We start from the raw sequence: 55,043 nt of genomic DNA on the forward strand, positions 1-55,043 counted from the left end.
CGGCTCGAGGGGATGCACGGCTCGATGTCTCGTGCTTCCAGTTCCTGGCGCAACCAGGCGCTGTCGTAGCCGCGGTCGGCGATCAGATGAGAGGCCGGCGGCAAGGCGTCGAGGACGAGACGGGCGCCTTTGTGGTCGCTCATCTGGCCTTCCGATAGGAGCAGGATGATCGGCCGTCCGTCACCGTCGCAAACGGTGTGGAGCTTCGAGTTCAGCCCACCTTTTGTTCGCCCGATACGACGGGGAACACCCCCTTTTTGAGCAGGCTTGCCGCGGTGCGGTGAGCCTTGAGATGCGTCGCGTCGATCATGATACGCTCGGGTTTCGGCCCTTTGCCGGCGAGCCCGGCGAAGATCCGGTCGAAGACGCCGAGCCGGCTCCAGCGAATGAAGCGGTTGTAGAGCGTCTTATGCGGACCGTAGCCAGTCGGCGCGTCCTTCCACTGGAGACCGTTGCGAATAACGTAGACGATGCCGCTCACCACCCGGCGGTCATCGACCCTCGGCACTCCGTGGGACAGCGGAAAGAACGGCGATATCCGCGCCATCTGGCGCTCGCTTAGCAGAAACAAATCACCCATCAAGGCCTCCTATTGGAAGCCGTGAAGCACATCTCAAACGAAATTAATAGGTCCTGAGCCTAGCCCCTTTCGCACATGGGCGGCCAATAGCTGATTGAAGCAGAGCATTAATACGCGCTTGCCATTAGCGGCGAGCTGGCGCGCTCGTTCCAGCGCGATAACCGACTTGCCCGTACCGGCCGCTCCACGCACGACCGTCCGCGGATTGGCCGCGAGGCGGCGACGCTCGTATCTGCTCATTCGACAGGTAGATCAGGGGATCGACATACAGGATGAGATCCCCCGCCAACGGTGCCTTCAGCCACGCGACATCATCGACCTCTTCGGAGACATATGCCGCAAGCGAAGCCGCTTCGGCACATGTTTCCCGAAACACTCTGTCAGCCAGGACGTCGAGAAGCTTCTGCTCTTCATCCTGCACGTTCCTCGTGCCGGCGTTTCCAATCTGATCGTGGAATGCCGCGGCCTTGAGGTGGTCAGCCATGACAATTGCGGACTTGGCGATGTGTTCAACCAGGGTCGCAAGCGCGGGGTCAATCTTCCTGGCACGAAGATAATCGTTCAGGCTGATGTCGCGTTCAGTTGCCATTGTAGATAAATCAGCCCGTTATGCGCGCGCCAGCCGATTGCTCGTCCGCCTGCGGACTGGCAGCATCGGCCCGAGCGGCGAGATATTCGAACAACCGCGCCACAGCCTCGGCGCCCGGATCGATATGGCCATCGAGCTGTTTTGCGTTGATGTAGGCTGCCCGTCCCGCTTTGGCGTGCAAAAGCGTTGCGGTCAGGTTCGCACCCGCGCGGGCCGCGTCGGCGGCGGGGATAAACCCTTGGTCAAGGGCGTCCAGTGCCGGCGCGAGTGCGTCGACCATAGTGCGATCACCAAGGCGCGCGCCGCCGATCTCCTGCATACGGGAAAGGCCTGCCTTCAGAGCTTCCCGGATGGTCAGGCCGCTGGACGCACCATCACCGGCTGCTGCGAAGAAGATCGCGAGCAGCACGCCGGACGAACCGCCCATTGTCTGGCTGAGCTCCTGCCCCATTGCGCGGAACAATTGCGTGTGGTCGGAAAGAGGGAGCCGATCAAGAGCCTCGATGAGCGCACGTGCAGCCCCCGCCAGCGTCGAGCCGGTATCGCCGTCGCCGGATTTCGCATCGAGCGCGTTCAGATCCTTCTCGGCGCCGATAAGAAGGGTGCAGCAATCCGTGAGAAACTGACGCGTGGGTTCATGCCTGGAGGGTAAAGGTGCGATCGGCGTCAGGCCATCCGGTAGCGATATGACGGTCGCGGGGACGATGGCCGTCATGCCCGGCCAGGCAGGCATTACCACCGGGGTGGAAAGCAACTCCAGCTCCGCCTTGTTGGCCGGGAAGACCGAGATCGAAAAACCCTGCATGTCGAGCGAGGTCATCATCGGCGCCGGGCCGACGATATGCGAGATCCTGCTCCCGATGGCCGAGTGGACCAGTTCATGCACGACGACCGACATTTCCAGCACGGACGTCCCACCAAGATTGTTCACGAGCACGACGTGAGGTTGGTCTTCCATCGAGGCCGCAAGACGCGAGACCATAGCGGCGACCGCACCCTTTGCCCCGGTATATTCGACCTGCTCGACGCCGGCTTCGCCGTGAATGCCGAGGCCGAGTTCGGCATGACCCTCCGGAATCCGGTTCTCCTTGGGAGAGCCCGGCACGGTGCAGGTATCCAGCGACATGCCGATCGAGCTCGTATTCTCGATGACTCGGCGGGCCGCCTTGGTGACGGTCTCCAGATCCGCGCCACGTTCGGCCAGAGCGCCCGCGATCTTGTGCACGAACAGCGTGCCGGCCACACCGCGTGCCTGCGGCAGATCAGGTAGGGCGATGTCGTCATCGACGATGACCATGCTGACATTCAGCCCGTAGGCGCGGGCACGCTCTGCCGCAAGGCCGAAGTTCAGCCGGTCGCCGGTGTAGTTCTTCACGATGAGCAGGCAGCCGGCCGGGCCGGTGACAGCCAGGATGCCGGCGAGAATGGCGTCCACGCTGGGCGAGGCGAACACATCGCCACACACGGCGGTCGTCAGCATGCCCTTGCCGACAAAACCTGCATGGGCAGGCTCATGTCCCGATCCACCGCCCGAGACGATAGCGACCTTGCTCCTGTCCCAATCCGACCGCACGACGACGCGGATATGCGGGTAGCCGTCAAGCCGGCTCAGCGCGCCGCCGGAGGCGACCAGCACACCGTCGATCGCTTCGGTGACTGCATTTTCCTTGCTGTTGAGAAACTGCGACATTCTCGCCTCCCTTAAACTAAACGCATGCCGGCGGCGTCGAAGTAGAGCGGCCTGCTCGGCTGGATTTTTACGGTTTCGCCGCCCTTGAGCTCGGTATGGGCGTCGGTGACAGTGATGAGATTGTGCATCTTGAACGAGAGATGCAGACGCGTCTGGTCGCCTAGGTGTTCGACACGCATGACCGTCGCGTTCTGTCCTTCGCCCTGATAGATGTGTTCCGGGCGCAGGCCGATCGACTTCGCCTTCGCCGGCGCGCCGGGGAAGAGTTCCGCGGGAAGCACGTTGATGCGTGGCTGTCCGAGCCGGGTGGCCGCGTAGATGCTGATCGGCTCCTCATAGATTTCGCGGGGTGAACCGAACTGGACAAGTCTGCCCTCATGGAGAACGCCGACATGGGTCGCCATCGTCATGGCCTCGATCTGGTCGTGCGTGACATAGAGCAGCGTCGCGCCTGACTTGGCCTGGATGTTCTTCAGTTCGATGCGCAGGTCGGAGCGAAGCTTCGCATCGAGCGAACTGAGAGGCTCATCCATCAGATAGATTTGCGGATTACGCACCAGCGCCCGCCCGATCGACACGCGCTGCATTTCTCCGCCCGAAAGAGCCGTCGCCTTGTTGTCGAGCTTGTGGGAAATCTGCAGGGTTTCCGCGACTGCGTTCACCTTTTCGTCAATCACCCGCTGAGGTGTCTTCAGAAGCGGCGACTTCAGTGGAAATTCGAGGTTCTGCCGCACCGACAGATGCGGATAGAGCGAATATTGCTGGAACACCATCGCGACGTTGCGCTGCGCCGGCGTCAGGCCACGCATCGATTGCCCGCCGATGATGACATCACCGCTGTCGGGTGTATCGAGACCTGAAACCATGCGCAGCGTCGTCGTCTTGCCGGCGCCCGTCGGCCCGAGAAGCACGACGAACGAACCGTCCGGTACGATCATGGAGACGTCGTCGAGGGCACGGTTTCCCGAAAACGACTTCGTGATGTTTTGCAGGATGACCTCAGCCACGGCGCAGCACTCCCTCGTTGGCCTCGGAAACAAGAGCTTTTCCGGAGATTGAATCGAAAACCGTCAGCGTTCTGGCGTCGAACTCCAGGCCGATCAGCTCATCGACGCGTGCAGCCTGGTTCGAAGGTGTGCGTGCCTTGATGTCTCCGTGCGGCGTTTCCAAGGTCACGATCTGTGTCGTGCCCAGATACTCGACGGCAATCACCCGCCCGGCGAGTGCAGCGCCGTCCTTGAACCGGACATGTTCCGGCCGCACGCCGAGCGCCAGCTTGCCGAGTCGCTTGTCACGAGACACCGGTACTTTTACCGATGTACCGGAGAGGTTGACCTCATCACCGCCGATATCGATTGCGCCGTCAAACTCCAGGAAGTTCATCGGCGGCGAGCCGATGAACTTCGCGACGAACTTCGTCGCCGGCCAGTCGTAGATCTGCTGCGGCTTGCCGAATTGTTCGACGACCCCATGGTTCATCACCACGATCTTGTCGCCCATCTGCATGGCTTCGAGCTGGTCGTGGGTCACATAGACGGTGGTGGCACCCATGCGATCGTGCAGCGCCCGCAGCTCTTCCGCCATGTGCTCGCGGAACTCAGCATCGAGTGCGCCTAGCGGCTCGTCCATGAAGAAGGCTTTCGGCTTGCGCACGATGGCGCGGCCGAGCGCCACGCGCTGTCGGTCGCCGCCCGAAAGCCCGCCGACGGGCTTGTCGAGGATGTTCTCGATCCTCAGGATCTTTGCGACCTCGGCAACGCGCGAGGCGACTTCCGCCTTGTTCAGGCCCTGGCTGACGAGCGGATAGGATATGTTCTTGCGCACGTTCATATGCGGGTAGAGGGCGAACATCTGGAAGACGAAGGCGATGTCGCGCTCGCTTGCCCTCTTCATCCCGACTTCCTCGCCGCCGATGTAGATTTCGCCGCTGGTGGGAAGTTCAAGCCCGGCCATCATCCTGAGGGTCGTGGTCTTGCCGCAGCCGGACGGGCCAAGCAGCATGAAGAACTCGCCGTTTTCGACCGTGAAACTGGACGACTTCACGGCGTTGAAGGCCCCGAAATCCTTGCGCAGATTCTCAATTCTGATCTGTGCCATGGTTCACTCCGGGAAATGGCTGACGATGATGAACATGACCGTTCCCACCAGCGTCACGAGAAAGGAAAACGAGAAGAGCGTCAGCGACAGGGGCTGCATCAGCATGACGACGCCGAGCGCGATCAGGACCGAGGCGACCATCTCCCATGCGTCGCGGCGCAGGCGAAGGAGGCGATTGAGAAACGTCGTCATTTGCGAACCGCTCCGAAGGTGATGCCGCGCAGGAGATGCTTGCGAAGCAGGATGGTGAAGACCATGACCGGGACGAGGAAGATGGTGGCGCCGGCGGCGACCGCAGGCCAGTCCTGGCCGCTGACGCCGATGATCGTCGGAATGAACGGCGGCGCCGTCTGGGCATTGCCGGAGGTCAGGAGCACGGCGAAGGCATATTCGTTCCAGGCGAAGATCAGGCAGAAGATCGCGGTGGAGGCAATTCCGGTGACGGCCTGCGGCAGCACGACCTTGTAGAAGGCCTGGAAGCGCGTGTAGCCGTCGATCAGGGCCGCCTCTTCGTATTCGACCGGGATCTCATCGATGAAGCCCTTGAGCAGCCAGACGGATAGCGAGAGATTCACCGCCGTATAGAGCAGGATCATGCCGGCATGGGTGTCGCTGAGCCCGAGCGAGCGGAACATCAGGAAGATCGGGATGGCGACGGCGATCGGCGGCATCATGCGCGTGGAGAGGATGAAGAACAGGAGATCGTCCTTCAACGGCACCTTGAAGCGGGAGAAGGCATAGGCAGCCGCCGTACCGAGCACGATGCAAAGGACCGTTGAACCGAAGCCGATGATGACGGAATTAGTAAACCGTTCGGCAAAGCGTGATGCGCCGGTGATGATGACGCCGTCCTTGCGGACCAGCTTGTCATACCAGGTGGTCGGCTCGCCCAGTTCTTTCAGTTGCTCCTCAGGCACGCGGGTCCGGGTCGTGAAGAGATTGACGTAGCCCTCCACGGTTGGCTCGAAGATCATCTTCGGCGGATAGGCGATGGCGTCCGCGGGAGATTTGAAGCCGGTTCCGATGATCCACAACAAGGGAAGAAGGGTGATGACGGCGTAGAGAACGACCAGAATACCGGCGAACCACTTCTGACGTCCCGACGGCTCGGTAACGGAATAGGTGCTCATCGTTGTTTGACCTTGTTCAGGGCTTTCACGTAGATCGACGCGAGGCCGAAAACGGTGACGAAAAGGATGACGGCATAGGCGGACGCATAGCCGGTGCGCCACTGCTCGAATGCCGCGCGCTTGAGATTGATCGACGTCAGTTCGGTGATCGAGCCCGGTCCACCGCCCGTCAATTGCACGACGAGGTCGAACATCTTGAAGTTCTCGATGCCGCGGAAGAGCACGGCGAGCATCAGGAATGGCAACACCATCGGAATGGTGATCGTCCAGAACTGGCGCCATTTGCTGGCGCGGTCGCATTCGGCGGCCTCGTAGATGCTCGGCGGAATGGAGCGAAGGCCCGCAAGGCAGATCAACATGACGAAGGGCGTCCACATCCAGGTATCGACGATGATGATGGCCCAGGGCGCGAGCGACGTATTCGCTATCATCGAGAAACTGGAGGGGTCGCTTCCGGTCAGAAAGCCGACGACATAATTGAACAGGCCGATCTGCGGCTGGTACAGGAAGGTCCAGAAATTGCCGACGACGGCCGGGCTCAGCATCATCGGCAACACGATGATCGTAGTCCACAGATCGTTGCCGCGGAATTTCTTGTTGATCAGATAGGCCAGCGAGAAACCGATCAGCACCTGCAGGACGATGGTCCAGATCAGGAAGTGAGCGGTCGCCTGCATGCTGAGCCAGATATCGCTATCCGTCAGAATGTTGATGTAGTTCCTGAGGCCGACGAACTCGACTTGAGCATTGGGCCGGTTCACGCGGAAATTCGTAAAACTCAGCCTTATCGTCCAGATCAGAGGGAAGATGTTGATGGCAAGCAGCAACACGATCGACGGCGCGACGAAGAGCCAGGCTATGGCACGATCGGATAGGCCTTTGACGCGCGCGGCGACAGCAGGCGGGGTCGCGCTGGCGATCCGATCGATCGGGGATTGGAGCATGTCCGTCTCCTTGGGCATAAAAATGAAGAATTGCAGGGCCGGCTCGGTCCGCTAGGGGTCGGCCCTGCATGACGCTCACTGCTGGGAGGAAGCGGGCGTAAGCGTCAGTATTTGCCTTCGTCCTCGAAGACCGCGGTCCAGTCCTTCACGAGACCGTCCAATGCGTCCTTCGCGGTGCCCTGGTTCGCGACGACATAGTCGTGGAACCGCTTCTGCGAGGCCTGCAGGAGCGAGGCGTAAGACGGTTCCGCCCAGAAGTCCTTCACGATCGCCATCGAGTCGAGGAACGGCTTCGCGTAGGGCTGGCTGGAAGCAAAGCTCGGGTCTTCCACGACGGCGCGAAGGGCCGAGTAGCCGCCGAACTTCCACCATTTCTGCTGGATCTCGGGCTGCGAGAACCACTTTATGTAAGCAAGCGCCTCGGCCTGCTTCTCGGAGGCCGCCACCACCGAGATACCCTGGCCGCCGAGCTGCGCGAACTGCACGCCATCGGGGCCGGCCGGGTTCGGGAAATAGCCCGACTTGTCGCCACCGACATTGGCGTCGGCGTTGATGCCCGGCCAGGTGAAGGTGAAGTTCATCTGCAAGGCGACCTGACCGGACTTGTAGGCATCCACGTCCTCGGTCATGTAGGCGTCCGAATGGCCCGGCGGCGTGCAGCAATCGTAGAGTTTCTTGTAGGCCTCGAGACCGGCGACCGCGCCAGGCGAGTTCACGAAGCCTTCGAGTTCGTAAGGCTTTTCCGGGTTGTCATACTTGAAGCCATAGCTGTAGAGCGCGTTGGTGGCGCCCATTGTGATGCCTTCCGAGCCGCGCTCGGTATAAATGGCCGCGCCATAGACCTTCTTGCCGTCGATCTCGCGGCCCTGGAAGAACTCTGCGATATCGGTCAGTTCGGCCCAGTTCCTCGGCACGGCGAGGTCACGGCCGTATTTCTGCTTGAACTCCGCCTGAAGTTCGGGGCGTGCGAACCAGTCTTTGCGATAGGTCCAGCCGACGACGTCGCCGAAGGCCGGCATCGCCCAGTAGTTCGGCGTGTTCTTCGGCCATTCGGCATAACCGACGACGGTTGCCGGAATGAAGTCGTCCATCTTGATCCCTTCCTTGTCGAAGAAATCATTGAGCTTGACGTACTGACCGTTCTCCGCCGCGCCGCCGATCCACTGGCTGTCGCCTATCAACAGATCGCATAGCTTGCCGCCGGAGTTCAGTTCATTGAGCATGCGGTCGGCGAAATTCGGCCACGGCACGAACTCGAAGCGCATCGTGTTGCCGCTCTTCGCCTCGAAATCCTTGCTGAGTTCGACGAGGGCGTTGGCGGGATCCCATGCGGCCCAGCAAAGGGTAAGATCGGCAGCTTCGGCGCTGGAAACCGTCGTCGCGGACACAGCGACATACATCCCGGCAGCGAGTGCCGAGCTCGTCAAAAGAGACTTCATAACTAGGGTTCCTCCCGTTGAACCTCTCGACCTCCATCGAGAGGGGTAAGTGCAAGTACTTGGCGGTGGCGTGTGGTGAAACAGCGCGCGGCGCCTGGCTCCCGACTATCCTTTCCGGCCTTGCCGTTGGGTCGTCACAATATATGCATAACTGAGGTACGCACCTCAGGGCAAGCGATTTTTGAGGTCCGCACATCAATTCTTGCGTTTTTTGTGTTTTTGCGGGAAACGTAGGCCGCCCAAATCGAGTTAGGAGCCCCTATGCGGCCGACAGCGAAAGATCTTGCAGAAGCCGCCGGCGTCAGCCTTGCGACCGTCGACCGCGTCTTGAACGACCGACCGAACGTCAGCAAAAAGGCAGTTCGAAGCGTCAATGAAGCCATTGAACGAATTGGATTTATTCGGAATCCGGCAGCCGTCAGTCTGGCGCGAAACAAAAGCTATCGCTTCCGGTTTGTGTTGCCCAGGTCGGGGGATCTCTATCTTCGCGAGCTGTCCCAGCGCGTGAAGGAGCTGAAGGCGGTCCTCAAGGCCGATTTGACCGAGGTGGACTACGTTCAGATCTCCGTCGATGACGCCCATGGTGTCGCCAAGTATCTCCAGGGGATCGATGAGGAGGAGATTGATGGCGTCGCGCTCATGGCGCCGGAGTCGCCACAGGTCCGCGATGCGGTCGCGCGGCTCCTGGAAAGAAACATAAAGGTTGTCCAGTTTTTGTCCGGCCAAGAGAAACTCCCGGAAGCGGACTTCGTGGGGGTTGATAACTTTGCCGCGGGCGCGACCGCTGGAAAGCTGATCGGTCGCTTCACCTGCGGCAAGCCAGGAAAGGTGATGGTCGTTGCCGAGACGATGCAGTCAATGGACAGCATCCAGCGCAGGCACGGTTTCGACACTAAAATAAACGAGCAATTTCCGTATCTTCAGTGCCTCCCGTCGATTGAAACGCATGCGGATGAGGCGCGCGCAGGGCAGATTATTCCCCGCGTGCTCGATAACAACAGGGATATTGTCGCTATTTATGTCTTGAGTTCGGAAGCGCGCGTTCCGTTGGTTGCGGCGGCGGCCAAAGTGGATCTTGTCAATCTCGTCGTGGTGGCACACGAGCGGACTCCCTTCACTCAAGCGGCGCTATGCGACAATCGGATCGACGCTGTTATCGCGCAGGATCCGGGACATGCAGTTCGAAGCGCAATCCGAATCATGAGGGCACGCTCCGACGCGCGTGAGCCGCTCGCCGCTCAGGAGCGGATTAGGATCGAGGTCCTTCTTAAGGAAAATCTTTAAAGCGAGGGCTATTCCCTGTCGGAGCTTCTTGATTTGAGGTGCGAACCTCATTTGCAGCTGGAGGCATCGCCGATTCGACCCAATCGCCGGGAGGGAGGACGCTCCGGCGAGCATGGGTGTTGAACCGGTCTCATGGTGGCAGCGGCGCTCATATCGGTTGCCTCAATCGGCATTGCGCGCTTTGCCAGTCTTCATTGTCAATCGGCGCGGAATGTTGACCCCTTATCGGCGTCCAATATTCACCCCCCTGTAGGCGATCAGCGCTTGGCCTGCCCGGCGCGGGCCGGGGTTGCAGAGGGTAGGCCAAGTGCGGGTGATGGGTATCTTCGGCTTTAGCTTTGAGAACGGTTCTTGAAGCGCCAGGACTCGTTCCCTGTTTCCACGATCTCGCAGTGATGGGTCAGGCGGTCGAGGAGAGCCGTCGTCATCTTGGCATCACCAAACACCGACGGCCATTCGCCGAAGGCAAGGTTCGTCGTGACGATGACGGAGGTGCGCTCGTAGAGCCTGCTGATAAGGTGGAAGAGGAGCTGACCTCCGGCCTGCGCGAACGGAAGATAGCCGAGTTCGTCGAGGATGATGAAGTCGAGGCTTGTGAGGTAGTCGGCCACCCGACCTTGCTTGCCGTTGCGGATGAGCGCACGGGCAATCGCGATAGCCAGATGGCTCTTGCCGGTTCCCGTGCCGCCGACGAGGACGACGTTGCGCTGGTCGGCGACGAAGGTGCCGGTGGCCAGTTCCCGCACCAGGGATTCATTGACAGGCGTGTCGGCGAAGTCGAAGTCGTCGATGTCTTTTGCCAACGGCAATTTGGTGATGCTGAGCTGGCAGCGGATTGAGCGTGCCTGCTTCTCGGCGATCTCCGACTGCAGGAGGTCGCCGACAATGTGCGGTGGCTCGTGCTGCCGTTTGATGTCGGTGAAGTCGAGTTGCGAGGCAAAAAAGTACATCACCTCGCCGGCGCTTCGCACCGGGCTCACGAAGAGCGCGTTTCAGAAGGCGCTGCCGTCTTTCCTGTAATTGAGGATGTCGACCGAGACGTCATATTCGCCCTGGACCGGGTCCCTGAGCTTCGCCACGCTCTCACCGCTCGTTTCGGGACCTCGCAGCAGGCGACTTTCGCCCCACAAGCTCGTCCGGCGCGTAGCCGGTCAATTCGGAGAAAGCCTTGTTCGAGAAGATGATGGGGTTGTCGTCCTGGTGCGGATCGGTAATCAACATCGGCATACGCGTCGCCTTGAACGCCGCCGAAAAGGGATTTTCCGACAGCTGCGCCGCGATCAGCCTGTCGCCAGCATCGCGTGCATCGCCGACTGCTCATGTTTGATCGTTCCAGAAGATGACATGTGCCCAATGGTTGAATTAGCGTTCCGGTTCCATTTCGAAAGACCGAAGGCGCCATCGAAACGATATTTTGTGAAACTCACACGAACCCTGGTGTGCTCCCTTGCCGTCGCCGGGAAGTGCTATAATGTTTGTTTCCGTTTAAAATGAACGTCTTGGCGTATATCGAATATCGAACGAGGGATGACAGGGGTGGATCGCGAAGCGCAGCTGTCACCAATGACCTCGGTAACCGAGCTTCTCGATACCGTGGATTGGGCGTCGGGGCCGCTTGGTCCGAAGACGGAATGGCCCGCCTGTCTTCACGCCGCAATCGACATCATGGTGCCGTCGCAGGCTCAGATCGTCATGTTCTGGGGCCCTGAATTCGTGGCACTCTACAATGACGTTTACGCGCCCACGATCGGTGACAAGCATCCGCACGCCTTCGGACGACCCGGCCGAGAATACTGGGCGGAACTGTGGGACGATCTCGAACCGTTGTTGAAACGTGTTTTCGAGGACGGCGAGACCGTGGCGGCGAAGGATCGGCCGTTCTACATCGAGCGGTTCGGCTATCCGGAAACGGTGTACTTCGATATCTCCTATTCTCCCGTTCGCGATGCGGCGCGGAAGATCTGCGGTGTGTTCTGCATCGTGAATGAAACCACCGACAGCGTTAAGACGGATGCGGCCGTGCGCGAGAGCGAGGAGCGCCTGCGGGCAATCTTTTCGCAATCCGCGGCAGGTATCGCCCTGGGCGAGCTTTCCGGCACGCTGGTCAACGTCAACGACCGTTACTGCGAAATCGTGGGCCGCACCAGGGAAGAGGTGATCGGCACGCGGATGCAGGACATGACGTTCGCGGAGGACCTCGAGGAGAACGAGCGTCTCTTCAAACGGCTCGTTGAAACCGGCGAAAGTTTCGAGATCGAGAAGCGATACATTCGCGGTGATGGCAGCCTTGCCTGGGTTTCAGACTCCGTGTCGGCAATCCGCGATGAGAAAGGCAAGATCGTGCAGGCGGTCGCCATCGCCATCGACATCGGGGAGCGCCGGCGCACGCAAAATGTCGAGAAGCACCTGGCATCGATGATCGCCTCGTCGAACGATGCGATCCTCGGCATCGACCTCGACATGCGGATAAACAGCTGGAACGCGGCGGCCGAAAAACTCTACGGCTATAACGCAGACGAGGTCATCGGCAGGTCGGTGCTGATGCTGGTTCCCGAGGACCGCAAGGACGAAGAGCCGAGGATTCTCTCCAAGATCAGCGCGGGCCGTATTGTCGAGCCCTACGAGACGGTGCGCCTGCGCAAGGATGGCCGGGCTGTGGAGGTTCTGCTGAGTGTGTCGCCCATCCACGATGCCAGCGGCCGCGTCGTGGGCGCCTCGAAAACGGCGCATGACATCACAGTCAAGAAAGAAGCCGATCGCCTTCAGTCCGTGCTCGTCAACGAGATGCACCATCGTGTCAAAAACATCCTCGCGACGGTCATTGCAATCGCGAGGCAGACGATTGGCAAGGACAAGGCCAACAACGACGATATCGAGGCCTTCACGAGCCGAATTGCCTCGCTCAGCCGGGCGCAGGACCTTCTGGTCCACAGGGACTGGCAGAAAGCGGACCTCAGGGCGATCGTGGAACAGGCGACATCGCCGTATCCGGCAGACGCATTCCGTATAAGCGGTCCGACGGTCTCGCTCCCGCCGAAAGTCGTGATTTCCCTTGCGCTCGCGCTTCACGAACTGGCAACGAATGCCGCAAAGTACGGCGCGCTGTCGACCCCGGATGGACGCGTGTCCATCACCTGGCAATGCGACCCGCTGACCGACCCGTTCCTGCGCATGACATGGAAAGAATCGGGCGGGCCCGAGGTCGTTCCGCCCACCCGCAAGGGTTTCGGGACCACGCTGATCGAGCGTCTTCTGGCGGCCGAGCTGAAAGGGGAGGCCCGCCTGGCTTACGACCCGGACGGTGTCACGTTTGTGCTCGAAGCCGATATCTCCCGGATAGCCGATGAAGCTGGAGCGGATCGTTAGCGGCTCTCCGGCTCAGCGCGACGGTGGCTCGATCTCGATCATGACAGGCGCATGGTCGCTGGTATGATCCCAGCCGCGTGGGCTGCGGCGCACGCTCGCCGTTCTCAGCCAGGGCGCCAGCGTCGGGCTCAGGAGGAGATGGTCGATGCGCAGGCCTGCATCGCGTTCGAACGCGTTGCGCCAGTATTTCCAGAACGTGTAGATGCGTTCGTCCGGATGGAGATGGCGGACGGCGTCGGTCCAACCCTGGGCGAGGAGATCGGCATAGGCATCCCGGACCTCGGGCCGGAACAACGCGTCATCGCGCCAGCGTTGTGGCGCATAGACGTCGAGATCCGTGGGCATCACGTTGAAATCCCCGACGAGCGCGACCGGAACGTCGAGCGACAGCAGATCGGCCGCATAGGACTGGAGCCGCTCGAACCAACGCAGTTTGTAGCTGAATTTGGGGCCGGGCGCGGGGTTCCCGTTCGGAAGGTAGAGGCAGCCGATCAGCAGGCCATCGACGGCGGCCTCGATATAGCGGCTATGGGTATCGTCCGGATCGCCGGGCAGTCCGCGTCGCGTCAAGATTGGCGGCGTGCCCCTGGCCAGGATCGCGACGCCGTTCCAGCTCTTCTGCCCGTGCCAGACGGCCTCGTATCCCATGCGCTGAAGCTCGCGCTGCGGAAACCGCTCGTTCGGCGACTTGAGCTCCTGCAGGCAGACGACGTCGGGCGCATCCTCTTCCAGCCACCGCAACAGGACGGGAAGTCGGCCGTTGATACCGTTGACATTATAGGTGGCGAGCTTCACGCGGCGGCCTCCGGCGTTTCAATCGTTCTGGCGCGCAAGTAGCTCAAGCGTGCGCTCGTCCGGTCTCCCGTCGTAATAGCGTTCCAGGGCAATCGGAAACCGCGCGTTTTCGTGGTTCGAGGCCACGTCGAACAGCGTCATCGACGATCGGAACTTGAGGTCGTCGGGCGAGCCGAAGATGTCATGGGCCGTTCGGTCGCGGTGAACGAGAACCGCATCGGTGGCGCGGGTCAGCCGGTCTGCCAGAAGAGGATGCTGGAGATAGGCTCGTGCTTCGTCCAGAGAGGTTATGCCGTAGAATTCCGCGGTCGCCGAGCGGCCAAGGGCGCGCAGCTGCGGAAAGATGAACCAGATCCAATGCGTCTGTTTGCGGCCGGCACGCAGCTCCGCAAGAGCGGTGTTAAAGACAAGCCCCTGAGCGTCGACGAACCGCTTGAGCTGGAAAGGATCATCCATGAAAATCGACAGCTCCACCTGGGGATTGTTGGGCAGATAGCGCTCCCGTCACCTGCAGCAAGATGGTGACGTCCGAGAAGTTGACCGGCCATTGCAAAGCGTCGGGGTGTTCCTATCTCTTGTGCACTCTCGTTGGAGATACCCGCGATGGCACATAATCAGACCGAAAATCTCTTCGACGGCTTGGTCGAAATCCTGCCGCCGCACCGGTGCGGCAAAGCTGTTCCAAAGGCCGCGTCCTGTATCTGTTGCGGGCGGGCCGATCAGGCGATTGACGATGATGGCTGTGGCATCTGCGACGCCTGCATCGGTGCGCCGGCAGGGCCGGGCGTAAGCCCGTTAACGACCGCCGACATCACGCGTTCCGATCTGTCGCTAGGAGAAAAAACTACAAGATCCGGATAGCTTTGGAATGGGCGCCCTCGAAAGAGCCAGAAATCTATAGATTATATATATAGTCCAAAGATTTCGGTACAGGGGAACGCCATGACGATTTCACGCCGCCTTTTCTCGACGGCCCTTGCCGCCGTGCTCGCCTTGCCGCTGTTGAGCGGAGGGCTGGCGCAGGCCGCCGACAAGACGGTCCGCATCGGCTACCAGAAGTACGGCACACTCGTCCTGCTCAAGGGCAAGGGCCTTCTCGAGAAGAAGCTGGAGAAGATCGGCTATACCGTGACCTGGACGGAGTTCCCTGCCGGTCCGCAGCTCCTGGAAGCGCTCAATGTCGGCGCCGTCGATTTCGGCACAACCGGCGAAACGCCGCCGATCTTTGCACAGGCCGCCGGCGCGCCGCTGGTCTACATCGCGCATGAGCCGCCGGCAGCGCGCGGCGAAGCGATCCTCGTGCCCAAGGACAGCCCCATCAAGACCGTGGCTGATCTCAAGGGCAAGACGGTGACGCTCAACAAGGGCTCGAACGTGCACTACCTGCTCGTCAAGGCTCTGGAAGAGGCGGGCCTCAAGTATACCGACATCAAGACTTCCTTCCTGCCGCCGGCCGATGCCCGTGCCGCCTTCGAACAGGGCGCGGTCGATGCCTGGGTCATCTGGGACCCGTTCCAGGCGGCCGCGGAAGTGGCGATCGAGGCGCGTGAGCTGCGCAATGGGGAAGGCATCGTGCCGAACCATCAGTTCTATCTCGGTGCAAAGAGCTTCGTGGACAACAATCCCGAAGCGGTCGACGTGGTGATCGAGGCTGTCGGCGAGATCGATGAATGGGCCAAGGCCAATACCGCTGCGGCCGCCGCTGAACTGGCGCCGTCCGTGGGCATTCCCGAGGATGTACTTGCCGTCGCGCTGGAGCGCCAGTCCTATGGTGTCAAGGCAATCGACGAGAGCGTCGTCAAGCAGCAGCAGGCGATCGCCGACACGTTCTTCGAACTTGGCCTGATCCCCGAGAAGATCTCGATTGCGGATGTCGTGCGCAAGGGTGGTGCCTGATGACGGACACGTCGGTGGCCGGTTACGCTGCCGGCGATACCCGCAGCAAGCCCAATTTCAAACGTCTGGGAAGCGCCCTGTTACCCTGGGCCCTTCCTATCGTGCTTCTGGTCGTGTGGGAGATCGCTGCGCGGACCGGCCTCGTGACGGCACGTCTCATGCCGGCGCCGACGACCGTTGCCGCTGCCTTCTGGAAGTCGTTGCTCAACGGCTCGCTCATCGTCCACACGCTCGCCTCCACGCAGCGCGCGCTGATCGGCCTTGCCATCGGCGGCGGGCTCGGTTTCATCGCGGGCGTCGTCAATGGACTCTGGAAACCGGCCGAGACGCTGCTCGACAGCACGCTGCAGATGGTGCGCAACATCCCGCATCTCGCGCTGATCCCGCTCGTCATCCTCTGGTTCGGCATCGATGAGACGGCGAAGATCTTCCTCGTTTCGATCGGCGTCTTCTTCCCGATCTATATCAACACGTTTTACGGCGTACGCACCATCGATCCGCAACTCGTCGAGATGGCCTCGGTCTACGGGCTCGACCGCAAGGCGCTGATCACGAGGATCATCCTGCCGGGCGCACTGCCCTCTATTCTCGTCGGCCTGCGCTATGCGCTGGGCTTCATGTGGCTGACGCTCATCGTTGCCGAGACGATCTCCGCCACCAGCGGCATCGGCTACATGACGATGAACGCGCGCGAGTTCCTGCAGACCGATGTCGTCCTGCTCGGCATCATCGTCTATGCCCTCCTCGGCAAGCTTGCCGATGTCGCGACCCGTGCGATCGAAAAGCGCGTGCTTGTCTGGCACCCCGCCTACCAGGGCGGGCAGGAGGGCGGGCGATGAGTGCCGCCGACTTCTACGTGCCGGAGAGCGAGGCGGGTCTTCCGATCTCGTTATCGCGCGTCGGGAAAACCTTCGGCAAGCTGAGCGTGCTGGGAAATTTCAATCTCGACGTTCCGGCCGGCCAGTTCCTTGCCGTCGTCGGCCGGTCGGGCGGCGGGAAGTCGACGCTGATGCGCCTGATCGCCGGGCTCGACACGCCGAGCAGCGGCCGCGTCGCCATCGGCGGGCGCACGGTCGAACGCCTCCATCCCTCTGTGCGCTTGCTGTTCCAGGAGGCCCGCCTGGTACCCTGGCAGCGTGTCGGGGAAAATGTCGGCATTGCCCGCGGCGCGGACTGGCAGGAAAAAGCGCGGCGGACGCTGGCTGATGTCGGGCTCGACGACCGCGAGAACGACTGGCCGAGCGTCCTTTCCGGCGGCCAGCGGCAGCGCGTGGCGCTGGCCCGCGCCCTTGTCAGCGAGCCGCAAATCCTGCTGCTGGACGAACCCTTCGGCGCGCTGGATGCGTTGACGCGCATCGAGATGCATCGCCTGTTGGAGCGGATCTGGACGGAACGCGGCTTCACGACGGTCCTGATCACCCACGACGTGGCAGAAGCCGTTGCTTTGGCTGACCGGGTCGTCGTGCTCAGCGGCGGCGCCATCTCGCTCGATATTGCTGTCGATCTCGACCGGCCCCGGCGGGAACTCGCGGATCCGCGTGCCGTCGATCTCCAGCGACAGATCCTGGAGGCGGTTTAGGCGGCGGGTTCCACGGCATGCCGGGACTGCCGTGTGCCGGCATCCGCCATCGTTCTCTCGATAAGCCTGCTCGCGCCAAGGAGGCTGCGCCATGACCGGAACCGAAAGCAATGTCGTTTTCTTCCCCATCGAGGATGCTGCCCGCGGCGTGGTCGCCGTGCTGTGGCAGATGCTGCGGGAGGAGGCGGCCGCGGCCGTGCAACGCGATCCGGCACTGGGGCGCGCCATGAACTCGGCCGTGCTGATGCATGCCAGTTTCGGCCATGCGCTCTCCCATAGGCTCGCGATCAAGCTCGCCGACCACGATGTCGACCGCGACGAGTTGCTGGCCCTGATCTACGGCGCCTATTCCGACAAGCCGGGGCTGCTCGGCGCGGCGGCCGCCGATCTCCAGGCGGTCAAGGATCGTGATCCCAGCAACGGCGAGGTTCTGACGCCATTTCTTTATTTCAAGGGCTTTTCCGCATTGCAGGCCTATCGCGTCGGCCATTGGCTCTGGACGATGGGTCGCCGGCACCTTGCCCGCCACATCCAGAGCCGGATTTCGGAAGCCTTCGCGATCGATATTCATCCCGCGGCCGTCATGGGCCGCGGCATCATGCTGGATCACGGCAGCGGTCTCGTCATCGGCGAGACGGCGGTCGTCGAGGATGATGTCTCCATTCTCCAGAACGTCACGCTCGGCGGAACCGGAAAGCAGACCGGCGACCGTCATCCGAAGGTTCGCCGCGGCGCGCTGATCGGGGCGGGCGCCAAGATTCTCGGCAATATCGAGGTGGGTGTCGGCGCGAAGATCGGCGCCGGCAGCGTCGTCCTCGCTCCGGTCGCGCCGTACACCTCCGTCGTCGGCGTTCCGGCGCGACCGGTGGGAAAACCTCACACGGCTCTGCCGGGCGTGACCATGGACCAGAGCCTGAGCGAGCCGGAATACATCATCTGAACGCGACGGCGAGTGCGGTGCACGGTTAGGCCGGGCCGGAGTTGTCAACTCGAACGTTCCAACGAATTAGGGGCCGACGATGCGGCCCCCGATTTTCGCAAAGTTTGCGCGTCGCTTCAGTTCGAGGGGGCGGCAGCCTTTGTAATCCACTCGGCCGTCACCGCATGTTCAAGCGCGAATTCCGGTAGCTTGGCGTTCAGCTCTTCCTCCGTCTTCACATCGTTATCGAGCAGGAACTGGCGCGTGATGAGGGTCGGCGGCAGAAGGATGTTGGTTTCCTTGAGTTCGCCGGTCAGCGACAGGGCAATGGCGCGCAGCGCAGCCGCGCCGGTTCCGGCGGCACTGATGGCCGAGGTCGCGACCCACGGGCTGTTCGGTTCGCGGATCGCCTGGATGTCCGACGTCGAAACGTCGACGCTGTAGATCTTCACCTGGTCGTTGAGACCGGCTTCGTCCACGGCGATCTTCGCACCGCGCGCGAACTCGTCCCACGGTGCCAGAACGACATTGATGTCGGGATTGGCGCGGAAGACGGCAGCGGTCTGGTTTGCGACCGTCTGTGCCGGCGTGTCGTCGACCGCGCCCCACTGGGCGAGCTGGCTCACGCCCGGATGGCTCTTCTTGAAGGCCTGCCAGGCGACGTCGCGCTTGTCGAGGGCCGGGAAGCCTTCCACGTAGATATAGCCCGCCTTGAAGTCGTCGCCGTTGTCCTTGACCGCCTGCTCCAGCACGAGGTTCAGCTGCTTGCTTTCGTCCTGGTCGATGACGATGATCTCCTTCTGCGGCAGCGTGATGTTCTGCACGGCGATCTTGATGCCGGCATCCAGGGCTTCCTGCACCACGTCGGAGACCGCCTCGCCCTTGCCGCCGGCGATGATGATGCCGCTGACGCCGAGATTGATGGCCTGGCGGATCTGCTCGCGCTGTTCGTCAGGCTTCTGGCGGCCCTGGAAAGAGCGCAGTTCGATGCCGAGTTTGTCGGCCTGGCGCTTCACGCCCGCTTCGTAGTTCTGGTAGTAATCGCCGCCCGAGAGGTAGACGATGAGCGCGACCTTGACGCCGCCCTTGTCGAAGGGTGCGGGCGCGCCGCTGATGCCCTGCGCGCTGGCTATGCCGCTCATGATGCCGGAGGCGGCCAGAAGCGCGCCGGTTGCGAGACCGAGAAGAGTACGTCGTTTCATGTGTTTCTCCGATTTTGATGCCCGTCTGGGCTGATGTTGAGATGTCAGTGCGGTTGTCGTTTCAGTTTCGGCGATGCGACAGGCTGAAGGTGAGCGCGAGGGCACCGATCAGCACGAGGCCTTTCACGAAGTCCTGGATGTAATAGGGGGCGTTGAGCATGGTCAGGCCGTTGAGAAGCACGCCCACGAAGACGGCGCCGACGACCGTGCCGAAGACATTGGGCCTGTTGGCGCCAAGCACCGCATAGCCGATAAGGCAGGCTGCGACGGCGTCGAGCATCAGGGAGTTACCGGCGCTGACATCGCCGCGGCCGAGGCGGGCGGCAAGCAGGATGCCGCCGAGGGCCGCAAGAACGGACGAGACGATATAGGCGGTGAAGCGGTAGGTCTTCGTCGGCGCGCCCGCCAGGTGGGCTGCGGTCGGTGAGCCGCCGACGGCATAGAAGACGCGTCCCCAGCGCGTTCTTTCCATGATGAACCAGAAGACCAGCGCGACGACACCAAGCACGATCACCGGAACCGGCACCACACCGCCGACCCTGTAGCGCCCGAGCGCCAGGAAGAATTCGGTGAAGGACCCCGTTGCGGCGCTGCCGTCGAGCAGCGCCATGCCGGGAGCGACGGAGCGCCCGCCCGTCGGGATGAGCTGGGCGCCGGCAAGCAGGAACAGCGTGCCGAGTGTCGCCAGCAGATCCGGAACGCGCAGGATGACGATGAGCAGCCCGTTGAAAAGGCCGACCAGCACGCCGATCAGCAGCGTGCCGGCGATCGCCTCGAAGGCGGAGCCGTTGAGCACGATGAGAATATAGGCCGCGGCCATCTGGCTGAGGGCCGCCAGCGCGCCGACGGAGAGATCGAAGCCGCCGATGGCGCAGCTTACCGTGACGCCGATGCCGAGCAGCGCCACGATCGCGACAGCCTGAAGGATGCTGAAGATGTTGGCGACCCTGAGGAACGCCGGCTCGTTCAGCTGGAAGATGATCATCATGGCTGCGAGCAGGACGAAGATGCCCGACTTTATGACGATTGTCTGCCAGGGCCAGCCGGGTGCCGCGCCGGTATGGTCGGGAGAGGACGATGCTGTGATGGACATTAGACTGTTTCCAACTGCGGCTCCGCCGCCGGGGATGATGCACGGATGGCGGTCTCGGCGGCCGTATCGGCCTGGATTACGCCGTTTTCGATGGTCAGGATGCGGTCACCGACTTCCAGCGCCTCTTCGTAGTCGCTGACGAAGACGATCGTCGCGCGTCCGGCGCTGCTTGTCCTGATGGCGCGAATGATGTCGTCGCGCGCGCCGACATCGACGCCCTGGAAGGGTTCATCGAGCAGCAGGAGTCGTGCGGGCTCCGCCTGCCAGCGCGCGAGCACCACCTTCTGCTGGTTGCCGCCGGACAGTGCCGTAAGCGGTACGTCGCGCGACCGTGCCTTGATGCCGAAGGTGGCGATGGCATCGTCGGCAACCCTGCCTTCCTGCCGGATGGGGAGCAGGCCGAAGGCGCGCCAACGGCGCAGAAACGGAAAGCTGATCGTGCCCGCAACCGAGGCGAAGGGCACGGTGGAGGGAAAGAACGATGTCCGCCACCGATCTTCCCCGGCATAAAAGACGCCCGAGGCGATCGACTGGGCGGGTCCGGAAGGCCGCCACGGCTGGTCTTCCAACCACATTTGCCCCTCTGCAAGAGGCCACAGCCCGAAGATCGCGCCGGCAAGCGCGCTCTTGCCGGACCCGAGCGGGCCGGTGACGGCGATGATCTCGCCGGCGCCGACATCGAGGTCGAAGCTGGCTTCGCGCTTTCTCAGACGGGCATTCCTGATCCGGAAAATCGGCGGTCCGTCGCTCGTTGCTCGTGGCCGCGCCGCCGGCAGGTCGTGACCGATCATGGCGCGAATGGCCGCGTTGATCTCGACAGGGCGTTCGAAGCTCGCCGAAATGCGGCCGTCCCGCAGGACGACGACACGGTCGGCAAGCCGGCGTATATCGGCGATCTTGTGGGATACATAGATGATGGCGACACCGCTTGCCCGCAGCCCTTCGATAACGCGGAAGAGCTTTTCCGTTTCGCCTGCGGAAAGGCTGGCGGTCGGTTCGTCGAACAGCATGACGGTCGGGCGATGGCTGACGGCACGCGCTATCGCGATCAGTTGCTGGTCGGCCAGCGACACGTCGGCGAGCTGCGCATCGAGGTCGATGTCCAGGCCGATCCGTTCGGCGCGCTCCTGCGCGCGGCGGCGCACATTGGCGGGCGTGGCCACCAGCGGGCCCGCGCCGGTGCAGAAGAGATCCAGCAGCAGGTTTTCCGCGACGCTGAGCGTCGGGACACCGACGTCGGCGATGGATTGGTGAACGGCGACGATGCCGCGTTCCTGCGCCTGTGCGGGAGATGCGATATCGACGGAGCGGCCCTCGATTTCGATCGCGCCGGAATCCGCCCGCTGAATGCCGCAGAGGATTTTGATCAGCGTCGACTTGCCTGCGCCATTGGCGCCCATCAACGCGACGATTTCCCCGGCATGCACATCCAGATCGACAGAACTCAGCGCTCGGGTCGGGCCGTAGGACTTGTTGACCGAGCGCAACCGCAAAGCGGGCGGGACAGGCCGCGATGCCGTCATTCTCGAACTCCTTTCAGGGCATATAGACTTTAGTCAAACCTAAAAGGACTGCGCAGCCGGGATAAGAAACAATCTACTAATTTTATATATAATAGTGATTTTAGCTTGCGCGTATCGCGGGGTTCGCTCGTTTCCCGTCACAAATTGCGAAGCGCCCGTGCCGAAATCAGAAGGCCCGGCAGGGTGATCCTGCCGGGCCTTTCACGCGTCGCGCCTGCGGAGGAGCGTCAGGCGGCGTCCTCGATGTGGCCGCCGAGGAAAAGCTGGCCCACCCGAGGATCCTTCAAAAGCGCATCGGCCTTGTCGAACATGCGTGTCTGGCCGAGTTCGAGCACGAGGCCGTAGTCGGACATCGCGAGCGCCGCCTTGGCGTTCTGCTCGACCATGAGGATGGTCACGCCCTGGTCCCGCAGGCGGATGAGCGTCTGGAACACCTCCTGCACGAGATTGGGCGACAGGCCGATGGAGGGCTCGTCGATCAGGATCAGCTTGGGGTCGAGCAGCAGGGCGCGGGCGATTTCCAGCTGCTTCTGCTGGCCGCCGGACAGCTCGATGGCCTTCTGGTCCTTGCGCTCGCGCAACATCGGGAACTGGTCCATGACCTCTTCCATGCGGCGCCTCACCTTGGTCTGGTCTTTCGACGTTATCCCGCCGAGCTCGAGATTGTGCAGGACGGAGAGCTGCGGCACGACGTTGCGGCCCTGCGGCACGTAGGTGACGCCGCGGGCGATCATTTCGGCCGGCGACTTGCGGGTGACGGTCTCGCCGTCGAGCAGGATTTCGCCGGACTGGATGTTGAGAAGCCCGAAAATCGCCTTGAATACGGTGGACTTGCCCGCCCCGTTGGGGCCGATCACCGTGGTGATCGACGCCTTGGGGATAGAGAAGGAGGTGCCGTTGAGGATGGTGATCCGGCCGTAACCGCCGGTGATGGTCTTCAGCTCCAGCATGTCAGCCTCCGAGATAAGCGTCGATGACCATCTGGTTCGACCGGATCTCGTCCGGGCTCCCCTCGGCGATGATCTCGCCCTGCGCCAGCACGATGATGCGCGTGCACAGCGACATCACGAACTCCATGTTGTGTTCGATGACGACGAAGGTCGTGCCGTGTTCGCGGTTATAGGTGATCAGCCGTTCCTTGAGGTGGCCGAGCATGGTGAGGTTCACGCCGCCAGCCGGCTCGTCGAGAAGGACGATGCCAGGCCCGGCCATGAAGGCCATGGCGGCGTCGACGAGCTTCTGCTGGCCGTAGGACAGCGAACCCGCCTCTGTATCGCGGTAAGGCGTCAGACGGAAGAACTCGATCAACTGCTCGGCTTTTTCCGTGAGCCCCGCATCCGATTTGCCGAAGAGGCGCGAGAGCATCGAGCCCTCATGTTCCTGCCCGGCAAGGATGACATTGTCGAGCACCGACATTTTCGGGAAGACCGAAAGCTGCTGAAAGGTGCGCCCGACGCCCATCAGGGAAAGGTCTGCGGGGCGCACCCCGTCCGTCGACCGCCCTTCGATCTCGCAATGGCCTTCCGTTGGGCGCAGCTGGCCGAGGATGCAGTTGAACAGCGTCGACTTGCCGGAGCCGTTGGGGCCGATCAGGCCGAGGATCTCGCCGCGTTGGACGTCGAAACTCACGCCGTTGACCGCGCGGATGCCGCCGAACTGCTTGGAAATGTTGCGGACCGAAAGGATGGGGCCGTCGTGTTGCCTGGTGTGCATGTTCACAGCTGGACTCCCTGTTTCAGATCGCGACGGGCTTCATGTTTCGGCTTCAGCTTCTCGTACAGCTTCTGTCCGAGGCCGATCAGGCCGTTCGGCGAATAGACCATGAGAACGATCACGAGGAAGGCGTAGATGATGAGGTAGTAGCCCTCGGTGAAGCGCAACACTTCCGGCAGCAGGATGACCACCGCGGCGCCCAGCATGGGCCCGAAGAAAAAGCCTGCGCCACCGACGACGACCATAAGCAGCAGCTTCAGCGAATGCATGAGGGCGAAGCTCGACGGTTCGATGAACTGCACCAGCGGCGACTGGAGCGCGCCGGCGAGACCGCCGAAGGCCGAGCCGATGGCGAAGGCGAGCAGCGTTTGGCGGCGCACCTTGAGGCCGAGGCTTTCGGCGCGGATCGGGTTCTCGCGCAAGGCCTTGAAGGCGCGCCCCCAGGGCGAGCGCAGGATCCACCACATCGAGAAGGCGGCAATCAGGAAGCAGACCAGCGAGAAGTAGTAGAAGGCGAGGTTGCTGTCCGTCGAGAAGCCGAAGAAGGATGGGCGCTCCATGCCGCTGAGGCCGAAGGAGCCGCCGGTAATGTCTTCCTCGTTGCGCAGCACGAGAAACAGCAAGGTGTTGAAGGCGAGCGTGACGAAGGCGAGGAAGTGATGCTGGACGCGCAGGGCCGGGTAACCGAGCAAGAGGCCGACGGCAAAGCTGGAGAGAATTGAGGCGATGACCGCCACGCCCCAGTGCATGCCGGCAAGCGTCATCAGCGCGGTGATATAGGCGCCGATGCCCATGAAGCCGGCCTGCGCCAGGCTGACCTGGCCGGCATAGCCGAGCGTGAGGTTCAGGCCCATGGCGGCGATGGAAAACAGGAGCCACGAGCAAAGCGTGTAGACGATGTAGTTGCCCTGGCCGATGGGCGCCAGGATGAGGGCCGCGACGCCGGCAAGCAGAAGAAGGGGGCGAAGACGGGTCATACGGTTCTCCCTTCCGGAGTGCCGAGCAGGCCCTGCGGGCGCAGCAGAATGATGACGATGAGCAGGATGAGCGGCATGGCCGAGCGATACTGGGCGGAGATGTAGACGGCCGAGAGATTGTCGATGACGCCGATCAGCAGCCCGCCGACGAGAGCGCCGCGGATCTGGTTGAAGCCGCCGACGATGGCCGCGATGAAGGCGACGAGGCCGAGCGTTTCGCCGTTCGAGAACTTCGCCAGATAGATCGGCGAGATGAGGACCGAGGCGATAGTGGCGAGCGTTGCGTTGATCAGGAATGTGTAGAGCACCATGCGCTTGACGTTGACGCCGAGGATTTCGGCGACGGCCGGATTCTGCGCGCTCGCCTGCATGCAGCGGCCCGTGCGGGTGCGGCTGAGGAAGAGCTGGAGGCCGCCGATGGCGAGCATGGAGACGACGAGATTGCCGATATCCTGCACGGAAACGCTGGCGCCTGCGATGTGGTAGACATCCTGCGGGAAGATGGCGGGGAAGGGCTGGGCGGTCGCGCCGTAGAATTCCTTCACGCTCTCCTTCATCAGAAGGCCGAGCGCGATCGTGGCGATGACCAGCGGCAGCGTGCCATGCGGCAGCATGGGCTCGACGATCAGCCGCTTGAAGGCGACGCCGAGGATGAGGAGCGACAGCACCAGCGCGAGGATGACGGATGTCCACATCGGCAGGCCGAGCATGGTCATGCCGATGAGGACGAAGAAGGCCGGCAGCATGACGAATTCGCCCTGGGCGAAGTTGATCGTCTGCGACGCCTGCCAGAGCAGCGTGAAGCCGACGGCGGCAAGCGCGTAGATGGAACCTGCGGCGAGGCCGGAGATCAGGATTTGGAGAAGCTCGGCCATGATGAAGTCCTCAAGGGCTGGTGGTCGGCTTGGCGATGTTGGGATAGGTATGCCGGCGGCGGAATGCGCCGCCGGCCAGGAACCAGTCGGGGCGGTCAGTTCGGGGGCAGGATGGCCTCAACCACCTGCTTGCCGTTCTCGACCTTCACGAAGAAGCTCTCGCGCGACATTTCACCGGTTTCGTCCCAGCTCACATCCATGAGGACGCCGGGATATTCGGCAGCCTTGAGGGTCAGGCCATGCATTTTTTCGGCGATGGCCTTGCTGTCCGGCGAGCCGACCATTTCGGTGACGTATTTCAGCGTCCAGGCGGCGGTGTAGCCCTTGATGGCGTTGTGATCCGGCGTGTACTTGAACTTGGTCTTGAAGCGCTCGACCATGTCCTTCAGGGCTGGCACATCCGCATCCGGCGTCAGGCCGACATGGCCCATGGCGCCGTTTGCGGCATCGCCGGCAAGCTCGATCACCTTGTGGCCGATCAGGGTGGTTTCGCCGATCAGCGGCTTTTCGATACCCTGCTTGCGGGCCTCGCGCAGGAAGCGCGCGCTTTCCTCCTCGGTGTAATAGACGAAGAAGGCATCGGCACCGGAGTTCTTCAGTTTCAGCACGTCGGCGGAGAAATCGGCCTGGGCCTGTTCGGAGGGAACGTCCACGACGATCTCGAGGCCGGCCTTGGCCGCTTCGTCGATGAAGGCCTGATGACCGCCCTTGCCGAACTCGGTGTTGGCCCAGGCGACGCCGACCTTCTTCACACCCATTTTCTCGACCATGTACTTCACCATCTTCGGCACGCCCTTCTGGGAGCCGAAGGCGGTACGGAAGATGTAGGGATTGCCCTTGGCGGTGATGGAGGGCGCCTCGGAGCCGGTGAACTGCGGAATGCCATATTGCTTGGCGACGATCATGTTCACGACGGTCGATGACGAGAAGACGGTGCCCATGATGGCGTAGACTTCGTCATCGATCGCCTTCTGGACCATGGCGCGGGAAACCTGCGGATCGGTCTGGCTGTCATATTCGATGACGCTGACCGGCTCCTTGAGGATGCCGCCCTCTGCATTGATTTCCTCGAAGCCCATTTTCACGCCATCGCGGAAATTCGTGCCGGCGGCAGCGCCGGGGCCGGACAGCTCGACGATCGAGCCGACCTTGAGATCTGCGAGCGCGGGTGCAGCACCAAGCGCCAGCACCATTGCCGTTGCGGAAAGCAGTTTCTTGATCATCGTGTTCCTCCCTTGAATGATCATATGCCGAAAATCCGAAAGCGCACCCGAATGGTTCGTTTTCGAAACGCAGTCTCCAGGTCTCCTCCCCGGCAGGCCGCGATTTGCCTATTCTTGCCCCACCTCGCTCCATATCTGGGCACGACGGTTCGTCTTGTCCGACAGGCGGTCGTCTTGATGATTGACAAGACCATGCCATCGGTGGCGGGGAAATGGACGATGGGGATTAAACATTGGACGATTCCACGGCCGCTGCGCCCGTCAGCTCGGCCAGCGACAGGCGGATGCCGGTCTTGATATCGGTGATCGGCTGAGCGCCGAGCGCGGGCGGAACCGGGTCCGAAGCGAGGTCGGCGGGGATACGCAATGGCGGCCCGTCGATGGTGATGTCGGACCAGCCCGACTGCTGCGACAGTTCGGTCACGAAGTCGTGCATTTCGGCGGTATCGCCGGCCATCGTGAGTGCGGTCGCGCCCGTCAGCGGCGCGGTCATCGCCGCGGCGAGCAGGCGGGCGACGTCATCGACGAAGACGAACCCGACGCGGCCGGAAAAGCGGATTTGCGCCGGTTTGCGGTGCGCAGCCGCGGCAAGAGCGATAGACGGACCGGCGGCGATGCCTGTGCTGATGCCCGGCCCGTAGACGATGTAGGGACGCAGGCCCAGGCTCGGCACGCCATGGTCGAGGTGGAAGGCACGGGCCGCGCCTTCTACCGCAAGCTTGGTCGCACCGTAGATGGTCATGGGCTTCGGATGGATGGCGTCTTCCGGACCGAAAACGCCGGCCGTCGATAGATAGGCGACCGGCAGGCGGCGGGCCTTTGCCGCCTCGAAGACGTTGAGGCTGCCGATGAGATTGACGCGTGCACCGAGCACCGGGTCGCGGGCGCAGTCCACGGTCATCAGCCCCGCGAGATGGACAATTCCATCACAGCCGTGCGCTGCCTCGATAACGGATGCGGTGTCCGTTATATCGCCCGCGACGATCTCCGCATCGAGCCCCGGCGGGAGCCGTTCGGGGCGGGGCGCAAGGTCGAAGACCCGCACGGAATGGCCAGCGGCGGCGAGCGCAGCCGCCGCGCGCAGCCCGACGAAGCCGGTGCCGCCGGTGACGAGAACGCGGCTCACGCCCATATTCCGCCGGTTCGGACGCGGCGCGGCCGGGGCTCTTCTGCTGGTTCAAACTGCTGCATGCGGCCTCCTCCTCCGGCAAACGCGTTTCGATCTGTCTTGATCATTGCAAAAAATGGAATGACGTTCAATATTAAACTTGAATTCCAATTTATTTTTGTTCTGCTACGTTTCCACCGTAGTCAGGGAGGACTTTATGACAGAAAAGATCGCCGTCGCGGTTATCGGTGCGGGCGTCATCGGCAAGACGCATATCGATACGCTGGCCCGCATGGACGGCGTGCAGCTTTCGGCCCTTGTCGATCCGGCACCCGCGGGGCGTGCGCTTGCCGCGGCGAATGGCGTGCCATGCCTGCCCGATGTGACCGCGCTCATCGATTCCGGACTTGCGCAGGCGGCGATCGTTGCGACGCCGAACGAAACGCATCTGCCGGTATCCGAGGCGCTGATGAAAGCCGGCATCCCGGTCCTGCTGGAAAAGCCCGTTGCCGAGAGCCTTGCCTCCGCGCTGCGGCTTATCACTGTTGCCGAGGAAACCGGCGTGCCGCTTCTCATCGGCCATCACCGCCGTCACAACCCGATCATCCGCGCCGCCCATGCCGCAATCCATGCCGGCCGGATCGGCGATCTCGTCATGGCGACCATCACCTGTGCGCTGGCGAAGCCCGCCTCCTATTTTGACGCGGGATGGCGGCGCGCGCCGGGCGTTGGAGGGCCGCTTCTCATCAACCTCGTTCACGAAATCGACCTGATGCGCCATTTCTTCGGCGAGATCGCCACCGTGCAAGCGATTTCCAGCAACGCGCGGCGCGGCTTTGCGGTCGAGGATACGGCAGCGGTGGCGCTGACCTTCAAGCGCGGCGGGCTTGCCACGCTGTGCATTTCCGATGCGGCGACCGGTCCCTGGGCCTGGGACCTCACCGCGGGCGAAAACCTTGTGCGCTTCCCGGCCCATCCGGTCAGCGCTCATCACTATGCCGGCAGCCGTGCGGGGCTTTCCCTGCCCGACCTGACCCTGTGGGAGCCCGACGGCGAACCGGACTGGACGCGAAAGCTCAAGCCGTCCGTCCTGACGGTTGCGGCGGAAGACCCCTACGAGGCGCAGATCGCGCATTTCGCCACGCTGGTCCGCGATGGCGGCGCGCCGCTCGTCTCCGCGCGTGACGCGACCGCAAACCTCATCGTTCTCGATGCGATCCGTGCGGCTGCGGAAAGCGGACGGACGGTCGCGGTCGATCTCTCCGCGCTTGGCTGACGCAGCCGTGGCGTCCGGGCCGCGCATCGCTCAGCTCTTCGGCATGCCTTCGGGGCGCAGGAGGCGCCGTTGGGCGGCGATGCGGAACGGCGCGTTCATCGCGCCGTAGCCGGCATAGGCGCCGCGCCGCTCGACGATCTCGAAGAAGAAGCCTTCGCCGAAGGTGCGGCTGTAGATCTGGAAATACTCGCCGTTGTCGTCGCGGTCGTAGAGGATGCTTGCCGCCCGAAGCGCGTCGGAAAATTCCGGCTCGAGGCCGAAGCGGGCTTCGAGATCGTCATAGTAGTTGCGTGAAATCGGCAGCGCCTGGAAACCACGGGCTTCGAGTTGCTTTGCCGTTGCGAAAATGTCGTTGGTCGCCAGCGCGATGTGCTGGATACTCGTGCCGAAGCCTTCCGCCAGGAACTTGCCGGCAAAGGTCTTGCGGCTGTCGGCGCCGTTCATGGTCAGCCGGAACGCCGGCTCGGGAACGCTCTCGATGGCCTGGCTGCGCACGAGGCCGCCCGGATCGACCACATCGACCATCGGCGTGCGACGCGTCGAGAAGATCGACGTATAGAAGAGAAGCCAGGTCAGCATTTCGTCATAGCGCGTCGTCTGCGCCAGATGGTCGATGCGGGTGAGGCCGGCGCTCACGGCGGTGTCGGATTGCGTGTCGACCGCAATGAACTCGTTGTCCCAGATGCCTGAGAGCGCAGGTGTATCGTCGAGGAAATAGACCACACCGTTGCCGACGCCCTGGATGGCGGGCACGGCGGCCTCGCCGGGCTGGCGCGGTTCGGCGAAGGTGGGCGCACCCAGTGCGGCCGCACGCTTCAGCGCATCCGCGGCATTCTCCACCTTGATCCCGAAGGCATAGGCATTGGTGCCGTGCACGGAATAGGAGGCGCTGGCGAAGCTGTCACTGTCCGTATCGGTATTGATCACGATCCGGATGTCACCCTGCGTGTAGAGGTCCACGTCGCGGTTACGGTGACGGGCCGAGCAGGAAAAGCCGAGCGTGGAGAGCAGGGCGGCGAGATCGTCCTTGTCCTCCGCCGCCGTCGTGAACTCGACGAACTCGACACCTTGCGCGTGAATGCGGTCGGGCATGTCGGGTGCCGTGATGGCGATGTCGGGCTCCAGCCGCCGGACCTGATCCATGATGTAGACGAGCGAACGATGGCCGTCCTCGGCAAGCGCGCGCGCCGAGCCGCCGCGGAACTGGTCGTTGAAGATTTCGAGCGAGAGCGGGCCGGTATAGCCGGTGGCGGCGACGGCGCGCATGAAGTCGACGACCGGAAGGTCGCCTTCGCCCGGCATGTTGCGGAAGTGGCGGCTCCAGTAGAGCAGGTCCATGTCGAACAGCGGCGCGTCGGCCAGCTGCACGATGAAGATCTTGTCGCCGGGGATCGAGCGGATCGAGTTGGGATCGATCTTGCGCGAAAGGGTGTGGAAACTGTCGAGGATGATGCCGACATTGGCATGATCGGCCCGGCGCACCACTTCCCATGCGTCGCGGTGGTCGCTGACATGGCGGCCCCAGGCCAGCGCTTCATAGCCGACGCGCACGCCGTGGCGCGCGGCGAGGTCGCCAAGCTCGTGGAAGTCCGCCGCGGCGCGGTCGATGCCGCCCAACGAGATCGGCGAGACGTTCGAGCAGATCAGGATGAGATCGGTGCCGAGCTCGCCCATGATATCGAACTTGCGCTGGGCGCGGTCGAAGGCGCGGGCACGGTGCGGCTCCGGCATGCCCTCGAAATCGCGGAAGGGTTGGAACAGCGTGATGTCGAGCCCGTGATCGGCCGCCATCCGCGCCACTTCGCGCGGCGAGGCGTCATAGGTCAGGAAATCGTTCTCGAAGATCTCGACGCCCGTGAAGCCGGCCTTCGCGATGGCCGCCAGCTTTTCGGGAAATTCGCCGCTGATGGAGACAGTGGCGATCGAGGTCTTCATTGCCACGCGAGCCTTGGCTGTGTCGACGGGGGCCATATTGCCTTCCTTTCGGGCGTTATGTACGATTCAGTTAATAATGTGACATGCGCCGGCTTGGCCGGCAATGGATGACGATGAAACAGGGTGCCGCGACGACCGAAAACAAACAGGCCCGGCAGGCCAAGCGGGATCCTGAAGGCGTGCGTCGCGATATTCTTGCGGTTGCGATGGAGGAATTCTCGCAGAACGGCCTCTCCGGTGCGCGCATCGACGAGATCGCGGCACGCACGCGCACATCCAAGCGCATGATCTACTATTACTTCGGCGACAAGGAAGGCCTGTACCAGCGCGTTCTGGAAGAGGCCTACGCAAAGGTGCGCGACGGTGAGAGCGAGCTTGAGCTGGAAGGGCTCGATCCTGTCGCGGCGCTGGTGAAGCTCTGTCGCTATACCTTCGACCACCATCGCTGCAATCCGTCCTTCATCCGCATGGTGATGATCGAGAACATCCATCATGGCCGGCACATGCAGCTTTCGGAAAACATCCGGGGGCTGAACCGCCTGGCGATCGAGGCGCTGGAAGCCGTGCTGAAGCGCGGGCAGGAGGCCGGCCTGTTCCGCGAAGGGCTCGATCCGCTGGAACTGCACTGGCAGATCAGCGCGCTGTCGTTCTTCAACGTGTCGAATGCCGCCACCTTTTCCTTCCTCTTCGGCGACGCGCTCTTTACACCTGACGGCCAGGAGACGCTATCCGGCCATGTCGCCGATATGGTGCTGCGCTACGTCCGGGTAGAGCATGGTCGTCCTGGCGCCTAAGCCGCCTCATCCATCATGCGTTTCGCGTCCCAGCCGCTCGATCTGGCCGAGAAGGCGGATGGCTGTCGAAAGTGCGACGCCCGTCGTCGTGACCATCTGCGGCAGCACGAGCCATTCCAGCGTCCAGGCCGCGCCGGACCGTTCCTGTTCGTGCACAAGCGACTGATGCATGGCGGAAAGCTGCACGGCGTTGAAGCGCGCGAGCGAGACAAGAAGTTCGGCCGCAACCGGGTTTTGCTTGTGCGGCATGGCGGAGGAACCGCCGCCGCCGGACAGGCGGATCTCGCCACCGACTTCTGCCAGCAGTGCCACATCCTGCCCGAATTTTCCGAGGCTTCCCGAGATGAGCGAGAGGATGCCGGCGAGCTCCGCCAATCCGTCGCGCTGGCTATGCCATTGCGGCCGGTCGGCAAGGTCGAGCCTGCGGGCGAGAGCCGTCCTCACATCCGCACCCTTGTCGCCGAGCTTTTCCAGGGTGCCGGCGGCCCCGCCGAACTGTACGGCAAAGCCTTCGGCGCTGAAATGCGCCAGCCGCCGTGCGGAGCGATCAAGCGGCGCGCGCCAGCTTTGAACCCGGTCGGCGACGGCGATGGGAATGGCCGCCTGCATGCGGGTGTGGCCCATCAGGGCGTTTTCGCCGTCGCGCGCCTGAAGGGCGTCGAAGCCAGCGATTGCGGATGCCAGCCTCCCTGCGAGAACGCCTGTTGCGGCCTTCAGCCGGAGCATCAGGCTGGTATCGATGACGTCCTGGCTTGTCGCGCCGAAATGGACGTTTTCGGACGCCGCGCCGCCGACCGTCCGGCGCAACTGCCGAACGAACTCCGGGACGACGACGCCATCACTCGCCACCCCGTTTGCCAGAGTATCCATGTCGGGCGCGAATTCCGACAGAGCGGAGGCGATGGACGCCGCCGCATCCCCGGGAATGACGCCGTGCTCCGCCTCGGCGTGTGCCAGCGCCGTCTCGAAACGCAGCATGGCGGCGATATCGGCCGCGGCCGAAAAGAGCGGCACGATCTCGGCGTCGCCCATCAGGCCGGAGAGGAAGGGGTGCTCGAACGGGGTAAGGCTCATCTTCAGATGTCGAAGAACACGGTTTCGCCTTCACCCTGCAGCCGGATGTCGAAACGGTAGGTGTTGTCGCCTTCCTTCTTCGCGATCAGCGTCGGGACGCGGTCCTTGTGCTCGATGCGGGCGAGAACCGGATCCTCTGCATTGGCCGCTTCGTCCTCGGGGAAGTACATGCGGGTATGCAGGCCGATATTGATGCCGCGCGCGACGATCCAGAAGGTGATGTGCGGCGCCATCCAGCGCCCGTCCTTGAAGGGCACGCGGCCGGGCTTGATCGTCTCGAACACGAACTCGCCGGTATCCATGTCGCCGGGCGAACGGCCCCAGCCGAGGAAATTCGGATCCGCTTCGCCGCGCGTTTCGCTCGGGCTGTTGTAGAAGCCGGCATCGTCCGCCTGCCAGATTTCGACCAGTGCGTCCCTCAGCGCATAACCGCCGCCGTCATAGACGGTGCCGCGAATGGTGACGCGGGTTCCGCGCGTCTCGTCGTTATAGAGTGCGCCGGAACCGAGATCCCTGTCGAAGATGCCGTGAATACCGACGAAGTTCGGCGTGCAGCCGATATGGACATAGGGGCCTGCGGTCTGCGAGGCGCTTTCCTTGATATAGCCGAGCGGTTGAACCATGTCAGTTTCCCTCCGGGCGGTTCTCGAAGAAGGTGGAACGGCGGCCTCGCAGCACGATGTCGAACTTGTAGGCGCGCATGTCCATGGGAATGGTCGCGTTCATGTCGAGCGGGGCGACGAGACGGCGGATCGCGTCCTCGTCCGGGACCGTCTTGACGATGGGACAACGCCAGATCAGCGGGTCGCCCTCGAAATACATCTGCGTGATCAGGCGCTGCTGGAAGCCGTGGCCGAAGATCGAGAAGTGGATATGCGCCGGGCGCCAGTCGTTGACGCCGTTCGGCCAGGGATAGGGGCCGGGCTGGATCGTCTTGAACCAGTAGTAACCGGTCTCGTCCGTGATGGTGCGTCCGACGCCGCCGAAATTCGGATCGACCGCGGCCAGGTAGGTTTCCTTCTTGTGGCGGTAGCGACCGCCGGCATTGGCCTGCCAGAACTCGACCAGGGCGCCCGGAACGCCTGCGCCACGCTCGTCCAGCACGCGGCCGTGCACGAGGATACGCGGGCCGATCGGCATTTCGCCGGGCTTGGCATAGTTCAGGATAAGGTCGTTATCGAGCGGATTGAGCATGCCGTGGCCGAAGACCGGCCCGGTGATTTCGCTCTTCGTGCCCTCAAGCGAAATCAGCGCGCGCTGCGGGGAACGCAGGATGGAGGTCTTGTACCAGGGCGTGTAGGCCGGCGGGTGGATGTCGCGGTCCCGTGCGAAGAAAGGCCCTGTCTCGGGCGGCCGGTTGCTCATTTCACTCCCTCCTTCTCGGTGTTTTCGGCGCGCATGCCGGCAAGCGTCTGCTTGGCGATCTTGAAGGCATGGTTGGCCGCCGGCACGCCGGCATAGATCGCGACATGCATCAGTGCCTCGCGAATGTCTTCCTCCGTGGCGCCGGTATTGGCGGTGGCGCGCACATGCATGGCCACTTCCTCATCCTGCCCGAGTGCGGCCAGAAGCGCGATCGTGACCATCGAGCGCTCGCGCTTGGTCCACTGGCTGCCCGACCAGACGGTGCCCCAGGCGGCTTCGGTGATCAACGTCTGGAACGGCTGGTCGAAGGGCGTCGCATTGGCGCTTGCGCGGTCCACATGCGCATCGCCCAGCACGGCGCGCCGGGTCGCCATGCCCTCGGTGTAGCGTTCGGAGGGCTGTGCGGGTTCGGTCATGCTCGATGCTCCGGCAGGGATGTCAGAAAGGTGCGGACGGCGGCGCTGTAGGCGGCCGGCTGCTCGATACAGGGAATATGGCCGCAGTCGGGAATTTCGACAAAGGCGCTGCCGTCAATCAGGCCGGCAAGCGATCTGACCAGGTCAGGCGGGGTGGAGCCGTCCTGATCACCCACGACGCACAGGGCCGGCACGGCAATCCGTCCGGCGGCCTCGGTATAGTCGGCATCGCGAATGGCCGCGCAGGTTCCGCAATAGCCGTCGACGGGCTGGCGGGCGAGCATGGTGCGGCAGCCGGCATAAAGCGCGTTGTCGGCCGTGCGGAACGGCGGCGTGAACCAGCGTTCCATGATCGGGTCGATCATGCCGCCAAGGCCGTTGGCCAGAATGGTGTCGATACGCGTGTTCCACATATCGGGTGTGCCGATCTTGTGGGCGGTGTTGGACAGGACCAGCGCCTCTACGATCCCGGGGCGCTTGTCATGCACCGCCTGCGCGATGAGGCCACCGACGGAAAGGCCCCAGACGATCGCCTTTTCGACCTTCAGGTGGTCGAGAAGGATGATGAGGTCGTCCGCATGGTCGTCGATCGAATAGGGCGGCGTGCCGGTGCCGGAAAGCCCGTGGCCGCGCTTGTCGTGCAGCACATAGCCGTAATCATCGCCCAGCGCCTCCATGACCGCATCCCAGATGCGGAAATCGGTGCCGAGCGAGTTGATGAAGGCGATGGCGGGCTTGCCCTGCGCGATGCCTGCGGTGCGATAGTGGATCGCGGCATCGCCGACGTGCAGAAACTTCATGATGGCGCTCCTCTTGATCCGGGTGTAGCAATTGTAAAACGGTTAAGTAAAATGAGATTTTCGACGATAAATATAACCTGAGAGTTATGGTTTCACCAATCGACCCCCGGATCAAGTTTCGGCATCTGCAAGCCTTTCTGGAGGTGGCGCGTCAAAAAAGCGTCAACCGCGCGGCGGAACTGCTGCATGTCAGCCAGCCTGCGGTGACGAAGACGATCCGCGAACTGGAGGGCATTCTAGGCGTTGCACTCTTCGAGCGCGACGGGCGCGGCACCCGGACCACGCGCTACGGCGAGGTTTTCATGCGCCATGCGGGCGCGACCTTGACGGCGCTTCGCCAGGCGGTGGATTCCGTTTCGCAGGAGGCTGCGCTGTCCGGTCCTCCCGTGCGGATTGGTGCACTGCCGACGGTCTCCGCCCGCATCATGCCGCAGGCGATGAACCGTTTCCTTGCCGGGGGGACCGTCGGTCCGGTCAAGATCGTGACGGGTGAGAACGCCGTCCTCCTCGAGCAATTGCGGGTCGGCGATCTCGATCTCGTCGTCGGCCGGCTTGCCGCGCCGGAGAAGATGACCGGTTTCTCCTTCGAACATCTCTATTCGGAGCGGGTGCTGTTCGTCACGCGCACCGGCCACCCGCTCCTCGATGCCCGTGCCAACGCCTTCGACCGGCTTGGCGCCTATCCGGTGCTGATGCCGACGCGCAACTCCGTCATTCGCCCGATCGTCGAACAGTTCATGATCGCGCACGGCATCCCTGCGCCGCCCGTCCAGATCGAGACGGTGTCGGATGCCTTCGGCCGCGCCTATCTGCGCATGAGCGATGCGGTCTGGATCATTTCGGAAGGCGTGGTGGCGGGCGATATCGCCGATGGCGTGCTCGCGGCACTGCCGCTGGAGACGGTGGAAACGCGCGGTCCGGTCGGGTTGACGATGCGCGCGGACACGCCGCCGTCGCTTCCGCTCTCCCTGCTGATGCAGGCGATCCGCACCGTTGCTGCCGAGATGGCGGCGAAGGGCACGTAGCGCCACGGGCGCTGTTCGCAGAAGCGACGATTCCCTCTGGACCTGACAATATTGGATGTGTATTCCATAATAGAATATCATTCAGTTTTATGGGAGGGATCATGAATCTGGAACTCGACGGCGCATCGCGCCTCCATTTCGTGATCGGTGATCCGATCGCGCAGGTGAAGTCGCCGGCGGGGGTCAGCGAGATGCTACAGGCGCGCGGACACAACGCGCTGTGCATTCCGGGCCACGTCGCGCCACAGGACCTCGATGTGTTCTGGGCGGGGTTGAAGACGCTCAAGAACCTCGATGGCGTGATCGTGACCGTGCCGCACAAGATTTCCGCCGTGCATATGGTCGACCGGCTGTCGGAGCGTGCCGCGTTCCTCGGCGCCGTCAATACGCTCCGGCGCACGCAAACCGGCTGGGAAGGCGACATGTTCGACGGCATCGGGCACGTCTCCGCGCTGCGGAAGGCCGGTTGCGTGCTTGAAGGAAAACGCGCCATTCTGGCCGGCGCGGGCGGTGCTGGCAGCGCCATCGGGCATGCGCTGGTGCTGGCGGGCGTCTCAGAGCTTGCCATCCATGAAATGGACGATACCAGGCGCACCGCGCTCATCGCGCGCCTCTCCTCGCTCGGCATGGCGAAGGTATTCGCCGGCAGTGCCGATCCGACCGGCTTCGATGTGGTCGTCAATGCGACGCCGTCGGGCATGAAGGACGGCGATCCGCTGCCCTTCGATGGCGAGAAGCTGACGCCCGACATGTTCATCGGCGAGGTCATCACCAAGCCGGCGGTCTCGCCGCTGGTCGCGCGTGCGCGGTCTATGGGCTGCCGCGCGATTACCGGCGTCGACATGTTCGTCGAAGTCCGCGACCTGATGGTCGATTATCTGAGCGCGAGGTGAGGCCACCATGGAAAGACAGTATGCACTCGCCTTCCTGACAATACCGGACGTCGCACCCGCCGAGGCGATCCGCATCGCGGCCGAGACGGGATATTCAAGCGTCGGCCTGCGGCTGCTTCCGGCCGCTGCGAGCGGGGAGGCGGCCTATCCCGTCCTGACCGACAAGGCCGTGCTGGCCGAAGCCCGCGCCGCGCTGGCCGACACCGGCATGCGGGTTGGCGACGTCGAGATCGTACGGCTGAAGCCGGAAACGAAGGCGACGGACTTCATACCCTTCCTGGATTGTGCGGCCGCGCTCGGAGCGGCCAACATTCTGGTCGCGGGCGACGACACGGATCATGCGCGCCTCGCGCAGACCTTCGCATCCTTTGCCGAGCTTGCGGCGGGTTACGGCATGACCGCCGATCTCGAATTCATGCCCTGGACCGGCGTGCGAAATGCCGCCGAGGCCGTGGCGGTCGTCAAGGCGGCTGGCCAGGCGAATGGCGGCGTGCTGGCCGATGCCCTGCATTGGGATCGCACCGGCGGGCGTGTCGAAGATCTCGCGCTCATCCCGCCGGAGACCATCCACTATTTTCAACTCTGTGACGCTCCGGCCGAATACGACCCGAGCGACGCCGGGCTCATCGAAATCGCACGCGGCGGCCGCCTGCTGCCGGGACAGGGCGGCATCGATCTTCAGGCTTTTATCAAGGCACTGCCCGAGACGGTGCCCGTCAGCATCGAGATTGCGAATGCCGGTTTCAATTCCAGCCTGTCGCCACGCACACGCGCGGTGCAGGCACTCGCTGCCGGCAAGGCCGTCATTGCCCAACTATAATTTGGAATGAAATTATTATTTTGAATGTAATTCCATTTTGTGTATAGCTGGTTGCTGAAGGCGCCGAGGCGCGTGAACGACGGCCAGCGACACCTTCCGGACAAATCAGGACGCCGCCGCCCCGCAGGGGGTGGTGTGCAGCCACGCCTTCGGAGGAGGCAGGGATGAAGGCAATGGACGCGCGGTCCGATGATGACGGGCGTGCCGATAAGGCCGCGCCACGCGCCAAGATGTCACGCCATGCGCAATGCGATGTGCTGGTGATCGGCTCCGGTGCGGGCGGTCTTTCCGCTGCCGTGGCCGCCGCGCATCACGGCCTGGATGTGATCGTCGCCGAGAAGACGGAGACTTTCGGGGGAACGACCGCCTTCTCCGGCGGTTGGCTTTGGGTGCCAAACGCGCCGCATGCCGTTGCAGCCGGCAAGGGCGAGGGTCCGGAAGGGCCGCGGACCTACCTGCGCCACATCCTCGGCAACCGATACGATGCCGGCATGATCGACGCCTATCTCGAGGCTGCGCCGCGCATGCTGGATTTCTTCGAGAAGAACACGGCCGTGCACTTCCTGCCGGGCAGCGCCATGCCGGATTTCCACGGCAATCTGCCCGGCGCCGCCAAGGGGTGGCGCTCCGTCGTCGCTGCGCCCTATGACGGGCGGGCGCTGGGCGGGCTCGCCGGGCGTCTGCGCCAACCCATTCCGGAGACCACGCTGCTCGGCATGGGCATCGGCTCGGGCGTGGACATGCGCATGTTCCTGACGGCGACCCGATCGTTTCGGGCCTTCGCCTATGCGACGGGCCGCGTGCTCAAGCATGCGCGCGATCTGGCCTTTCATCGCCGTGCCATGCAGCTCGTCAACGGCAATGCGCTGGTCGGCCGGCTCCTGCGGTCCGCCGCCGACCGGCGGGTCCGGCTGTGGCCGAATGCCGGGGCCCATGACCTGCTTCGTGACGGTTCCCATGTGACCGGGGCCGTTCTGAAAACGGCCGATGGCCCCGTCCATGTCGTGGCCAAGCGCGGTGTCGTTCTGGCGACGGGCGGTTTTCCGAACGATGCCGATCGCCTCCAGGCGCTTCTGCCGCACGTGCAGGACGGCACGCCGCACTATTCGGCCGCACCCGTCACCAATAGCGGCGATGGTTTGCGGCTCGCGGAAAGCGCGGGCGGCCGCGTGTCGCGTACCATGACCGATGCGGCCGCCTATGCGCCCGTCTCGCTGGTGCCGCGGCCCGATGGCAGCCTGGGACGCTTCCCGCATCTTGTCGAACGCGGCAAACCCGGCATCATCGCGGTCATGGCGTCCGGCCGGCGTTTTGCCGACGAGGGCGGGCCCTACCACGACTATGTCCGTGAGATGATCGCCGCCACGGTACCGGGAACGCCGGCCGTCTCGTGGCTGGTCTGCGATCGGCATTTTCTGCGCCGCTACGGCCTGGGGGCCGTGAAGCCCGCTCCGGTTCCGTTCGGCCGTTGGCTGCGCAACGGCTATCTCATCGAGGCGCCGACCATCGCGGAACTCGCGAAACGCTGCGGGATCGATCCGGCCGGGCTTGCCGCGACCGTCGAGGCTTTCAACCGCAACGCGGCGCGAGGGGAAGATCCCGAGTTTCATCGCGGGACGACGCCGTACCAGCGGGCGCAGGGCGACCCCGATCATCGTCCTAATCCCTGTCTCGCGCCCGTCGTCAAGGCGCCGTTCTATGCCGTGAAGATCGTGCCCGGCAGCCTCGGCACCTTCGCCGGCATCGAAACGGATGCAAAGGCGCGCGTGCTGGACGGGGCAGGGCGGCCGGTGCCGGGGCTCTATGCAGCCGGCAACGACATGAACAGCATCATGGGCGGCCATTATCCAAGCGGCGGCATCACCCTCGGGCCGGCCATGACATTCGGTTTCCTGGCCGCCGAGACCATTGCCGCGGGCGATGCGGCGCACGAGGCAAGGCATGAAGGAGAGCAGGATGCCGTCCAATCGCAATCCTGACGGTCTGGAGGAGGTCGATCTTCTCGTCTGCGGCGCCGGGGCCGGCGGCATGACGGCCGCTCTCGTCGCACGGCTGGAAGGGCTGGATGTCGTCCTCGCGGAGAAGACCGCGCAGGTCGGCGGCACGACCTCGACATCCGGCGGCACGACATGGGTGCCCGGTACGCATCTTTCCGAGCTTGCCGGTGTACCCGACAGTGTGGACGACGCGCGGGCCTTCCTGGAGTCCGTCGTCGCAAATCGTGGCGGCGCGCGGCTGCGCGAAGCCTTCCTCACATCCGGCCGCGCGGCAATCGAGGAGCTCGACCGCAGGACCGACGTGAAATTTGCCGCCGCGGCGGCCCACCCCGATTATCTCGACGGTCCCGGTGCCGCTTATGGCGGCCGGGCGCTTGGCCCGATCAATTTCGACGGCCGTCTGCTCAGCCGGGAGGATTTCGAGCGCGTGCGTCCGCCGCGCGGCGAATTCCTGGGGCTGGGCGGCATGATGGTGGGACGTGCCGAGGTCGGCGCGCTGCTAGCGCCCTTCGCATCCATCGCCAATCTTCGTACCACCATCGCCATCGTCGGCGGCTACATGCTCGACCGGCTGCGCTATAGGCGCGGCACGCGGCTGCTCATGGGGAATGCGCTTGTGGCCCGGCTGCTGTTCAGCCTCCGCAAGGCGAAGGTTCCGATCCTGTTCGAGACGGGCGTGAAAGAGCTGATCGTCGAGGACGGACGCGTCGTCGGCGCGGTTCTGGAGGGAGCCTCGGGCCCGCGCCGCATTCGCGCGCGCAAAGGGGTAGTGCTGGCCACCGGCGGCGTGTGCTGGAACAAGGCCCTCCGCGCGCGGCTGTTTCCGCAGGGGACGCGCGATTATGCGCTCGGCCCGGTCACGAATACCGGCGACGGCGCCGATGTAGCGATGGCCATCGGCGCGCGCTTCGAGGATGGCGGCGACAGCCCCGCCCTCTGGATGCCCTGCTCGTCCTATCGCCGGCCTGATGGAACGCTGGCCGTCTGGCCGCATATCATCCTCGATCGCGCCAAGCCCGGACTGTTCGCCGTCGATGGCAAGGGCCGGCGCTTCGTCAACGAGGCCAATTCCTATCATGACTTCGCCCTGGGCCAGATCGCCACGGGCGCCGTTCCGGCGCATCTCGTCTGTGACGCAGCGTTCATGCGCCGCTACGGCATGGGCATGATCCTGCCCGGCGCCAGGAACCTCAGAGCGATGGTGAAGGCCGGTTATGTCATCGAGGCGAAAACGCTCACGGAGCTTGCCGGCAAGATCCAGTGCGACCCCGCGGCGTTGGCCGCCACTGTCGAAAGCTACAACCGCGCTGCCGCCTCGGGTGTCGATGAAGACTTCGGGCGTGGATCGAGCGTCGTGAACCGCTTCAATGGCGACGCGGCGTCGGGCGGCAAGAATCCCTGCCTCGGCCCGGTGGGCGCAGGACCCTATTACGCCATGGCGGTGCGTCCGGCCGATCTCGCCTCCAGTGCAGGCCTTTCGGGCGACGAATTCGGCCGCGTGCTCGATGGGGACGGCGAGCCGATCACCGGACTCTATGCCTGCGGCAACGATCTCGCCTCGATCTTCCGGGGCACCTATCCCGGCCCGGGCACGACGCTCGGCCCGGCCCTGGTTTTCGGCTGGCGTGTGGCCAAGCACGCCGCCGGCACGCTGGCCGACAGTGCCGGCGCAATGACGGATGAAAGGAAACAGAATGCAACGCTATGAAATCGCGACACTCTCGACCACCATGGGCGCTGCGGCCAAGGCCGCGACGGCCATCGAAGCCTTTGCCGGTGAGGGCAACGGCAGGCTGCTCGGCATCTTCTATGCCGATATCGGCGTGCTCAACCGCGTGCTCGTCCTGCGCGGCTTCGATACGGTGGCGGATTACGACGGAGAGCGCGAGCGCACCCTCAGGGCATCCAACCCGTTCAGTTCCGCCGAATGGCTGACGGGGCTCACGCTGGAAGGATACGCGCCCTTTCCGTTCCTGCCGCCGGTCGAGACCGGTCGCTTCGGCCCGGCCTACGAGTTCCGCACCTATGTCCTGAAGACCGGTGGCCTGGAGCCGACGATCCGGGCGTGGGAAGCGGCGGTGCCGGCGCGCACCGAACTGTCGAAACTGACGATCTGCATGTACGGCATCGACGGTAAGCCGCGCATGACACACATCTGGCCCTTCGCCTCGGTCAACGAGCGCGGGCAGGTGCGTGCGGATTCCGTTACGCAGGGTGTGTGGCCGCCAAAGGGCGGACCGGAGTGGCTGACGACGGACATGCAGTCCACCATAGCCTTCCCGACGGCAAACTCGCCGCTGAAATAAGGATCTGATACCAATAAAAGCGCCCCTTCCGGATGGAGGGGGCGTTTTCGTTGCGGCGTCAGGTCCGCTTGTGCAGTCCGGGGAAGTAGCGCGAGCCGGTGGCGGACATGCCGATTTCGCGTGCGGCCTGTTCGAGATGCGGCGCCAGCTCTTTCATGCGCTCCGGCGTCATGCGCACGGCGGGACCGGCGATCGACAGGCAGCTGATCACCCGGTCGTTGCCGAAGACCGGCACGGCCATGGCCGCCATGCCGACGATATAGCTGTCGATCGATACCGCGTAGCCGCGTTTGCGGGTTTCGGCGAGAACGGTCAGCAGCTCCGCGATCGTCTTCGGTGCGCCCGGTCCTGTGGGCTTGGAGGAATCGATCAGCCCCTGTCGCGAAACCCTTTCCAGCGCTTCCTCGTCGCTCATCGCCGACAGCCAGGCCTGCCCACCCGCGCTGGAGGCGAGATGCACCACCACGCCCTGTTCCTGGCCCGGGTCATAGCGCAGGCCGCCTGTCGCACCCTGCGCCACAGCCACCCAGATGAGGTCGTCGCCGTCGATCACGGAAAGACGAATGAGTTCGCCGCTGGCCTGGGCGAGCCGGTCGAGAATGGGCTGCGCGACATCGCCGACGCCGCTCCTGCCCAGGAAGCCCACACCGAGGGCTGCGAGTTTCATGGTCAGCGCATAATCGCCCTGATCCTGCACCTGGCGGACATAGCCGAGCCGTATCAGCTCGTTGAGCGTGCGGTGCACCCCGCTTGCAGGCTGGTTTACCTTGCCTGCGATGGCGGAAACAGAAAGCCCGCCCGGCTTGGCAGCCAAAAGCTCTATGATGTTCAGGGATTTTTCAAGCGTGCTCATGCGCGTTCCAATATGGATTGTTATTCCATTTTGACCTTGCGCGCTGTGCAGTCAAGGTCTTTCCTCACGGAAAGCAGGTACGAAAAGACCGCACGCGGAAACCGCGTGCGGCGATCAATGGAACGGACATGAAAACGGGTCGTCAGACCCTTTCGAGGGCGATGGCAATGCCCTGGCCGACGCCGATGCACATCGTCGCCAGCGCCTTCGACTTTCCGGTAAGCGAGAGTTCGAGAGCGGCCGTGCCGGCAATGCGCGCGCCGGACATGCCGAGCGGGTGCCCCAGCGCAATCGCTCCGCCGTTCGGGTTGGCGCGCGGATCGTCATCGGCGATCCCGAGCTGGCGGAGCGTTGCAAGGCCCTGGGAGGCAAAGGCTTCGTTGAGTTCGATGACGTCGAGATCGCCCGCCTTCCAGTTGATGCGGTTCAGCAGCTTCTGCGAGGCCGGGGCCGGGCCGATGCCCATGATGCGGGGCGGAACACCCGCCGTCGCGCCGCCGACGATACGGGCGATCGGGGTGAGGCCGTATTTCTTCGCGGCCGCCGCCGAGGCGATGATGAGGGCGGCTGCGCCGTCATTGACGCCGGAGGCATTGCCGGCGGTCACGGTCGCGCCGTCCATGCGGTTCACCGGCTTCAGCTTGGAGAGCGCCTCCAGGCTGGTGGCGCGCGGATGTTCGTCCTGCGCCACGGTCAGCGGATCCCCCTTCTTCTGGGGAATGCTGACGGGCACGATTTCCCTGTCGAGACGGCCGTTGGCCTGTGCGGCGGCCGCCTTTTCCTGACTGCGGACGGCGAAGGCGTCCTGATCCTCGCGCGAGACCTTGTAGTCGATGGCGACATTGTCGCCGGTCTCCGGCATGGAATCGACGCCATAGAGCGCCTTCATGACAGGATTGACGAAGCGCCAGCCAATGGTCGTGTCATGGATCTCGGCCTTGCGGGAAAAGGCGCTATCGGCCTTGGGCATGACGAAGGGGGCCCGGCTCATGCTTTCCACGCCGCCGGCGATCATCAGATCGGCTTCTCCGGCCTTGATCGCACGCGCGGCGATGATGACCGCATCCATGCCCGAGCCGCACAGGCGGTTGACGGTCGTGCCGGTCACCGAGACCGGCAGGCCCGCCAGAAGCAGCGACATGCGCGCGACGTTACGGTTGTCCTCGCCCGCCTGGTTGGCGCAGCCGAAAATCACGTCGTCGACGGCTTCCCAGTCGACGGACGTGTTGCGTTCCTGCAGGGCCTTGAGCGGGAGGGCGCCGAGATCGTCGGCGCGCACGGAGGACAGCGCACCGCCGAAACGGCCGATGGGGGTGCGGATGTAATCGCAGATGAAGACGTCGGTCATGATCTAGATATCCTCACAGTTCCGGGGCGACGAGGTCGGCGACGGGGCCATCGGTGTGCAGCTTTGCGCCGGTCTTGGCCTGGAGATCCTCAAAGGAGAGGCCCGGCAGCTTTTCGCGCAGCACGAAGCGGCCGTCCACGATGTCGATCACGGCGAGGCTGGTATAGACGCGCGTGATGCAGCCGACGCCGGTCAGCGGGAAGGTGCAGGCTTCCACCAGCTTGGGCTTGCCGTCCTTGGTGACGTGTTCGGTGATGACGAAGACCTGCTTTGCGCCGTGCACGAGGTCCATGGCGCCGCCGACGGCGGGCACGCCCTTGGAGCCGACGCGCCAGTTGGCGAGGTCACCGTTCTGGGCGACCTGGTAGGCGCCGAGAATGGCGACGTCGAGATGGCCGCCGCGCACCATGGCGAAACTGTCGGCGTGATGGAAGAAGGCGGCGCCGGGCTTCAGCGTCACGGCCTTCTTGCCTGCATTGATCAGGTCCCAGTCCTCTTCACCCTCGGCCGGCGGCTCGCCGAAATCGAGGATGCCGTTCTCCGTGTGGAAAATGGCCTGCCGGCCGGGCGGCTGGTAGCGCGCGACCATTTCGGGAAAGCCGATGCCGAGATTGACATAGGCGCCGTCGCGAATGTCCTGCGCCGCGCGCCAGGCGATCTGGGCGTTGGAAAGCTTGAGGTCTTCGGTGGTTTCGACGGTCATGCGTAGACGGCTCCCGACCGGATGAGGACTTCTTCCTGTTGCGGATTGGCGATTTCGACGACGCCGTCGACGAAGATGCTCGGTGTCACCACATGCTCCGGGTCGATGCCGCCGAGCGGAACGATCTTCGAGACCTGCGCAATGGTCTTGGCCGCGGCCATGCACATGAGCGGATTGAAATTGCGCGCGGCCTTGTTGTAGGTGAGGTTGCCGTGGATGTCGCCGACATGCGCCTTGACGATGGCGAAGTCCGCCTTGAGCCAGCGCTCCTGCACATAGGCCCGGCCATCGAATTCGGCGATGACCTTGCCTTCGGCCAGTTCCGTCCCGTAGCCCGTTGGCGTGTAGAAGGCGGGAATGCCTGCGCCGCCGGCGCGGATGCGCTCTGCGAGCGTGCCTTGCGGTACGAGCTCCAATTCCACCTTGCCGGCGAGATAGGCTTCCGTGAAGGCACGAGGGTCAGACGAGCGCGGGAAGGAGCAGATCATCTTCTTCACCAGACCGGCATCGATCATCGCGGCAATGCCGATACGGCCGTTGCCCGCATTGTTGTTGATGACGGTCAGATCCTTCGGGCCCTTGTCGATCAGGGCGTGGATCAACTCGATCGGCGCGCCCGAGCCGCCGAAGCCGCCGATCATGACGGTTGCGCCATCGCCGATCCCGGCGACGGCCTCGGCCGCACTCGCAATTGTCTTGTCCATGTCTAAAACCTCCATGCGACGGCTGGTCGATGAGCCATCGTTTTCGCGTGGGACTAAAGGCGCAAAAGCGTTCGACGGCAATCAATTTGTGCGTTATATGACTTTTGTTCGAATATCGCACAAACCAGAGCAGGCCGATGACGGTGAAGGAACGGGACATGATGGGCGGCCTCGCCAAGGGGCTGAAGGTGATCGAAGCTTTCAGCGCCGAGCGCCCGCGCCTTTCCATTGCCGAAGCGGCCGACATCGCCGGGCTCGACCGCGCCACCACGCGGCGCTGTCTGCTGACGCTTTCCGAACTCGGCTATGCCGCCTATGACGGCAAGTTCTTCACGGTCACCCCGCGTATCCTGCGCCTCGGCACGGGCTGTCTTGCCACCATGCCGCTGCCGCGCATCGTCCAGCCGACGCTCGACCGTCTGTCGGAGGAGATCGGCCAGAGCACGTCGGTATCGATCCTCGACGAATGGGAAATCGTCTATGTGGCCCGCGCCGCCCAACAGCGGGTGATGTCCATCGCGCTGATGCCGGGTTCGAGACTGCCGGCCTATTGCACATCGATGGGGCGCGTGCTGCTCGCCGCGCGCGCAGAGGAAGAGGCGCGGGCGCTGCTGGAGGCCTCGCCGCGCGTGGCCCGCACCGAGCGCACGGTGACGGACATGTCCGCGCTGATGGCGGCGCTGGAGGATGTGCGCCGGCTCGGCTTCGCGACTATCGATCAGGAGGTGGAAACCGGCCTACGCTCCATCGCTGTGCCGTTGCGCACGTCGCGCGGCAAAACGATCGCCGCGCTCAATGTCGGCCTTGCCGCGACCGCGGAGCCGATGGCGGCCATCGTCGAGCGCTACCTGCCGGCGCTCTTGAAGCGGCAGGCCGAACTTGCATCGATGCTGGCCTGATCAGTAGGGCAGGCCGACATAGTTCTCGGCGAGCGCCGTCTGGGCGGCCTGCGAGCCTGCGAGATAGTCCATTTCCGCCCCCTGCATGCGGCGAAGGAATTCGCCTTCGTCCGGGAAGACATGCAGCATCCGCGTCATCGCCCAGGAGAACCGGGAGGCCTTCCAGACGCGGGCGAGCGCCGTGGCGGAATAGGATGTAAGATGATGATCGTCGCCGGCATAGTGGGCAATCAGCGCCCGCGACAGGTAATAGACATCGGAGGCGGCAAGGTTCAGGCCCTTGGCGCCAGTCGGCGGCACGATATGGGCGGCATCGCCGGCCAGATACAGCCTTCCCCAGCTCATCGGCTCCGAGATGAAGCTTCTGAGCGGCGCGATGGATTTTTCGATCGAGGGGCCGGTTTCCAGGCTTTCCGCCAGGTCCGCCGGCAGGCGGCGGCGCAGTTCCGCCCAGAAGGCGTCGTCGCTCCAGTCGTCCGGCTTGTCCGTCAGCGGCACTTGCAGGTAGTGGCGGCTGAGATGGGCATTGCGCATGGAACATAACGCAAAACCGCGGTCCGAGCCGGCATAGACCAGTTCGTGCTGCAGCGGTCTCGTTTCGGAGAGAATGCCGAGCCAGCCGAAGGGATAGATGTGCTCATAGTCGCGGCGCGTCGTCTCGGGGATCGTCCTGCGGCTGACGCCGTGGAAGCCGTCGCAGCCGGCAATGTAATCACAGTCGATGCGATGGCTCGTTCCGCCATGGGTGAAGGTCACATAGGGCGCGTCGCTATCGGCACCGTGAATCTCCACGCCTTCCGCCTCGTGGTAGATCGGCGCATCGGTGCGGTCCAGTTCGTCATAGAGGTCGCGCGTGACTTCCGTCTGGCCGTAGATCGTCACGGAATTGCCGGTCAGGGCCTTGAAATCGATATGGACCTGCTTGCCATGGGCGGCAAGAAGCGTCCCGCCGTGCACGAAGCCCTCGGCATCCAGCCGCTTGCCGACACCGGCCTCGCGCAGCAGGTCGCAGAGGCCCTGCTCCAGCACGCCCGCCCGGATGCGGGCGAGCACATAGGCGCGGGTGCGCTGTTCCAGCACGACAGCATCCACCCCCTTGCGACGCAGAAGAAGAGACAACAACAGGCCCGAAGGCCCGCCGCCGATGATGACGACCTGATGACGCATGGTGCGTTCGCTCCCGAATTACAGCGGTGAAAAGGCAAGCGGGCGCAGCACGATATGGCTGCTGCCCCCCGCCAGAGGGATGGACGGAACGGGATCGGGGCTGCGGGGCAGAAGCGAGAGGGAGCCCGCCGCCCGGCCGGAAATCACCGTCCATGTCGCAACCGCGCCGTCGATCGGCTCGCCGGACACAAGCGCGGCGCAGACCGGGGCGAAGAGCGGCGCGCCCGCCGCCCGCGCCGGACGTGGCTTTCGCCTGTCCGCAACGACGGCCTCGAAGGCAGCGGAGGATGCGACCGTTTGAAGGAAGCGGTTTTCCTGCTCCTCCACCAGCGCGAAGGCCTTGGGAATGAAGCCTTCAACCCAGGCCGCCTCGGTGGCGAGCGACGCGCGGCAGGCCTCGCGCTCGGCCCAGTCGGCATAGGACCAGAGGTGGTGGATGGTGTTGAGCGGACCGGTCTCGCCCAGCCAGTAGCCGGCAAGCGGCAGGTGCCGCGTGACCAGCGGCAGTCCCTCGTCGGCCAGCAGTGGAAGGTAATCGCCCACTGCGCCCGATTTCAGGCGGTAGCTTCGCCACTCATGGATCATGTCTGTCTCCCATGGTGCGCAAACTGACCATGGGGACCGATTTGGGAAATGGACGGAGCGTCGGAAAGATTGGACGATACCCGGTAGGCCGTCAGCTGTCGTGGTGCAGCGCCTGTTTGCGGAACGCCCCGGGCGAGAGGCCGACGCGCTGGGTGAAGAAGCGGTTGAAATAGGCGGGATCGTCGAAGCCCGTGAGATGCGCCACCTGCGCTACGCTGCTTTCGGTATAGACGAGGTAACGTTTCGCCTCGATCACGATGCGCTCATAGAGGAGGTCGGAGGCCGTCTTGCCGGCCCGGGCCTTGCAGGCCGCGTTCAGGCGCGCCGGCGTGACGGCGAGATCGCCGGCATAGAAGGCCAGCGAGCGTTCGTTGCGGAAATGCTCCTCAAGCAGGCCCCGATAGCGAACGAGGAGGTCGTAGTCGCGGTCGGGTGCGGCAATGCCCGGATCGTCATGGGAGACATTCAGCCGCAGCACCACGACGAGCACGCGCATGAACTGCGCCATGATGGCCGTGCGTCGGCCGGGTGCCGACCAGATGAACTCGCGGTGCATCCATTCGAAGGTTTCCATGACGGCGGGTATGGAAACGCCGGTGCCCTCCAGCGGATAGACGGCCGGCCGTTCCGATGCGTGCGCCAGGCGCGCATCCGATGCCGAGGCGGCCTTGAGGCAGCCGAGCGCGGCGGTGACGACGAAGCCGTCGGTGCCGGGGTTGAAGTCGATCTGGTGCACGATCCCGGCCGGCACGACGAGGATGCCGGGGGCGGGGATCGACAGCACCTGTTCTTCCATGCGGATGGAGCCGCCGCCGCTTTTCACCAGAAGAACCTGCATGTGATCGGGGTGGGAATGCGGACGAATTCTCCAATCGTTGGGGCCGCTGCGGTCGCGGATCGGCTCGACGTGCAGGAAGTCGAGTTCGACGTCCGCGCCTTGATCGCCATAGAGATAATAGTGCGGAATGCTGCGCCCGGTGCCGTTCGCCATTTCTCCTCCCCGGTTTCTCCCGATTGAATTGTGCAACAATTCCACGGGTGCGTCCATTGGTTCGGCCCGGGCCGCAGCGTAGCAAGATGTCCTGCCATTCATGACAGGGAGGAACCGATGGAGCGGCTTGAGGAGAGGGGGCGCGTCTGCGACGTGCTGGTCATAGGCTCGGGTGCCGGCGGTCTCGCCACGGCCATCGTCGCGAAGAAACATGGTCTCTCCGTCATCGTCATCGAGAAGGAGCCGGTGTTCGGCGGAACCACCGCTTTCTCCGGTGGCGTTCTCTGGATACCCGGCAATCGCCACGGCAAGGTCAACAATCCCGCCGACACACGCGAGGCCGCACGCCGCTACATGAAGGCGGAGACGGGAAACTGGTTCGATGAGGACGCCGTCGATGCCTTCCTCGATGCCGGGCCGAAGATGCTCGACTGGTTTGAGAGGCAGACCACAGTCAAATTCGTGCCGACGCTCTACCCGGATTACCATCCGACGGTGGATGGCGGCGCGGATGTCGGGCGCTCCGTGCTTGCAGAAGCCTTCGACACGAGCGCGCTTGGTGACAACCTGAAGCGCCTGCGCCCACCGCTCTCGACCATCACCTTCATGGGCATGATGTTCAATTCGTCCAATGCGGACATCAAGCACTTCTTCAATGCCACGAAATCGCTGACGTCGTTCACCTATGTGCTGAAGCGGCTTGCCGCCCATGCGGGCGAGGTGGCGCGCTATGGGCGTGGTGTGCAGGTCACGAGCGGCAATGCGCTCGCCGCCCGGCTTGCCAAGAGCTGCTTCGATCTCGGTATCCCGATTCTGACGGAAACGCCGGCTCTTCGTCTCGTCAAGGAGGCCGACCGCGTGACGGGCGCGGAGGTGGGTGGCGCCGAACCGGGCACCATCATCGCCCGGCGTGGCGTGGTGCTGGCCTGCGGCGGCTATGCGCAGGATCTCGCCCGACGGGCCGATGTCTATGCCCATCTGAGGTCTGGTCAGGCGGGGCATTATTCGCCGGTGCCGGAGGGCAATGCCGGCGACGGGATCCGTCTTGGCGAGGCGGCGGGCGGCGCCTTCGATGCGGAATTTCCCCAACCCGCAGCCTGGATGCCGGTCAGCCGCGTGCCGGGAAAGGGTGTCTTTCCGCATCTGCTCGACCGTTACAAGCCGGGCATGATCGCCGTGCTTTCCAACGGCAAGCGCTTTACCAACGAGAGCGAGAGCTATCACGATGTGGGGGCTGCGATGATCGCCTCGGGTGAGGCCGCCGCCTGGCTGATTTGCGATCACCGTACGATCCGAAAATACGGCCTCGGCCATGCCAAGCCCGCGCCGATGCCGCTCTCCCTCTGGCTGCGCTCCGGCTATCTCAAGAAGGGCCGCACGCTGGCAGAGCTCGCGCAGGCCTGCGGCATCGAGCCCGCCGCGTTGGAGGCGACGGTGGCCGACTTCAACCGCGGTGCCCGGGAGGGGCGCGACGAGGCGTTCCATCGCGGCGAGACCTCGTTCAACCGCTATCTCGCGGATCCCGAAAACAAGCCGAACCCCTGCGTTGCGCCCGTTGAACAGGGGCCGTTCTATGCGGTGAAGCTGGAGATGGGCGATCTCGGCACCTTCGATGGCCTGAAGACCACCGTGCCCGGCGAAGTGCTGGATCGCGCGGGGGCCGTCATCCCCGGCCTGTTCGCCGTCGGCAACGACCGCGCGTCGATCATGGGCGGCAACTATCCCGGCGCCGGCATCACGCTCGGCCCGGCCATGACCTTCGGCTGGATCACCGGCCGCTACCTTGCGGGCATCGCGCCCGATGCGACGAACAGGGAGGAAGCCGCATGAGCTGGCTTGGACTGGATGGAAAGACCGCCGTCATCACCGGCGCGGGAGGCGGGATCGGCCAGGCTCTGACGCGGGCCTTTGCGGCCGAGGGCGTGCGTGTCGTGCTGCTCGACCGCACCGAGGAGCGCATCCGGGAGCTTGCGGACGAACTCGGCAACGGCGCTTTCGTGCTGTCCTGCGACCTCTCCAAAGGCGACGAGATCGCCGCCGCTGCGGAGGCGGTTGAGGCGGAAGGCGGGGCCGACATTCTCGTCAACAATGCCGGCATCCTGCGGCCGGGCCCGCTCGAAAGCGTGGACGAGGCCGACTGGTCGGCCATGCTTTCGGTCAATCTCAATGGCTATCTCGCGGCCGCGCAAGCCTTCGGCAGGCGCATGATCGCGCGCGGCAGCGGCACGCTCGTCCATGTGGCGAGCATTGCCGGCACGCATCCGCAGCCGGCGAGCGGCGCCTATTCGGCCTCCAAGGCGGCGATCCTGATGCTGTCGCGCCAACTTGCCTATGAATGGGGTCCGAATGGGATCCGTTCCAACACCGTCAGCCCCGGCCTCGTGCGAACGCCCCTCTCCGAACCCTTCTATCGCGATGCGGAGGTGAAGGCGAAGCGGGAGGCCATGGTGCCGCTCGGGCGGATCGCCGAGCCGAAGGACATGGCGGATGTCGCCCTGTTCCTCGCCTCGCCGCGTGCCTCCTATGTCACCGGGCAGGACATTGTGGTCGATGGGGGACTGTCGCAGACGCTGATGGGCCTGGTGCCGAGGCCCGGCTATGCGTGAGGAAAAACACGCGCTCGTCACCGGCGGCGCCGATGGCATCGGGCTTGCCATAGTCCAGGCGCTGGCGGATGCCGGCTATCGCGTCACCATCGCCGATCTCGACGGTGAGAAGGCGGCGGCGCGGGCACTCGCGCTGGGTGAGGGACATCGGGGCCTTGCCTGCGACATCACCGACGAGGCGCATGCGATTGCGGCGGCGTCCGCCGCACCCTTCGACGTTCTCGTCAACAATGCGGGCATCGGCGATAGCCACCTGCCGACGCTGGAGCAGGGCATCGACGCCTTCCGCAAGGTGCTCGACGTGCATCTGGCGGGCACCTTCCTGATGTCGCGCGAGGTCGGCAGGGGCATGGTTGCGCGAGGATCGGGCGCCATCGTCAACCTGTCCTCCATCGCAGGGATCACCGGACTGCCGAAGCGCAACGCCTATGGCGCCGCCAAGGCCGGCATCGTCGCCATGACACGGGCCATGGCCTGCGAATGGGCGGGCAGGGGCGTGCGGGTCAATGCGGTCGCGCCGGCCTTCGTGGAAACGGCGCTTGTCCGCACGCTCGCCGATGCGGGGCGCATCGACCTGCCGACGCTGCGCCGACGCACGCCGATCGGCCGGTTGATCGCCGCACAGGAAGTGGCGGCGGCCGTGGCCTTTCTCGCGTCGCCGGCAGCGTCGGGCATTACCGGCGCCGTCCTGCCGGTCGATGGCGGATGGACCGCCTTCGGTGATTTCGGGGATGCGTGGCGGGATGACGCCTAGCTGGCCACGGTGGGGAAAACACCCGCCAGCTTGGCGGGCGGCGGCGGGGCATAACCGCCGAGGCGGGATGTGCGGATATTGAGGCCGGCCATCGCTTCGGCCAGTTTCACCGCGCAGGACACGCCGTCGAGAACGGGAAGCCCATGTTCGGCGGCAAGATCCGCCGCGAGGCTCGCCATGCCGGCGCAGCCGAGCACGATCGCCTCTGCGCGGTCTTCGCCGATGGCCAGCCCGATCTCGGCGCTGATCTTCTGGCGGGCGTTGGAGCCGGGCTGTTCGAGCTCCAGCACGGCGACTTCCGAGGAGCGCACGCGGGCGCAACGCACATCGAGTCCGTAGCGGGCGAGATTGTGTTCCAGCGCCGGCACCGAGCGGGCCAGCGTAGTCACGACGGTGAACTTGTTCGAGATCATCGACGCGAAATGATAGGCGGCCTCGCCGATGCCGATCACCGGCTTGTCGGTCAGGCAGCGGGCGGCGTCGAGGCCGGTGTCGTCGAAACAGGCGATGACGACCGCATCGCAATCCGGGTTGCGGCGGATCGCGTCGAGCAGGCCGGCCAGGCTCATCGCCTCATCGAAATAGCCTTCGATCGAAACGGGGCCGTGGACGGGATTGATCGCGGTCACCTGCGTGCCGGGAGAGGCGGCGGCACGCGCCGCCTTCCCGATATGCGCCGTCATCGAAGCGGTCGTGTTGGGATTGATGACGAGAATTTTCATGTCAGAGTTCGCCTCCCAGGTAGGCAGCCTTGATGCGGTCGTCGTTCATCAGTTCCCTGGAATTGCCTGACAGCGCGATGGATCCGGTGGAAAGCGCGTAGGCGCGATTGGAGATGGACAGCGCCATGCGGCTGTTCTGCTCGACGAGGAGGATGGAAACCTTCTCGTCGCGGCTGATCGCGACGATTGCGCGCGCAATATCCTGCACGAGCTTCGGGGCGATACCGAGCGACGGTTCGTCCAGAAGCAGGAGCTTGGGACGGGCCATCAGGGCGCGACCGATCACCATCATCTGCTGTTCGCCGCCGGACATGGTGCTGGCCTGCTGGTGATACCGTTCGCGCAGCCGCGGAAACCGCGTCAGCACGCTTTCCAGGGTCTGTTCGATTTCGGCCTTGTCGGTGCGGGTAAAGGCACCCATCAGGAGATTGTCCTTCACCGACATCAGCGGAAAGGCGCGGCGGCCTTCCGGCACCATGGAAATGCCCCGGCGGACGATGTCCGACGCCGATGCGCCATCGAGCCGTTCGCCCTGATAGAGGATCCGCCCGGACTTGAGGGGCCGAAGCCCGGTGATTGCCCGCAGGATCGAGGACTTGCCCGCACCGTTCGCGCCGATCAGCGCGACGGTCTCGCCTTCGGCCACATCGATGGAAACGCCTTTCAGCGCATAGATGTGATCGTAATAGAGTTCGATGTTTTCAACGCTCAATATGTTCGTCATGGCTTACATCCCGATCGCCGCATCTTCGGAGCCGAGATAGGCCTCGATGACCTGCTCGTTCTCCCGGATTTCCTGGGGCGTGCCTTCGGCGATCTTCTGGCCGAAATTGATGCACACGATCCGGTCGCTGATCTTCATGACCGCAGGCATGTCGTGCTCCACGAGCAGCACGGTGACGCCGCGTTCGTCGCGCAGGCGCCGCACGAGCGCGACCATCTTCATGGTCTCGTCGTGGTTCATGCCGGCGAAGGGTTCATCCAGCAG

The 55,043-nt window shown here is 63.8% G+C and carries 56 protein-coding genes and 2 pseudogenes (1 of these 58 running past the window's edge); 19 read left to right on the forward strand and 39 right to left on the reverse strand.

The window, feature by feature from the left end:
* The 10 genes and pseudogenes from B5M41_RS03790 to B5M41_RS03835 form a co-directional block, all read right to left on the reverse strand.
* Window positions 1–580: pseudogene (locus tag B5M41_RS03790) on the reverse strand (IS5 family transposase); the annotation flags it as partial.
* 33 nt (window positions 581–613) lie between these two features.
* Entirely contained in the window at window positions 614–772 is a 159-nt protein-coding gene (locus tag B5M41_RS03795) for a DNA/RNA helicase domain-containing protein (RefSeq protein WP_230639986.1), read from the reverse strand.
* Window positions 705–1,169, reverse strand: a complete 465-nt coding sequence (locus B5M41_RS03800; protein WP_134653057.1) for an FIG domain-containing protein — start codon at window positions 1,167–1,169, stop codon at window positions 705–707. Before B5M41_RS03800 ends, B5M41_RS03795 begins: the two co-directional genes overlap by 68 nt.
* Window positions 1,170–1,179: 10 nt before the next feature.
* Window positions 1,180–2,859, reverse strand: coding sequence for a dihydroxyacetone kinase subunit DhaK (locus B5M41_RS03805; RefSeq protein ID WP_134653055.1), 1,680 nt, complete (start codon window positions 2,857–2,859; stop codon window positions 1,180–1,182).
* A gap of 11 nt (window positions 2,860–2,870) precedes the next feature.
* A complete protein-coding gene (locus tag B5M41_RS03810; RefSeq protein WP_134653053.1) occupies window positions 2,871–3,866 on the reverse strand; it encodes an ABC transporter ATP-binding protein in 996 nt (331 codons plus the stop codon).
* Entirely contained in the window at window positions 3,859–4,956 is a 1,098-nt protein-coding gene (locus tag B5M41_RS03815) for an ABC transporter ATP-binding protein (RefSeq protein ID WP_134653051.1), read from the reverse strand. Before B5M41_RS03815 ends, B5M41_RS03810 begins: the two co-directional genes overlap by 8 nt.
* A 3-nt stretch (window positions 4,957–4,959) precedes the next feature.
* On the reverse strand, window positions 4,960–5,148 hold the full coding sequence (locus B5M41_RS03820; protein ID WP_134653049.1) for a hypothetical protein: 189 nt from the start codon (window positions 5,146–5,148) through the stop codon (window positions 4,960–4,962).
* On the reverse strand, window positions 5,145–6,086 hold the full coding sequence (locus B5M41_RS03825; protein WP_134653047.1) for a carbohydrate ABC transporter permease: 942 nt from the start codon (window positions 6,084–6,086) through the stop codon (window positions 5,145–5,147). The genes B5M41_RS03820 and B5M41_RS03825 overlap by 4 nt, the downstream gene beginning before the upstream one ends.
* Window positions 6,083–7,030 carry a carbohydrate ABC transporter permease gene (locus B5M41_RS03830; RefSeq protein ID WP_134653045.1) on the reverse strand — a complete coding sequence of 316 codons (948 nt, stop codon included), beginning with the start codon at window positions 7,028–7,030 and terminating at the stop codon, window positions 6,083–6,085. The genes B5M41_RS03825 and B5M41_RS03830 overlap by 4 nt, the downstream gene beginning before the upstream one ends.
* A gap of 104 nt (window positions 7,031–7,134) precedes the next feature.
* The gene (locus B5M41_RS03835; protein WP_134653043.1) at window positions 7,135–8,469 is read right to left on the reverse strand and encodes an ABC transporter substrate-binding protein; all 1,335 of its coding nucleotides are present in this window, start codon (window positions 8,467–8,469) and stop codon (window positions 7,135–7,137) included.
* 261 nt (window positions 8,470–8,730) lie between these two features.
* Here B5M41_RS03835 and B5M41_RS03840 point away from each other — a divergent pair, with 261 nt between their 5' ends.
* The gene (locus tag B5M41_RS03840) at window positions 8,731–9,753 is read left to right on the forward strand and encodes a LacI family DNA-binding transcriptional regulator (protein WP_134653041.1); all 1,023 of its coding nucleotides are present in this window, start codon (window positions 8,731–8,733) and stop codon (window positions 9,751–9,753) included.
* Window positions 9,754–10,085: 332 nt separating this feature from the next.
* Here the strand turns inward: B5M41_RS03840 and B5M41_RS03845 are convergent.
* Both B5M41_RS03845 and B5M41_RS27135 read right to left on the reverse strand, forming a co-directional pair.
* Window positions 10,086–10,667 (reverse strand): annotated as a pseudogene (locus B5M41_RS03845) (ATP-binding protein); the annotation flags it as partial.
* A 169-nt stretch (window positions 10,668–10,836) separates the two neighbouring features.
* A complete protein-coding gene (locus tag B5M41_RS27135; protein WP_209020906.1) occupies window positions 10,837–10,980 on the reverse strand; it encodes a PAS domain S-box protein in 144 nt (47 codons plus the stop codon).
* Here B5M41_RS27135 and B5M41_RS27140 point away from each other — a divergent pair.
* Together B5M41_RS27140 and B5M41_RS03860 are read left to right on the forward strand one after the other, a co-directional pair.
* On the forward strand, window positions 10,922–11,080 hold the full coding sequence (locus B5M41_RS27140) for a hypothetical protein (protein ID WP_167719434.1): 159 nt from the start codon (window positions 10,922–10,924) through the stop codon (window positions 11,078–11,080). The two genes, B5M41_RS27135 and B5M41_RS27140, sit on opposite strands and share 59 nt — an antisense overlap.
* A gap of 236 nt (window positions 11,081–11,316) precedes the next feature.
* Window positions 11,317–13,119, forward strand: coding sequence for a sensor histidine kinase (locus B5M41_RS03860; protein ID WP_230639987.1), 1,803 nt, complete (start codon window positions 11,317–11,319; stop codon window positions 13,117–13,119).
* Between the two features lie 12 nt (window positions 13,120–13,131).
* Here the strand turns inward: B5M41_RS03860 and xth are convergent, their stop codons facing one another.
* Both xth and B5M41_RS03870 read right to left on the reverse strand, forming a co-directional pair.
* The gene (gene xth, locus B5M41_RS03865) at window positions 13,132–13,914 is read right to left on the reverse strand and encodes an exodeoxyribonuclease III (protein WP_134652215.1); all 783 of its coding nucleotides are present in this window, start codon (window positions 13,912–13,914) and stop codon (window positions 13,132–13,134) included.
* 18 nt (window positions 13,915–13,932) lie between these two features.
* Entirely contained in the window at window positions 13,933–14,370 is a 438-nt protein-coding gene (locus B5M41_RS03870; RefSeq protein ID WP_134652217.1) for a DUF1810 domain-containing protein, read from the reverse strand.
* A gap of 486 nt (window positions 14,371–14,856) precedes the next feature.
* Here B5M41_RS03870 and B5M41_RS03875 point away from each other — a divergent pair, with 486 nt between their 5' ends.
* The 4 genes from B5M41_RS03875 to cysE all read left to right on the forward strand — a co-directional run bounded on the left by B5M41_RS03875 (window position 14,857) and on the right by cysE (window position 18,329).
* Window positions 14,857–15,810: a sulfonate ABC transporter substrate-binding protein gene (locus B5M41_RS03875; RefSeq protein WP_134652219.1), complete on the forward strand. Its 954-nt coding sequence runs from the start codon at window positions 14,857–14,859 to the stop codon at window positions 15,808–15,810.
* A complete protein-coding gene (locus B5M41_RS03880) occupies window positions 15,810–16,649 on the forward strand; it encodes an ABC transporter permease subunit (RefSeq protein ID WP_134652221.1) in 840 nt (279 codons plus the stop codon). The genes B5M41_RS03875 and B5M41_RS03880 overlap by 1 nt, the downstream gene beginning before the upstream one ends.
* A complete protein-coding gene (locus B5M41_RS03885; RefSeq protein ID WP_134652223.1) occupies window positions 16,646–17,389 on the forward strand; it encodes an ABC transporter ATP-binding protein in 744 nt (247 codons plus the stop codon). The genes B5M41_RS03880 and B5M41_RS03885 overlap by 4 nt, the downstream gene beginning before the upstream one ends.
* Before the next feature lie 91 nt (window positions 17,390–17,480).
* Window positions 17,481–18,329, forward strand: coding sequence for a serine O-acetyltransferase (gene cysE, locus B5M41_RS03890; RefSeq protein WP_134652225.1), 849 nt, complete (start codon window positions 17,481–17,483; stop codon window positions 18,327–18,329).
* Window positions 18,330–18,445: 116 nt separating this feature from the next.
* On the opposite strand, the gene B5M41_RS03895 is transcribed toward cysE, so the two are convergent.
* The 9 genes from B5M41_RS03895 to B5M41_RS03935 form a co-directional block, all read right to left on the reverse strand.
* Entirely contained in the window at window positions 18,446–19,510 is a 1,065-nt protein-coding gene (locus B5M41_RS03895; RefSeq protein WP_134652228.1) for a substrate-binding domain-containing protein, read from the reverse strand.
* Between the two features lie 61 nt (window positions 19,511–19,571).
* The gene (locus tag B5M41_RS03900) at window positions 19,572–20,603 is read right to left on the reverse strand and encodes an ABC transporter permease (RefSeq protein ID WP_134652230.1); all 1,032 of its coding nucleotides are present in this window, start codon (window positions 20,601–20,603) and stop codon (window positions 19,572–19,574) included.
* The gene (locus tag B5M41_RS03905; protein ID WP_134652232.1) at window positions 20,603–22,126 is read right to left on the reverse strand and encodes a sugar ABC transporter ATP-binding protein; all 1,524 of its coding nucleotides are present in this window, start codon (window positions 22,124–22,126) and stop codon (window positions 20,603–20,605) included. Before B5M41_RS03905 ends, B5M41_RS03900 begins: the two co-directional genes overlap by 1 nt.
* Window positions 22,127–22,353: 227 nt before the next feature.
* Window positions 22,354–23,076, reverse strand: coding sequence for an ABC transporter ATP-binding protein (locus tag B5M41_RS03910; protein WP_134652234.1), 723 nt, complete (start codon window positions 23,074–23,076; stop codon window positions 22,354–22,356).
* A 1-nt stretch (window position 23,077) separates the two neighbouring features.
* Window positions 23,078–23,839 carry an ABC transporter ATP-binding protein gene (locus B5M41_RS03915; protein ID WP_134652236.1) on the reverse strand — a complete coding sequence of 254 codons (762 nt, stop codon included), beginning with the start codon at window positions 23,837–23,839 and terminating at the stop codon, window positions 23,078–23,080.
* A gap of 2 nt (window positions 23,840–23,841) precedes the next feature.
* The gene (locus B5M41_RS03920; RefSeq protein WP_134652238.1) at window positions 23,842–24,816 is read right to left on the reverse strand and encodes a branched-chain amino acid ABC transporter permease; all 975 of its coding nucleotides are present in this window, start codon (window positions 24,814–24,816) and stop codon (window positions 23,842–23,844) included.
* Entirely contained in the window at window positions 24,813–25,691 is an 879-nt protein-coding gene (locus B5M41_RS03925) for a branched-chain amino acid ABC transporter permease (RefSeq protein WP_134652240.1), read from the reverse strand. Before B5M41_RS03925 ends, B5M41_RS03920 begins: the two co-directional genes overlap by 4 nt.
* Window positions 25,692–25,786: 95 nt before the next feature.
* Window positions 25,787–26,914 carry an ABC transporter substrate-binding protein gene (locus tag B5M41_RS03930; RefSeq protein WP_134652242.1) on the reverse strand — a complete coding sequence of 376 codons (1,128 nt, stop codon included), beginning with the start codon at window positions 26,912–26,914 and terminating at the stop codon, window positions 25,787–25,789.
* A 226-nt stretch (window positions 26,915–27,140) separates the two neighbouring features.
* Window positions 27,141–28,040, reverse strand: a complete 900-nt coding sequence (locus tag B5M41_RS03935; RefSeq protein WP_167719436.1) for an NAD-dependent epimerase/dehydratase family protein — start codon at window positions 28,038–28,040, stop codon at window positions 27,141–27,143.
* Between the two features lie 199 nt (window positions 28,041–28,239).
* Between B5M41_RS03935 and B5M41_RS03940 the strand changes: the two genes are divergently transcribed.
* Window positions 28,240–29,298, forward strand: coding sequence for a Gfo/Idh/MocA family protein (locus B5M41_RS03940; protein ID WP_134652246.1), 1,059 nt, complete (start codon window positions 28,240–28,242; stop codon window positions 29,296–29,298).
* Between the two features lie 30 nt (window positions 29,299–29,328).
* Here the strand turns inward: B5M41_RS03940 and B5M41_RS03945 are convergent, their stop codons facing one another.
* Window positions 29,329–31,233 carry a bifunctional sugar phosphate isomerase/epimerase/4-hydroxyphenylpyruvate dioxygenase family protein gene (locus B5M41_RS03945; RefSeq protein ID WP_134652264.1) on the reverse strand — a complete coding sequence of 635 codons (1,905 nt, stop codon included), beginning with the start codon at window positions 31,231–31,233 and terminating at the stop codon, window positions 29,329–29,331.
* Window positions 31,234–31,346: 113 nt separating this feature from the next.
* On the opposite strand from B5M41_RS03945, the gene B5M41_RS03950 reads away from it, so the two are divergent.
* On the forward strand, window positions 31,347–32,027 hold the full coding sequence (locus B5M41_RS03950; RefSeq protein ID WP_134652266.1) for a TetR/AcrR family transcriptional regulator: 681 nt from the start codon (window positions 31,347–31,349) through the stop codon (window positions 32,025–32,027).
* Between the two features lie 6 nt (window positions 32,028–32,033).
* Here B5M41_RS03950 and B5M41_RS03955 read toward each other — a convergent pair whose 3' ends face one another.
* Genes B5M41_RS03955 through pcaD form a run of 5 tightly spaced genes read right to left on the reverse strand, consistent with a single transcriptional unit; the run spans window position 32,034 to window position 35,682 of the window.
* A complete protein-coding gene (locus tag B5M41_RS03955; protein WP_134652248.1) occupies window positions 32,034–33,101 on the reverse strand; it encodes a 3-carboxy-cis,cis-muconate cycloisomerase in 1,068 nt (355 codons plus the stop codon).
* Between the two features lie 2 nt (window positions 33,102–33,103).
* Entirely contained in the window at window positions 33,104–33,724 is a 621-nt protein-coding gene (pcaG, locus tag B5M41_RS03960; RefSeq protein ID WP_134652250.1) for a protocatechuate 3,4-dioxygenase subunit alpha, read from the reverse strand.
* Between the two features lies 1 nt (window position 33,725).
* Window positions 33,726–34,466, reverse strand: a complete 741-nt coding sequence (gene pcaH, locus B5M41_RS03965; protein WP_134652252.1) for a protocatechuate 3,4-dioxygenase subunit beta — start codon at window positions 34,464–34,466, stop codon at window positions 33,726–33,728.
* Window positions 34,463–34,882, reverse strand: a complete 420-nt coding sequence (pcaC, locus tag B5M41_RS03970) for a 4-carboxymuconolactone decarboxylase (RefSeq protein WP_134652254.1) — start codon at window positions 34,880–34,882, stop codon at window positions 34,463–34,465. Before pcaC ends, pcaH begins: the two co-directional genes overlap by 4 nt.
* Window positions 34,879–35,682 carry a 3-oxoadipate enol-lactonase gene (pcaD, locus tag B5M41_RS03975; RefSeq protein WP_134652256.1) on the reverse strand — a complete coding sequence of 268 codons (804 nt, stop codon included), beginning with the start codon at window positions 35,680–35,682 and terminating at the stop codon, window positions 34,879–34,881. Before pcaD ends, pcaC begins: the two co-directional genes overlap by 4 nt.
* 86 nt (window positions 35,683–35,768) lie before the next feature.
* On the opposite strand from pcaD, the gene pcaQ reads away from it, so the two are divergent.
* The 6 genes from pcaQ (at window position 35,769) to B5M41_RS04005 (ending at window position 42,723) form a co-directional block, all read left to right on the forward strand.
* Window positions 35,769–36,707 (forward strand): pca operon transcription factor PcaQ, encoded by a 939-nt coding sequence (pcaQ, locus tag B5M41_RS03980; protein WP_134652258.1) that lies wholly within the window; start codon window positions 35,769–35,771, stop codon window positions 36,705–36,707.
* A gap of 101 nt (window positions 36,708–36,808) precedes the next feature.
* Window positions 36,809–37,600, forward strand: a complete 792-nt coding sequence (locus tag B5M41_RS03985) for a shikimate dehydrogenase family protein (protein ID WP_134652260.1) — start codon at window positions 36,809–36,811, stop codon at window positions 37,598–37,600.
* Window positions 37,601–37,607: 7 nt separating this feature from the next.
* Window positions 37,608–38,420: a sugar phosphate isomerase/epimerase family protein gene (locus B5M41_RS03990; protein ID WP_230639988.1), complete on the forward strand. Its 813-nt coding sequence runs from the start codon at window positions 37,608–37,610 to the stop codon at window positions 38,418–38,420.
* A 230-nt stretch (window positions 38,421–38,650) separates the two neighbouring features.
* A complete protein-coding gene (locus B5M41_RS03995) occupies window positions 38,651–40,399 on the forward strand; it encodes an FAD-dependent oxidoreductase (RefSeq protein ID WP_134646255.1) in 1,749 nt (582 codons plus the stop codon).
* Entirely contained in the window at window positions 40,377–42,125 is a 1,749-nt protein-coding gene (locus B5M41_RS04000; protein ID WP_134646221.1) for an FAD-binding protein, read from the forward strand. The genes B5M41_RS03995 and B5M41_RS04000 overlap by 23 nt, the downstream gene beginning before the upstream one ends.
* On the forward strand, window positions 42,112–42,723 hold the full coding sequence (locus B5M41_RS04005) for an NIPSNAP family protein (protein ID WP_134646219.1): 612 nt from the start codon (window positions 42,112–42,114) through the stop codon (window positions 42,721–42,723). Before B5M41_RS04000 ends, B5M41_RS04005 begins: the two co-directional genes overlap by 14 nt.
* Window positions 42,724–42,781: 58 nt before the next feature.
* Here the strand turns inward: B5M41_RS04005 and B5M41_RS04010 are convergent, their stop codons facing one another.
* The 4 genes from B5M41_RS04010 to B5M41_RS04025 form a co-directional block, all read right to left on the reverse strand.
* Window positions 42,782–43,576 carry an IclR family transcriptional regulator gene (locus B5M41_RS04010; RefSeq protein WP_134646217.1) on the reverse strand — a complete coding sequence of 265 codons (795 nt, stop codon included), beginning with the start codon at window positions 43,574–43,576 and terminating at the stop codon, window positions 42,782–42,784.
* Between the two features lie 142 nt (window positions 43,577–43,718).
* Window positions 43,719–44,924: a 3-oxoadipyl-CoA thiolase gene (gene pcaF / locus B5M41_RS04015; protein ID WP_134646215.1), complete on the reverse strand. Its 1,206-nt coding sequence runs from the start codon at window positions 44,922–44,924 to the stop codon at window positions 43,719–43,721.
* 13 nt (window positions 44,925–44,937) lie between these two features.
* Window positions 44,938–45,627, reverse strand: coding sequence for a CoA transferase subunit B (locus B5M41_RS04020; protein ID WP_134646213.1), 690 nt, complete (start codon window positions 45,625–45,627; stop codon window positions 44,938–44,940).
* Complete coding sequence (locus B5M41_RS04025) at window positions 45,624–46,331, reverse strand: 3-oxoacid CoA-transferase subunit A (protein ID WP_134646211.1); 708 nt, start codon at window positions 46,329–46,331, stop codon at window positions 45,624–45,626. The genes B5M41_RS04020 and B5M41_RS04025 overlap by 4 nt, the downstream gene beginning before the upstream one ends.
* 137 nt (window positions 46,332–46,468) lie before the next feature.
* Between B5M41_RS04025 and B5M41_RS04030 the strand changes: the two genes are divergently transcribed.
* Window positions 46,469–47,230: an IclR family transcriptional regulator domain-containing protein gene (locus B5M41_RS04030; RefSeq protein WP_134646209.1), complete on the forward strand. Its 762-nt coding sequence runs from the start codon at window positions 46,469–46,471 to the stop codon at window positions 47,228–47,230.
* Here the strand turns inward: B5M41_RS04030 and pobA are convergent, their stop codons facing one another.
* The 3 genes from pobA to B5M41_RS04045 all read right to left on the reverse strand — a co-directional run bounded on the left by pobA (window position 47,231) and on the right by B5M41_RS04045 (window position 49,973).
* Window positions 47,231–48,397, reverse strand: a complete 1,167-nt coding sequence (pobA, locus tag B5M41_RS04035; RefSeq protein WP_134646207.1) for a 4-hydroxybenzoate 3-monooxygenase — start codon at window positions 48,395–48,397, stop codon at window positions 47,231–47,233.
* Between the two features lie 18 nt (window positions 48,398–48,415).
* A complete protein-coding gene (locus B5M41_RS04040) occupies window positions 48,416–48,982 on the reverse strand; it encodes an NIPSNAP family protein (RefSeq protein ID WP_134646205.1) in 567 nt (188 codons plus the stop codon).
* Window positions 48,983–49,073: 91 nt separating this feature from the next.
* The gene (locus B5M41_RS04045; protein WP_134646203.1) at window positions 49,074–49,973 is read right to left on the reverse strand and encodes a helix-turn-helix domain-containing protein; all 900 of its coding nucleotides are present in this window, start codon (window positions 49,971–49,973) and stop codon (window positions 49,074–49,076) included.
* Between the two features lie 117 nt (window positions 49,974–50,090).
* Here B5M41_RS04045 and B5M41_RS04050 point away from each other — a divergent pair, with 117 nt between their 5' ends.
* From B5M41_RS04050 to B5M41_RS04060, 3 genes are read left to right on the forward strand one after another with little or no spacing between them, the layout of a single operon-like run.
* The gene (locus B5M41_RS04050) at window positions 50,091–51,803 is read left to right on the forward strand and encodes an FAD-dependent oxidoreductase (RefSeq protein WP_134646201.1); all 1,713 of its coding nucleotides are present in this window, start codon (window positions 50,091–50,093) and stop codon (window positions 51,801–51,803) included.
* Entirely contained in the window at window positions 51,800–52,579 is a 780-nt protein-coding gene (locus B5M41_RS04055; RefSeq protein WP_134646199.1) for an SDR family NAD(P)-dependent oxidoreductase, read from the forward strand. Before B5M41_RS04050 ends, B5M41_RS04055 begins: the two co-directional genes overlap by 4 nt.
* Window positions 52,572–53,333: an SDR family NAD(P)-dependent oxidoreductase gene (locus B5M41_RS04060; protein WP_134646197.1), complete on the forward strand. Its 762-nt coding sequence runs from the start codon at window positions 52,572–52,574 to the stop codon at window positions 53,331–53,333. The genes B5M41_RS04055 and B5M41_RS04060 overlap by 8 nt, the downstream gene beginning before the upstream one ends.
* Here the strand turns inward: B5M41_RS04060 and B5M41_RS04065 are convergent.
* The 3 genes in view from B5M41_RS04065 to B5M41_RS04075 are tightly spaced (at most 3 nt apart) and all read right to left on the reverse strand, a layout consistent with a single transcriptional unit that may run on beyond the window.
* The gene (locus tag B5M41_RS04065) at window positions 53,330–54,055 is read right to left on the reverse strand and encodes an aspartate/glutamate racemase family protein (RefSeq protein ID WP_134646195.1); all 726 of its coding nucleotides are present in this window, start codon (window positions 54,053–54,055) and stop codon (window positions 53,330–53,332) included. The genes B5M41_RS04060 and B5M41_RS04065 overlap by 4 nt on opposite strands.
* Window position 54,056: 1 nt before the next feature.
* Window positions 54,057–54,779 (reverse strand): ABC transporter ATP-binding protein, encoded by a 723-nt coding sequence (locus tag B5M41_RS04070; protein ID WP_134646193.1) that lies wholly within the window; start codon window positions 54,777–54,779, stop codon window positions 54,057–54,059.
* 3 nt (window positions 54,780–54,782) lie between these two features.
* A protein-coding gene (locus tag B5M41_RS04075) for an ABC transporter ATP-binding protein (protein WP_134646191.1) crosses the window boundary here: on the reverse strand, window positions 54,783–55,043 show its end. Its footprint extends 522 nt past the window's final position; 261 of the gene's 783 nt are visible here — the last part of the coding sequence; its start codon lies beyond the right edge, outside the window; it ends in the stop codon at window positions 54,783–54,785.

The sequence above is a fragment of the Shinella sumterensis genome, assembly GCF_004514425.2.
Classification (GTDB): domain Bacteria; phylum Pseudomonadota; class Alphaproteobacteria; order Rhizobiales; family Rhizobiaceae; genus Shinella; species Shinella sumterensis.

Excerpts from the sequence above, each read along its gene's own strand:
- B5M41_RS03800 (WP_134653057.1), bottom strand. The coding sequence starts at position 1,169 with ATGGCAACTGAACGCGACATCAGCCTGAACGATTATCTTCGTGCCAGG.
- B5M41_RS03805 (WP_134653055.1), bottom strand. The coding sequence starts at position 2,859 with ATGTCGCAGTTTCTCAACAGCAAGGAAAATGCAGTCACCGAAGCGATC.
- B5M41_RS03815 (WP_134653051.1), bottom strand. The coding sequence starts at position 4,956 with ATGGCACAGATCAGAATTGAGAATCTGCGCAAGGATTTCGGGGCCTTC.
- B5M41_RS03820 (WP_134653049.1), bottom strand. The coding sequence starts at position 5,148 with ATGACGACGTTTCTCAATCGCCTCCTTCGCCTGCGCCGCGACGCATGG.
- B5M41_RS03825 (WP_134653047.1), bottom strand. The coding sequence starts at position 6,086 with ATGAGCACCTATTCCGTTACCGAGCCGTCGGGACGTCAGAAGTGGTTC.
- B5M41_RS03830 (WP_134653045.1), bottom strand. The coding sequence starts at position 7,030 with ATGCTCCAATCCCCGATCGATCGGATCGCCAGCGCGACCCCGCCTGCT.
- B5M41_RS03835 (WP_134653043.1), bottom strand. The coding sequence starts at position 8,469 with ATGAAGTCTCTTTTGACGAGCTCGGCACTCGCTGCCGGGATGTATGTC.
- B5M41_RS03840 (WP_134653041.1), top strand. The coding sequence starts at position 8,731 with ATGCGGCCGACAGCGAAAGATCTTGCAGAAGCCGCCGGCGTCAGCCTT.
- B5M41_RS27135 (WP_209020906.1), bottom strand. The coding sequence starts at position 10,980 with ATGCCGATGTTGATTACCGATCCGCACCAGGACGACAACCCCATCATC.
- B5M41_RS03860 (WP_230639987.1), top strand. The coding sequence starts at position 11,317 with ATGACCTCGGTAACCGAGCTTCTCGATACCGTGGATTGGGCGTCGGGG.
- B5M41_RS03870 (WP_134652217.1), bottom strand. The coding sequence starts at position 14,370 with ATGGATGATCCTTTCCAGCTCAAGCGGTTCGTCGACGCTCAGGGGCTT.
- B5M41_RS03875 (WP_134652219.1), top strand. The coding sequence starts at position 14,857 with ATGACGATTTCACGCCGCCTTTTCTCGACGGCCCTTGCCGCCGTGCTC.
- B5M41_RS03880 (WP_134652221.1), top strand. The coding sequence starts at position 15,810 with ATGACGGACACGTCGGTGGCCGGTTACGCTGCCGGCGATACCCGCAGC.
- B5M41_RS03885 (WP_134652223.1), top strand. The coding sequence starts at position 16,646 with ATGAGTGCCGCCGACTTCTACGTGCCGGAGAGCGAGGCGGGTCTTCCG.
- cysE (WP_134652225.1), top strand. The coding sequence starts at position 17,481 with ATGACCGGAACCGAAAGCAATGTCGTTTTCTTCCCCATCGAGGATGCT.
- B5M41_RS03895 (WP_134652228.1), bottom strand. The coding sequence starts at position 19,510 with ATGAAACGACGTACTCTTCTCGGTCTCGCAACCGGCGCGCTTCTGGCC.
- B5M41_RS03900 (WP_134652230.1), bottom strand. The coding sequence starts at position 20,603 with ATGTCCATCACAGCATCGTCCTCTCCCGACCATACCGGCGCGGCACCC.
- B5M41_RS03905 (WP_134652232.1), bottom strand. The coding sequence starts at position 22,126 with ATGACGGCATCGCGGCCTGTCCCGCCCGCTTTGCGGTTGCGCTCGGTC.
- B5M41_RS03910 (WP_134652234.1), bottom strand. The coding sequence starts at position 23,076 with ATGCTGGAGCTGAAGACCATCACCGGCGGTTACGGCCGGATCACCATC.
- B5M41_RS03915 (WP_134652236.1), bottom strand. The coding sequence starts at position 23,839 with ATGCACACCAGGCAACACGACGGCCCCATCCTTTCGGTCCGCAACATT.
- B5M41_RS03920 (WP_134652238.1), bottom strand. The coding sequence starts at position 24,816 with ATGACCCGTCTTCGCCCCCTTCTTCTGCTTGCCGGCGTCGCGGCCCTC.
- B5M41_RS03925 (WP_134652240.1), bottom strand. The coding sequence starts at position 25,691 with ATGGCCGAGCTTCTCCAAATCCTGATCTCCGGCCTCGCCGCAGGTTCC.
- B5M41_RS03930 (WP_134652242.1), bottom strand. The coding sequence starts at position 26,914 with ATGATCAAGAAACTGCTTTCCGCAACGGCAATGGTGCTGGCGCTTGGT.
- B5M41_RS03940 (WP_134652246.1), top strand. The coding sequence starts at position 28,240 with ATGACAGAAAAGATCGCCGTCGCGGTTATCGGTGCGGGCGTCATCGGC.
- B5M41_RS03945 (WP_134652264.1), bottom strand. The coding sequence starts at position 31,233 with ATGAAGACCTCGATCGCCACTGTCTCCATCAGCGGCGAATTTCCCGAA.
- B5M41_RS03950 (WP_134652266.1), top strand. The coding sequence starts at position 31,347 with ATGAAACAGGGTGCCGCGACGACCGAAAACAAACAGGCCCGGCAGGCC.
- B5M41_RS03955 (WP_134652248.1), bottom strand. The coding sequence starts at position 33,101 with ATGAGCCTTACCCCGTTCGAGCACCCCTTCCTCTCCGGCCTGATGGGC.
- pcaG (WP_134652250.1), bottom strand. The coding sequence starts at position 33,724 with ATGGTTCAACCGCTCGGCTATATCAAGGAAAGCGCCTCGCAGACCGCA.
- pcaH (WP_134652252.1), bottom strand. The coding sequence starts at position 34,466 with ATGAGCAACCGGCCGCCCGAGACAGGGCCTTTCTTCGCACGGGACCGC.
- pcaC (WP_134652254.1), bottom strand. The coding sequence starts at position 34,882 with ATGACCGAACCCGCACAGCCCTCCGAACGCTACACCGAGGGCATGGCG.
- pcaD (WP_134652256.1), bottom strand. The coding sequence starts at position 35,682 with ATGAAGTTTCTGCACGTCGGCGATGCCGCGATCCACTATCGCACCGCA.
- pcaQ (WP_134652258.1), top strand. The coding sequence starts at position 35,769 with ATGGTTTCACCAATCGACCCCCGGATCAAGTTTCGGCATCTGCAAGCC.
- B5M41_RS03985 (WP_134652260.1), top strand. The coding sequence starts at position 36,809 with ATGAATCTGGAACTCGACGGCGCATCGCGCCTCCATTTCGTGATCGGT.
- B5M41_RS03990 (WP_230639988.1), top strand. The coding sequence starts at position 37,608 with ATGGAAAGACAGTATGCACTCGCCTTCCTGACAATACCGGACGTCGCA.
- B5M41_RS03995 (WP_134646255.1), top strand. The coding sequence starts at position 38,651 with ATGTCACGCCATGCGCAATGCGATGTGCTGGTGATCGGCTCCGGTGCG.
- B5M41_RS04000 (WP_134646221.1), top strand. The coding sequence starts at position 40,377 with ATGCCGTCCAATCGCAATCCTGACGGTCTGGAGGAGGTCGATCTTCTC.
- B5M41_RS04005 (WP_134646219.1), top strand. The coding sequence starts at position 42,112 with ATGCAACGCTATGAAATCGCGACACTCTCGACCACCATGGGCGCTGCG.
- B5M41_RS04010 (WP_134646217.1), bottom strand. The coding sequence starts at position 43,576 with ATGAGCACGCTTGAAAAATCCCTGAACATCATAGAGCTTTTGGCTGCC.
- pcaF (WP_134646215.1), bottom strand. The coding sequence starts at position 44,924 with ATGACCGACGTCTTCATCTGCGATTACATCCGCACCCCCATCGGCCGT.
- B5M41_RS04020 (WP_134646213.1), bottom strand. The coding sequence starts at position 45,627 with ATGACCGTCGAAACCACCGAAGACCTCAAGCTTTCCAACGCCCAGATC.
- B5M41_RS04025 (WP_134646211.1), bottom strand. The coding sequence starts at position 46,331 with ATGGACAAGACAATTGCGAGTGCGGCCGAGGCCGTCGCCGGGATCGGC.
- B5M41_RS04030 (WP_134646209.1), top strand. The coding sequence starts at position 46,469 with ATGACGGTGAAGGAACGGGACATGATGGGCGGCCTCGCCAAGGGGCTG.
- pobA (WP_134646207.1), bottom strand. The coding sequence starts at position 48,397 with ATGCGTCATCAGGTCGTCATCATCGGCGGCGGGCCTTCGGGCCTGTTG.
- B5M41_RS04040 (WP_134646205.1), bottom strand. The coding sequence starts at position 48,982 with ATGATCCATGAGTGGCGAAGCTACCGCCTGAAATCGGGCGCAGTGGGC.
- B5M41_RS04045 (WP_134646203.1), bottom strand. The coding sequence starts at position 49,973 with ATGGCGAACGGCACCGGGCGCAGCATTCCGCACTATTATCTCTATGGC.
- B5M41_RS04050 (WP_134646201.1), top strand. The coding sequence starts at position 50,091 with ATGGAGCGGCTTGAGGAGAGGGGGCGCGTCTGCGACGTGCTGGTCATA.
- B5M41_RS04055 (WP_134646199.1), top strand. The coding sequence starts at position 51,800 with ATGAGCTGGCTTGGACTGGATGGAAAGACCGCCGTCATCACCGGCGCG.
- B5M41_RS04060 (WP_134646197.1), top strand. The coding sequence starts at position 52,572 with ATGCGTGAGGAAAAACACGCGCTCGTCACCGGCGGCGCCGATGGCATC.
- B5M41_RS04065 (WP_134646195.1), bottom strand. The coding sequence starts at position 54,055 with ATGAAAATTCTCGTCATCAATCCCAACACGACCGCTTCGATGACGGCG.
- B5M41_RS04070 (WP_134646193.1), bottom strand. The coding sequence starts at position 54,779 with ATGACGAACATATTGAGCGTTGAAAACATCGAACTCTATTACGATCAC.